General features: G+C 60.6%; 47 protein-coding genes, 1 other RNA gene and 1 riboswitch (1 of these 49 only partly in view). Of the genes, 32 read left to right on the forward strand and 16 right to left on the reverse strand.

The genetic code is table 11. The annotated features are described in order from the left end of the window. Positions 1-17: 17 nt before the first annotated feature. A complete protein-coding gene (locus AB5Z02_RS06520) occupies positions 18-1,214 on the reverse strand; it encodes an ROK family protein (RefSeq protein ID WP_368215619.1) in 1,197 nt (398 codons plus the stop codon). A 119-nt stretch (positions 1,215-1,333) separates the two neighbouring features. On the opposite strand from AB5Z02_RS06520, the gene AB5Z02_RS06525 reads away from it, so the two are divergent. From AB5Z02_RS06525 to AB5Z02_RS06535, 3 genes are all read left to right on the forward strand, one after another. Continuing rightward, a complete protein-coding gene (locus AB5Z02_RS06525; protein WP_368215621.1) occupies positions 1,334-4,612 on the forward strand; it encodes a DUF5107 domain-containing protein in 3,279 nt (1,092 codons plus the stop codon). A 91-nt stretch (positions 4,613-4,703) separates the two neighbouring features. Continuing rightward, the gene (locus tag AB5Z02_RS06530) at positions 4,704-6,155 is read left to right on the forward strand and encodes a sugar porter family MFS transporter (RefSeq protein ID WP_120415720.1); all 1,452 of its coding nucleotides are present in this window, start codon (positions 4,704-4,706) and stop codon (positions 6,153-6,155) included. Then, positions 6,152-7,024, forward strand: a complete 873-nt coding sequence (locus AB5Z02_RS06535) for an aldose 1-epimerase (RefSeq protein ID WP_368215623.1) — start codon at positions 6,152-6,154, stop codon at positions 7,022-7,024. Before AB5Z02_RS06530 ends, AB5Z02_RS06535 begins: the two co-directional genes overlap by 4 nt. 134 nt (positions 7,025-7,158) lie before the next feature. Here AB5Z02_RS06535 and fdhF read toward each other — a convergent pair whose 3' ends face one another. The 5 genes from fdhF to smpB all read right to left on the reverse strand — a co-directional run bounded on the left by fdhF (position 7,159) and on the right by smpB (position 18,575). After that, a complete protein-coding gene (gene fdhF / locus AB5Z02_RS06540) occupies positions 7,159-11,286 on the reverse strand; it encodes a formate dehydrogenase subunit alpha (RefSeq protein WP_368215625.1) in 4,128 nt (1,375 codons plus the stop codon). Positions 11,287-11,815: 529 nt separating this feature from the next. Continuing rightward, the gene (locus AB5Z02_RS06545; RefSeq protein ID WP_005353540.1) at positions 11,816-13,027 is read right to left on the reverse strand and encodes an EAL domain-containing protein; all 1,212 of its coding nucleotides are present in this window, start codon (positions 13,025-13,027) and stop codon (positions 11,816-11,818) included. After that, positions 13,020-17,264 carry a transporter substrate-binding domain-containing protein gene (locus AB5Z02_RS06550; RefSeq protein WP_368215627.1) on the reverse strand — a complete coding sequence of 1,415 codons (4,245 nt, stop codon included), beginning with the start codon at positions 17,262-17,264 and terminating at the stop codon, positions 13,020-13,022. Before AB5Z02_RS06550 ends, AB5Z02_RS06545 begins: the two co-directional genes overlap by 8 nt. A gap of 296 nt (positions 17,265-17,560) precedes the next feature. Then, positions 17,561-17,920, reverse strand: a transfer-messenger RNA (tmRNA) gene (gene ssrA / locus AB5Z02_RS06555). A gap of 166 nt (positions 17,921-18,086) precedes the next feature. After that, positions 18,087-18,575, reverse strand: coding sequence for an SsrA-binding protein SmpB (gene smpB, locus AB5Z02_RS06560; RefSeq protein WP_005334498.1), 489 nt, complete (start codon positions 18,573-18,575; stop codon positions 18,087-18,089). Between the two features lie 169 nt (positions 18,576-18,744). Between smpB and AB5Z02_RS06565 the strand changes: the two genes are divergently transcribed. Then, on the forward strand, positions 18,745-19,179 hold the full coding sequence (locus tag AB5Z02_RS06565) for an SRPBCC family protein (protein WP_005334496.1): 435 nt from the start codon (positions 18,745-18,747) through the stop codon (positions 19,177-19,179). Then, positions 19,172-19,519 (forward strand): RnfH family protein, encoded by a 348-nt coding sequence (locus AB5Z02_RS06570; RefSeq protein WP_149152494.1) that lies wholly within the window; start codon positions 19,172-19,174, stop codon positions 19,517-19,519. Before AB5Z02_RS06565 ends, AB5Z02_RS06570 begins: the two co-directional genes overlap by 8 nt. An 80-nt stretch (positions 19,520-19,599) precedes the next feature. On the opposite strand, the gene AB5Z02_RS06575 is transcribed toward AB5Z02_RS06570, so the two are convergent. Both AB5Z02_RS06575 and fadE read right to left on the reverse strand, forming a co-directional pair. Next, entirely contained in the window at positions 19,600-20,874 is a 1,275-nt protein-coding gene (locus AB5Z02_RS06575; RefSeq protein ID WP_043821112.1) for an amidohydrolase, read from the reverse strand. Positions 20,875-21,053: 179 nt separating this feature from the next. Beyond that, positions 21,054-23,510 carry an acyl-CoA dehydrogenase FadE gene (fadE, locus tag AB5Z02_RS06580; RefSeq protein WP_368215629.1) on the reverse strand — a complete coding sequence of 819 codons (2,457 nt, stop codon included), beginning with the start codon at positions 23,508-23,510 and terminating at the stop codon, positions 21,054-21,056. Between the two features lie 255 nt (positions 23,511-23,765). On the opposite strand from fadE, the gene lpcA reads away from it, so the two are divergent. The 3 genes from lpcA to AB5Z02_RS06595 all read left to right on the forward strand — a co-directional run bounded on the left by lpcA (position 23,766) and on the right by AB5Z02_RS06595 (position 25,945). Next, positions 23,766-24,344, forward strand: coding sequence for a D-sedoheptulose 7-phosphate isomerase (gene lpcA, locus AB5Z02_RS06585; protein WP_005334485.1), 579 nt, complete (start codon positions 23,766-23,768; stop codon positions 24,342-24,344). Positions 24,345-24,508: 164 nt separating this feature from the next. Beyond that, positions 24,509-25,318, forward strand: coding sequence for a class II glutamine amidotransferase (locus AB5Z02_RS06590; RefSeq protein WP_194495833.1), 810 nt, complete (start codon positions 24,509-24,511; stop codon positions 25,316-25,318). Positions 25,319-25,609: 291 nt separating this feature from the next. Beyond that, positions 25,610-25,945: an Hpt domain-containing protein gene (locus AB5Z02_RS06595; protein ID WP_194495832.1), complete on the forward strand. Its 336-nt coding sequence runs from the start codon at positions 25,610-25,612 to the stop codon at positions 25,943-25,945. A 42-nt stretch (positions 25,946-25,987) separates the two neighbouring features. Here the strand turns inward: AB5Z02_RS06595 and yvcK are convergent, their stop codons facing one another. Further along, positions 25,988-26,902, reverse strand: coding sequence for a uridine diphosphate-N-acetylglucosamine-binding protein YvcK (yvcK, locus tag AB5Z02_RS06600; protein ID WP_159163975.1), 915 nt, complete (start codon positions 26,900-26,902; stop codon positions 25,988-25,990). A gap of 113 nt (positions 26,903-27,015) precedes the next feature. Between yvcK and AB5Z02_RS06605 the strand changes: the two genes are divergently transcribed. Then, positions 27,016-28,200 (forward strand): FIST N-terminal domain-containing protein, encoded by a 1,185-nt coding sequence (locus AB5Z02_RS06605; RefSeq protein WP_330124769.1) that lies wholly within the window; start codon positions 27,016-27,018, stop codon positions 28,198-28,200. Positions 28,201-28,231: 31 nt separating this feature from the next. Beyond that, positions 28,232-30,328, forward strand: a complete 2,097-nt coding sequence (locus AB5Z02_RS06610; protein WP_368215632.1) for an ATP-binding protein — start codon at positions 28,232-28,234, stop codon at positions 30,326-30,328. 249 nt (positions 30,329-30,577) lie between these two features. On the opposite strand, the gene AB5Z02_RS06615 is transcribed toward AB5Z02_RS06610, so the two are convergent. The 3 genes from AB5Z02_RS06615 to narQ form a co-directional block, all read right to left on the reverse strand. Further along, positions 30,578-31,153 (reverse strand): LON peptidase substrate-binding domain-containing protein, encoded by a 576-nt coding sequence (locus tag AB5Z02_RS06615; RefSeq protein WP_005334473.1) that lies wholly within the window; start codon positions 31,151-31,153, stop codon positions 30,578-30,580. A gap of 103 nt (positions 31,154-31,256) precedes the next feature. Continuing rightward, a complete protein-coding gene (gene narL / locus AB5Z02_RS06620) occupies positions 31,257-31,895 on the reverse strand; it encodes a two-component system response regulator NarL (protein WP_005334471.1) in 639 nt (212 codons plus the stop codon). Then, a complete protein-coding gene (narQ, locus tag AB5Z02_RS06625) occupies positions 31,895-33,607 on the reverse strand; it encodes a nitrate/nitrite two-component system sensor histidine kinase NarQ (protein WP_005334468.1) in 1,713 nt (570 codons plus the stop codon). Before narQ ends, narL begins: the two co-directional genes overlap by 1 nt. 78 nt (positions 33,608-33,685) lie before the next feature. Continuing rightward, positions 33,686-33,826: riboswitch (molybdenum cofactor riboswitch) on the forward strand. Between narQ and moaA the strand changes: the two genes are divergently transcribed. The 16 genes from moaA (at position 33,814) to AB5Z02_RS06705 (ending at position 46,803) form a co-directional block, all read left to right on the forward strand. After that, the gene (gene moaA, locus AB5Z02_RS06630; protein WP_043821348.1) at positions 33,814-34,809 is read left to right on the forward strand and encodes a GTP 3',8-cyclase MoaA; all 996 of its coding nucleotides are present in this window, start codon (positions 33,814-33,816) and stop codon (positions 34,807-34,809) included. It overlaps the preceding riboswitch by 13 nt. A gap of 239 nt (positions 34,810-35,048) precedes the next feature. Continuing rightward, positions 35,049-35,591: a ferredoxin-type protein NapF gene (gene napF, locus AB5Z02_RS06635; protein ID WP_106842667.1), complete on the forward strand. Its 543-nt coding sequence runs from the start codon at positions 35,049-35,051 to the stop codon at positions 35,589-35,591. Positions 35,592-35,620: 29 nt separating this feature from the next. After that, positions 35,621-35,875 carry a chaperone NapD gene (locus AB5Z02_RS06640; RefSeq protein ID WP_031227438.1) on the forward strand — a complete coding sequence of 85 codons (255 nt, stop codon included), beginning with the start codon at positions 35,621-35,623 and terminating at the stop codon, positions 35,873-35,875. A 101-nt stretch (positions 35,876-35,976) separates the two neighbouring features. Beyond that, on the forward strand, positions 35,977-38,466 hold the full coding sequence (napA, locus tag AB5Z02_RS06645; RefSeq protein WP_213386470.1) for a nitrate reductase catalytic subunit NapA: 2,490 nt from the start codon (positions 35,977-35,979) through the stop codon (positions 38,464-38,466). Positions 38,467-38,482: 16 nt separating this feature from the next. After that, positions 38,483-39,220, forward strand: a complete 738-nt coding sequence (gene napG, locus AB5Z02_RS06650) for a ferredoxin-type protein NapG (protein ID WP_064336552.1) — start codon at positions 38,483-38,485, stop codon at positions 39,218-39,220. Then, positions 39,217-40,092, forward strand: coding sequence for a quinol dehydrogenase ferredoxin subunit NapH (gene napH / locus AB5Z02_RS06655; RefSeq protein WP_307896428.1), 876 nt, complete (start codon positions 39,217-39,219; stop codon positions 40,090-40,092). Before napG ends, napH begins: the two co-directional genes overlap by 4 nt. Next, positions 40,092-40,547, forward strand: a complete 456-nt coding sequence (locus AB5Z02_RS06660) for a nitrate reductase cytochrome c-type subunit (RefSeq protein WP_005334452.1) — start codon at positions 40,092-40,094, stop codon at positions 40,545-40,547. The genes napH and AB5Z02_RS06660 overlap by 1 nt, the downstream gene beginning before the upstream one ends. Before the next feature lie 11 nt (positions 40,548-40,558). Beyond that, on the forward strand, positions 40,559-41,149 hold the full coding sequence (locus tag AB5Z02_RS06665) for a cytochrome c3 family protein (protein ID WP_005353459.1): 591 nt from the start codon (positions 40,559-40,561) through the stop codon (positions 41,147-41,149). Between the two features lie 242 nt (positions 41,150-41,391). Then, complete coding sequence (moaB, locus tag AB5Z02_RS06670) at positions 41,392-41,898, forward strand: molybdenum cofactor biosynthesis protein B (RefSeq protein ID WP_005344126.1); 507 nt, start codon at positions 41,392-41,394, stop codon at positions 41,896-41,898. Positions 41,899-41,907: 9 nt separating this feature from the next. After that, the gene (moaC, locus tag AB5Z02_RS06675) at positions 41,908-42,432 is read left to right on the forward strand and encodes a cyclic pyranopterin monophosphate synthase MoaC (RefSeq protein WP_110302479.1); all 525 of its coding nucleotides are present in this window, start codon (positions 41,908-41,910) and stop codon (positions 42,430-42,432) included. Beyond that, a complete protein-coding gene (moaD, locus tag AB5Z02_RS06680; RefSeq protein WP_120415736.1) occupies positions 42,429-42,674 on the forward strand; it encodes a molybdopterin synthase sulfur carrier subunit in 246 nt (81 codons plus the stop codon). The genes moaC and moaD overlap by 4 nt, the downstream gene beginning before the upstream one ends. A gap of 100 nt (positions 42,675-42,774) precedes the next feature. After that, the gene (gene moaE / locus AB5Z02_RS06685; protein WP_368215821.1) at positions 42,775-43,248 is read left to right on the forward strand and encodes a molybdopterin synthase catalytic subunit MoaE; all 474 of its coding nucleotides are present in this window, start codon (positions 42,775-42,777) and stop codon (positions 43,246-43,248) included. An 87-nt stretch (positions 43,249-43,335) separates the two neighbouring features. Continuing rightward, positions 43,336-44,064 carry a molybdate ABC transporter substrate-binding protein gene (gene modA / locus AB5Z02_RS06690; protein ID WP_368215636.1) on the forward strand — a complete coding sequence of 243 codons (729 nt, stop codon included), beginning with the start codon at positions 43,336-43,338 and terminating at the stop codon, positions 44,062-44,064. A gap of 99 nt (positions 44,065-44,163) precedes the next feature. Next, positions 44,164-44,844 (forward strand): molybdate ABC transporter permease subunit, encoded by a 681-nt coding sequence (gene modB / locus AB5Z02_RS06695; protein ID WP_150998034.1) that lies wholly within the window; start codon positions 44,164-44,166, stop codon positions 44,842-44,844. Further along, a complete protein-coding gene (gene modC / locus AB5Z02_RS06700; protein WP_368215638.1) occupies positions 44,841-45,941 on the forward strand; it encodes a molybdenum ABC transporter ATP-binding protein in 1,101 nt (366 codons plus the stop codon). The genes modB and modC overlap by 4 nt, the downstream gene beginning before the upstream one ends. 85 nt (positions 45,942-46,026) lie before the next feature. After that, positions 46,027-46,803 (forward strand): alpha/beta fold hydrolase, encoded by a 777-nt coding sequence (locus AB5Z02_RS06705; RefSeq protein WP_005344135.1) that lies wholly within the window; start codon positions 46,027-46,029, stop codon positions 46,801-46,803. A gap of 70 nt (positions 46,804-46,873) precedes the next feature. Here the strand turns inward: AB5Z02_RS06705 and moeB are convergent, their stop codons facing one another. Both moeB and moeA read right to left on the reverse strand, forming a co-directional pair. After that, a complete protein-coding gene (moeB, locus tag AB5Z02_RS06710; RefSeq protein ID WP_201957813.1) occupies positions 46,874-47,629 on the reverse strand; it encodes a molybdopterin-synthase adenylyltransferase MoeB in 756 nt (251 codons plus the stop codon). Continuing rightward, the gene (moeA, locus tag AB5Z02_RS06715) at positions 47,626-48,852 is read right to left on the reverse strand and encodes a molybdopterin molybdotransferase MoeA (RefSeq protein WP_368215640.1); all 1,227 of its coding nucleotides are present in this window, start codon (positions 48,850-48,852) and stop codon (positions 47,626-47,628) included. The genes moeB and moeA overlap by 4 nt, the downstream gene beginning before the upstream one ends. A gap of 309 nt (positions 48,853-49,161) precedes the next feature. Between moeA and folE the strand changes: the two genes are divergently transcribed. Further along, positions 49,162-49,818: a GTP cyclohydrolase I FolE gene (gene folE, locus AB5Z02_RS06720; protein WP_021229341.1), complete on the forward strand. Its 657-nt coding sequence runs from the start codon at positions 49,162-49,164 to the stop codon at positions 49,816-49,818. Positions 49,819-50,229: 411 nt separating this feature from the next. Continuing rightward, on the forward strand, positions 50,230-51,885 hold the full coding sequence (locus tag AB5Z02_RS06725) for a methyl-accepting chemotaxis protein (protein ID WP_368215642.1): 1,656 nt from the start codon (positions 50,230-50,232) through the stop codon (positions 51,883-51,885). A gap of 71 nt (positions 51,886-51,956) precedes the next feature. On the opposite strand, the gene AB5Z02_RS06730 is transcribed toward AB5Z02_RS06725, so the two are convergent. After that, positions 51,957-53,687 (reverse strand): formate--tetrahydrofolate ligase, encoded by a 1,731-nt coding sequence (locus tag AB5Z02_RS06730; protein WP_368215644.1) that lies wholly within the window; start codon positions 53,685-53,687, stop codon positions 51,957-51,959. Positions 53,688-53,754: 67 nt separating this feature from the next. Here AB5Z02_RS06730 and AB5Z02_RS06735 point away from each other — a divergent pair, with 67 nt between their 5' ends. After that, positions 53,755-54,183: a hypothetical protein gene (locus AB5Z02_RS06735; protein ID WP_042054625.1), complete on the forward strand. Its 429-nt coding sequence runs from the start codon at positions 53,755-53,757 to the stop codon at positions 54,181-54,183. A gap of 58 nt (positions 54,184-54,241) precedes the next feature. Here AB5Z02_RS06735 and AB5Z02_RS06740 read toward each other — a convergent pair whose 3' ends face one another. Beyond that, positions 54,242-55,141: a LysR family transcriptional regulator gene (locus AB5Z02_RS06740; protein ID WP_270659766.1), complete on the reverse strand. Its 900-nt coding sequence runs from the start codon at positions 55,139-55,141 to the stop codon at positions 54,242-54,244. Between the two features lie 109 nt (positions 55,142-55,250). On the opposite strand from AB5Z02_RS06740, the gene AB5Z02_RS06745 reads away from it, so the two are divergent. The 3 genes from AB5Z02_RS06745 to AB5Z02_RS06755 form a co-directional block, all read left to right on the forward strand. Then, a complete protein-coding gene (locus AB5Z02_RS06745; protein WP_368195783.1) occupies positions 55,251-55,811 on the forward strand; it encodes a YceI family protein in 561 nt (186 codons plus the stop codon). Then, positions 55,811-56,548: a hypothetical protein gene (locus tag AB5Z02_RS06750; protein WP_368195784.1), complete on the forward strand. Its 738-nt coding sequence runs from the start codon at positions 55,811-55,813 to the stop codon at positions 56,546-56,548. Before AB5Z02_RS06745 ends, AB5Z02_RS06750 begins: the two co-directional genes overlap by 1 nt. A gap of 182 nt (positions 56,549-56,730) precedes the next feature. Further along, positions 56,731-56,961 carry the start of an adenosylhomocysteinase gene (locus AB5Z02_RS06755; RefSeq protein WP_139731131.1) on the forward strand. The gene runs 894 nt beyond the window's last position, so only the first 231 of its 1,125 coding nucleotides appear in the window; it begins with the start codon at positions 56,731-56,733; its stop codon lies beyond the right edge, outside the window.

Here is a 56,961-nt window from a genome sequence, read left to right on the forward strand (position 1 = left end):
TGTGAAACCTGCCCTTTTTACATGGCCTTTGCCAAGGCTCGCTCTACATAGAGATAGCCAATCCCCATCACCTGCTGGGCGCGGCTGAGCTGGCCGAAACGGATATGGGTGGCGTTGACCGCATCGCTGCAGTCGAACGGGTTGGCGCCGGTCTGACTGACGATGGTTTGCAGCCAGGTTTCACCAAAGTGGCAGCTGCGGCCATAGAGCCAGATGCGGTTGATGTTGAGGATATTGAGGAAGTTGTAGAGGCTCAGGCCAATGGCGCGGGCCCCTTCGTCCACCAGGGCGCGGATCATGGCATCCCCCTGATGGTAGAGCGTGAGCAGTTGGGCGGTATCCAGCTCTACACCAGTCTGCACCGGGTTGTCGGCACTGGCTTGTTGCTTGAGAAAGACCCGGGCCCGTTTCTTGATGGCAAACAGCGAGGCGACTGTCTCCAGGCAGCCATAGCGGCCGCATGCACAGGCGCTGCCGTCCGGATTGATGATGGTGTGGCCTATCTGGCCGCTGCCAAACAGGGCGCCCCGGTAGATCTGGTCGTTGATGATAAAGGCCGAGCCGATACCGTAATCGACGTTGATGACGCAAAAATCCCCGTTCCCTTCCCGGTCCTGCCACTTCTGGGCCAGCGCCAGCATGATGCAGTCGTTATCCACCATCACCTCGCAACCCAGCCGCTCCTCCAGCAGGTACTTTAGCTCGACCGGTGCGTGCCAGGGTGCTTGCGGCATGGTTTGTGATACCCCGGTCGCCGGGTTGACCTGACCGTGTACCGCCAAGGCCAGCCGGATCGCCAGTCCCTTGTGGCGGCGCTTGTGCTGGTAGTAGTGCGCTTCAATCAGGTGCAGCAGCTCATCAGGGGTTTGTGGGGCAATCTTCTGGTCGCTGAACTCATCCAGCGGGGTGATCAGGTTATCCACCAGGATGCTCTCCAGATGGGTGGGGCTGATATTGAGGCAAAGAATGGCCCCCTGGCCGCTGGCAATGCGGTAGCTGCCGCCATTGATGCCGCGCAGGGAGAGGTTCTGATCGCTGTGGCTGATGGCGCCATCGGCCACCAACTCGTCAAGGATCTTGCTGACCGCCGGAATGGAGAGCTCGCAGTGGCGCGCCAGGGTGGACTTGCTCGCCTCTTTTAACTGATAGAGCAGGGCAAGCAGCACCTGTTTGTTGTGGTGGCGGACCTTCTGGTTGTTCAACCCTATGCTCATCGCTTCACTAAACTCCGCTTACTGTATTGCGTGATCTTTCAGCAATTAATGCAGGTTTAACCATTCTAATCTGGTCTCACTGAAAACTTTACTAACAAATGTTGAGTGAGGCGAGATTAATGAGAGCTGATGTCAAGGTCTGGGTAGAGACCATCTCACTGCCGACCTACGAGGTAGGCGCCGAAGATCCCAACCCCATGTTTCTCGAGAAGCGGGTCTATCAGGGCTCCTCGGGGGCTGTCTATCCCTATGGGGTGATCGACACCCTCACCGGCCAGAAGCAGATGAAGTCCTATCGGGCAGTCTGGCTGGAAAACGACTTCATCAAGGTGATGCTGCTGCCGGAGTTGGGTGGCCGTATCCATCGAGCTTACGACAAGGTGATGAATCGCGACTTCGTCTATTACAACGAGGTGATCAAACCGGCGCTGGTGGGGCTGGTGGGGCCCTGGATTTCCGGCGGCATCGAGTTCAACTGGCCCCAGCACCACAGGCCCACCACCTTCATGCCGGTGGACTTCACCATTACGGAGCGGGAGGGCGGCGCCAAGACCGTCTGGCTCGGCGAGGTGGAGCCGATGCGTGGTCTGCAGGTGATGGCGGGCTTTACCCTCTATCCCGACAAGGCGCTCATCGAGATCACTGGCAAGGTGTTCAACGGGAACGACACGCCGCGCCACTTCCTCTGGTGGTCCAACCCGGCAGTGAAAGGGGGCGATGCCCACCAGAGCGTCTTCCCGCCCGATGTGACCGCCGTCTATGACCACGGCAAGCGCGACGTCAGTGCCTTCCCCATCGCCCGCGGTACCTACTACAAGGTGGACTACTCCGCCGGGGTCGATATCTCCCGTTACCGCAATATCCCGGTGCCCACCTCCTATATGGCGGACAAGTCCGACTACGACTTCGTCGGTGCCTACTGCCATGACGAGCAGGGCGGTCTGTTGCACGTGGCGGATCACCACGTCTCGCCGGGCAAGAAGCAGTGGAGCTGGGGCAACTGTGACTTCGGTCTGGCCTGGGATCGCAACCTGACCGATGACAATGGCCCCTATATCGAGCTGATGACCGGGGTCTACACCGACAATCAGCCCGACTTCACCTGGCTGGATGCGGGGGAAGAGAAGGTGTTCGTGCAGAACTTCCTGCCCTACAACACCCTCGGCACCCTGCAAAATGCCAACACCCGCGCCGCCATCAAGCTGGAGCGCAGCGATGATGGCCTGCTGTGCGGTGCCTACGCCATCGCGCCGCTGTGCCACGCCCGTTTCGAAGTGAGTGACGAGAGTGGTGTGCTGTTCACCCAGACACTGGATCTGCAACCGGGTCAGGCCTGGCTTGAGCCGCAGGCCATCACCAGCGAGGGACGCTTGCAGGTACGCCTACTGGATGAGCAGGGCCAGTCGATCCTGAGCTATCTCGAGCATCAGCCCGCAGGCGAGGCCTTGCCGGATCCGGCTACGGCGCCGGAGCCCGCCGTCAATCTCGACTCGGTCGACGAGCTCTACTTCATCGGCCAGCATCTTGAGCAGTATCTGCATGCCAGCCGTTCGCCCTTTGATTACTACCTGCGGGCACTGGAGCTAGACCGTGGCGACTATCGCTGCAATCTGGCGCTGGCAACTCTGGAGTACAACCGCGCCAACTATGAGCAGGCGCTGGCCTACGTCAATCAGGCGCTGGTCCGTGCCCATCGCCTCAACAAGAACCCCCAGTGTGGCAAGGCGAGCTTGCTGCGTGGCCACATCGAGGAGCGTTTGGGGCAATTCGATGCCGCCTTCGATGACTTCTACAAGGCGACCTGGAGCGGTAACTGCCGCGACAGTGGCTTCTTCGGGCTGGCCCGCATCGCCATGGTGCGCCGGGATCCCGCGCAGGCACTGCAATTTGTCGAGAAGAGTCTTGCCGTCAACGGCACCCACTACGGCGCTATCGCCCTCAAAGGGTTGGCGCTGCTGGAGTCTGGTGAGCAGGAGGCGGCCATCGCCTATATCGACGAGCAGCGCGTCCGTTATCCACTTCACTATCAACTGGCCTTCCTGTGCTGGCTGGCAAGCGAGCAGCCGACCGATCTCGAGGCGCTGCGCACCCTGTGCAACGGGCGCGGAGTGAATCTCTGCTTCCTGGCAAGCGATCTGCTGGCATTGGGACGTCCCGAGCTGGCGCAGCAACTGCTCTCAACACTGCAGGTGGAGGAGACCCTGCCGCTGCTGTTCCAGGCTGCATTGTTGTCGGAAGGTGAGGCGCAGGATGCCCTGCTGGCGCGAGCCGAGCAGGCCTTTAGCCGCAAGGTGCGCTTCCCCAATACCCTTGGCGAGGTGGCCATGCTGGCGCAACTGCCACACAGCTGGTTTGCCAGCTACCTGCTGGGCTGCTTCCACTACAGCAAGCGCAGCTACCCGCAAGCCATTGCCCTGTGGCAGCAGGTGTGCGAGCAGGCGCCTGGGTTTGCCCCGGCATGGCGCAACCTTGGCATCTATCACTTCAACAAGAGCGGCGATCCGGTGGCGGCCGAGCAGTGTCTGAGCCGGGCCTTTGCCCTCAAGCCGGATGATGCCCGTTTGCTGTTTGAACTGGATCAACTGCACAAGCGCTGCGCCATGGCACCCGCCGAGCGGTTGGCGCTGCTGGAGGCGCATCGTGAGGTGGTCCTCAAGCGCGATGATCTGACCGCCGAATTGCTCGGCCTCTATCACATCACCGGCCAGCTGGATGCGGCGGCCGAGATCTTGCGGCTGCGCGAATTCCACCCCTGGGAGGGGGGCGAGGGCAAGGTGACCGGCCAGTACCTCATCAATCAGCAACGCCGGGCATTGGCGTTGATGATTCAGGGACGCCACGAGCAGGCCATTCCGTTGCTGCAACAGGCGTTGCACTACCCCCTCAATCTGGGAGAGGGACGTCTGGTAGGACAGACCGACAACGATATCCATTACCTGTTGGCGCTCTGCCATCTGGCCTGTGACAACCAGAGTCTGGCGGCCCAGTGCCTGCAACTGGCCTGCCTCGGCCAAGGATCGCTCGGGGCCAGCCGCTACTACAACGATCAGCCGGTGGATTATCTCTTCTATCAGGGTATGGCGCTGGCACGTCTTGGTCGGGTTGCGGAGGCGCAGCGTCTCTTTGAAGGGATGGTCGGCTGGGCCGAGCAGGCGATGGGCGAGTCGATCGAGGCGGACTTCTTTGCCGTCTCACTGCCGGATCTCATCGTGCTGGATGACGACCCGCAGCATAAACATCGCCAGCACTGTCTGCTGGTCAGGGCGCTCGGCCTGTTGGGGCTGGGTCAGCGGGATGGTTGTGAACAGACCTTGCGAGAGCTGCTCACCCTTAACCCGGCTCACGACAAGGGACACCTCTTTGCCCTGATCTGCCTCGAGCTGTCACTCCACTCATAACTCTCATAACTCTCATAACAAAAACCGGCGCCCCGCCACGGTGAGGGGGTGCCACTGCACCCTACAATCGACAAGATGATAAGGATGAGTCATGGAACGCACGAAAAATCAATTGGATACGAATGGGCTCAATATGAGCTACATCTGGATGATCTGTTTGGTGGCCGCCTGCGGTGGCCTGCTGTTTGGTTATGACTGGGTCGTGATTGGCGGGGCCAAGCCCTTCTATGAGGCCTATTTCGCCATCACGGATCCGGCCCAGTCCGGCTGGGCCATGAGCTCGGCGCTGGTGGGCTGCGTGCTGGGGGCCGCCATCTCCGGCTGGTCAGCCGATCGCTTCGGTCGCAAGAAGCCGCTGATCCTGGCTGCCATCCTCTTCACCATCTCGGCGTGGGGCACGGCTGCGGCCAGCAACTTCGATCTGTTTGTGGTTTATCGCATCATCGGCGGGATCGGCATCGGTCTGGCTTCTGCGCTCTCGCCCATGTACATCGCCGAGATCAGCCCGGCCAACAAGCGCGGCAAGTTCGTGGCCATCAATCAGCTCACCATCGTCATCGGTGTGCTGGCGGCTCAGCTGGTGAATCTGATGATCGCCGATCCGGTGGCAAGCAATGCGACTCAGGCCGATATTCTGGCGACCTGGAATGGACAGTCCGGCTGGCGCTGGATGTTCGGTGCCGAACTGGTACCTGCGTTGGCGTTTCTGGTGTTGATGTTCTTCGTGCCGGAGTCGCCGCGCTGGTTGGCCAAAGATGGTCAGTATGAGAAAGCCTCCCGCATGCTCGGCAAGATTGGCGGGGATGCTTATGCCAAGCAGACCCTGGCCGATATCCGCCAGACTCTGGTGGGCGAGACCCACAAGGTCTCGCTGGCGGAGCTGGGTAAACCCTCGGTGCGGCCGATCCTCATCATCGGGATTGTACTGGCAGTGTTCCAGCAGTGGTGCGGCATCAACGTGATCTTCAACTATGCGCAGGAGATCTTTGCCTCCGCCGGGTTTGACATCAACAGCACCCTCAAGTCCATCGTCGCCACCGGTCTTATCAACTTGCTGTTTACCCTGATCGCGCTGCCCATGGTGGACAAGATTGGCCGCCGCAAGCTGATGCTGATTGGCTCGGCGGGACTGACCATTATCTACGGCATGATGGCGGCGGCCTATGCCACAGGCGTACTGGGGATGCCGGTGCTGCTGCTGGTATTGGCGGCCATCGCCATCTATGCCTTGACGCTGGCGCCGGTCACCTGGGTGTTGCTCTCGGAGATCTTCCCGAACCGGGTGCGCGGATTGGCGATGTCGGCTGGAACCCTGGCGCTCTGGATCGCCTGTTTCGTGCTGACCTACACCTTCCCGCTGCTCAATGCCGGGTTGGGGGCTGCAGGCAGCTTCCTGCTCTATGGCCTTATCTGTTTCGCCGGTCTCATCTTTATCTATCGCAAGGTGCCCGAGACCAAGGGCGTCACGCTGGAGGCGCTGGAAGCCCAGCTGGCCCAAGGCAAGGTCGAACTGACGCCGACCAAGGCGAGCGCCTCGGCATGACGGTTTACACATTGGGCAACCCGCATCTTCGGATGCGGGTTTCAACCCAAGGAGCCTGTGTGCTGGGGCTGGAGGATGAGCAGGGGCGCCCGCTGCTGCGCAATACCGACTCCGATGCTCCTTACGATCCCGGGCAATGGCATCCCGGCGAAAGCGCGCTGTTTCCCATGTTGCCGCTGGCCAACCGGGTCGCAGGCAACCGTTTTGAGTTGTGGGGAGAGGCGTGTGCATTGCCCGCGAGCGAGCTCGATCCCGATTTCTTTTTGCATGGGGATGGCTGGCTACAGCGATGGCAACCGGTGGCGTTGACCGACAGCTCGGTGACTTTGCAGCTCAACAGCCAGAATGGTCCCTTTCACTATCTGGCGGAGATCGACTATCGGCTGCAGGGGGCGAGCCTGGTGGCGCGGATCAGCCTGACCCATCTTGGGGAGAGCCCCTGTCTCTACGGCGCGGGTTTTCACCCCTTCTTCTGGCGCGACGAGCAGACCCGCATCCGTTTTCTGGCGAGCGGCGTCTGGCAAGAGGGAGCAGATCATCTGCCGATCGACTGGTCGAGCAGGCTGGCACCCCACCTCGATTTTCGCCAGTGGCAGCGCCCGCAAGGGTGGCTCAACCACTGTTATGGCGGCTGGCGCGGTCAGGCCGAGCTTGACCATCCTGCCCGCCAGCAGCGGCTGCTGGTTTCAAGCGAGTGTGCCTTCCTGATGCTCTATCAGCCCGATGAGGGGAGTGGCTTCGTCTGTCTGGAGCCCCAGAGTCACGCCGCCAATGCCCACCACCTGGCCGGTCACCCCGGTTTGCGGCTACTCGCCAGAGGTGACCGCATGAGTATCGGTATGACCCTGACAGTGGCGTCCGGGGGCTGATCATGATCTGGCTTGTGGTATTGGTGAACACAATGAGCCACCCGTCGGGTGGCTCTTTTTATTGCGGATTATCCTGCGTGTTACCTGATCTCCGGTCAGGCTATCTCCATCTCTGGCTGTGGTGTCGAGGTGTGTTAGCTGGTCAGCTTGTCGATGCGCACCGCTGCCACCTTGAACTCGGGGATCTTGGCGTAGGGGTCGGTGGCATTGATGGTGAGCCGGTTGGCCGGGGCTTCGGCGAAGTGGAACGGGATAAAGACTACACCCGGTTGCATCCGTTTGGTCACGAAGGCGGGCAGTTCGATATGGCCGCGGCGGCTGGTGACCTTCACCCGCTCACTGTTGCTGATCCCCATCCGCTGCGCATCCACCACGCTCATCATCACCCGCGGCCCGGCCAGCTTGTCGAGCCCCTTGGTCTTGCGGGTCATGGTGCCGGTGTGGAACTGCTCCAGCAGGCGGCCGGTGGTGAGCACGATGGGATAGGTCTCATCGGGCAGTTCGGCGGCATAGCGGAACGGGGTCGCGACCATCTCCCCCTTGCCACGGGTGAACTGCTTGCAGTGGAGCAGGCGAGTGCCTTCGGGCGCTGCGTCGTTGCAGGGCCACTGCAGCCCTTGCGCTCCCACCTTGTCCCACTGGATGCCGGCGTATTGCGGGGTGACTTGGCAGATCTCGGCGGTGATCTCCTGCGGGTTTTGATAGTGCCAGTCGCCGCCCATGGCGTTGGCGATCTGCTGGATGATCCACCAATCCTCCCGCGCTTCACCCGGCGCCTTGAGGGCGGGGGAGATGCGTTGCACCCGCCGCTCGGTGTTGGTGAAGTGGCCGCTCTTCTCGGCAAATGAGCAGGAGGGGAGCACCACATCGGCGAGCTGGGCAGTTTCCGAGAGGAAGATATCCTGCACCACCAGAAACTCCAGCTGCTTGAGCCCCTCGATGACGTGATGCTGATCCGGATCGCTCAGCACCGGGTTTTCACCCATCACATAGAGCCCCTTGATGCTGCCCGCACAGGCGGCATCGATGGTCTCGGTAAGAGTGAGACCGGGCGTGCGCGGCAAGTCTGGATGCTGCCAGGCGGTGGCGAAGCGGGCATGCACCTCGGGGTTGGCCACTTTCTGATAGCCGGGCAGGCAGTTGGGCAGCGCCCCCATGTCACAGGCACCCTGCACGTTGGACTGGCCCCGCAGCGGGTTGATGCCGCCCCCTTCGATGCCGATGTTGCCGCACAGCAGTTGCAGGTTGGCGATGGCCCGCACGTTGTCGTGGCCGGTAGTGTGCTGGGTGATCCCCATCGAGTAGTAGATGGCGGTGCGTTCGGCGGTGCCGATGAGGCGGGCGAGCTCGATCACCTGCTCGGCCGGCACGCCGGTGACGAGGGCTACCTTGTCCGGGGCATAGGCCGGGGAGAGCACCTCCGCTTGCAGCGCTTCGAACCCTTCTACTCGTGCGGCGATATAGGCCTTGTCGTGCCAGTTGTTCTGGATGATCTGCTGCATCAGGCCGTTGAGCAGCATCACGTCGGTGCCGGGTCGGTGAGCCAGATAGAGGCTGGCATGGTCCGCCATCTCGATCCGCTTCGGATCGGCCACTACCAGCCGCGCCTTGCCCGTGGTGACTGCCCGCTTGATATGGGAGCCGATGATGGGGTGAGCCGCCGAGGTGTCGGAGCCGATGATGAAGATGAGATCCGAGTGATCAATGCTCGGGATGTCGTTGGTCATAGCGCCGCTGCCGAGTGACGCCTCCAGCCCGGTGACGGTGGAGGCGTGGCAGAGCCGCGCGCAGTGATCCACGTTGTTGGTACCAAGCTCCCGGCGCATGAACTTCTGGAACAGGTAGTTCTCTTCGTTGGTGGTTTTGGCCGACGAAAAACCCGCCAGCGCATCGCTGCCATAGTGCTGGCGCAGGGTGGTAAAGCGCTCGGCCACCAGAGCGATGGCCTCCTGCCAGCTGGCGGGCACCAGCTCGCCATTTTTACGGACAAGCGGGGTAGTGAGGCGCTCCTCGCTCTGAATAAAGTCAAAGCCGAAGCGCCCCTTGACGCAGAGCAGTCCCTGATTTACCGGCGAGTTGCGATTTCCCTCCACATAGCGGATGCGGTTGCGCGCCTTATCGACATAGAGGGTGACGCCACAGCCCACTCCGCAGTAGGTGCAGATGGTATTGACCGGTGTGAGCAGTTCGGTGCGCCCCTGCGACTTGTCGCGGGCATCCACCAGGGCCCCGGTGGGGCAGACCTGTACACAGGCGCCGCACTGCACGCAGTGGGAGTCACCCATCGAGAGTCCCGTGTCGAACTGCGGCCGGTTCGAGAGGGTGCCATCGCTGTTCTTGGCAAAGCGCAGCACACCCTGTACCGCCTGCTCACCACAGGTCTGCACGCACTGGCCGCAGCCGATGCAGCGGTTGGCATCGAACACGATAAATTCGCTGCTGTTATCCACTGCAAACTTCTGGCACTGGCTGGTATCGAGAGCGCTCTGCTCGACCTCGTATTCGGTGGCATAGTCGCGCAGCGCGCAATCGGTGTTGGCCTGACAGCCACACTCGAGGCAGCGGCTGGCTTCGCTGCGGGCATCGGCATCACTCAAACCACGCTCCACCTCGGCAAAGCTGCCCTCGCGATCCTGCTCTGCCAGATGGGGCATGATGGTGCGGGCGACTTTTTTCAGGTGAGCAAACTGGGCGGGATCGACCTGCTTGAGTGTGGGGGCCTTGCAGGCGTTGAAAGGACGAACCGGGTCGATCATGTCACCGTGGAGGAACTGATCGATGGCCAGCGCGGCCTTGCGGCCATCGGCAACCGCTTCGATGGCGGTGGCGGGCCCGCGGCGCAGATCGCCGATGGCGAACAGGTTGCCGTGGCCGCTGTGCATGGTCTCGGGGTGGGATTCCAGCGTCTGCCAGCGGGTGAAGGGGAGGGTGAGGGGCTCCCCCTCCATAAAGCTGAGATCCGGCTGCTGCGACACCGCCGCAATCACGGTATCGAACTCTTCAATGAGGTACTCGCCGGTGGGCTCCGGGCGGCGGCGACCGGAGGCGTCCGGCTCGCCGAGGGCCATCTTCTCGAGGCGCACCTGACAGACGCGACCACGACTGTCCGGCAGATTCTCTACCGGATTGGTCAGCATCATGAAGCGCACCCCTTCATGCTCCGCCTCGTCGATCTCGTAGGCTTCGGCGGGCATCTCGGCGCGGGTGCGGCGATAGATGAGGGTGGTGTCAGCCCCCAGCCTGACCGCTGTGCGGGCGCAGTCGATAGCGGTATTACCACCCCCGATCACCGCCACCCTCTTACCGGTGGTGAGCCGCTTGGCCAGCATCCGATCCTTGAGGTAATCGACCCCGAGATAACAACCGGTCAGGGTGCTGCCCGGGTAATCCATCGGCACTGCCTTGGAAGCACCAACCGCCAGACAGACCGCATCATAGTCGCGGCACAGCGCCGAGAGGGTGATCTGGTGGCCCAGTCGCTGCCTGGTGTGGATCCGCATGCCGCTTTGGCACATCAGGTCGATCTCCTGATCGAGGATCGCCTTGGGCAGCCGGTATTCAGGGATGCCGTAGCGCAGCCAGCCACCCGCTTCGGGCATCGCCTCGAACAGGTCGACCTCGAACCCCTCGTAACCCAGATAGTAACCGCAGGTGAGGCCGCCCGGGCCGCTGCCGATAATGGCAATCCGCTTGCCCTTGGCGGGCTTCTTTGCCGGTTGATAGGGGGTAATCTCGGCCAGATCGAGATCGGCGGCGTGACGCTTGAGGTGGCGAATGGCCAGCGGCTCATCCACCAGCGCGCGGCGGCACTGTGCCTCACAGAAAGCAGGGCAGACCCGGCCGATGGAGAGGGGCATTGGCAGGGTCTGCTTGATGACGGCCATTGCCGCCTCGTGCTCCCCCATGGCGATGTGATGCAGATAGGATTGAATGTCCACCCCGGCCGGACAGGCGCGCTGGCAGGGGGCTTCGCAATCGGCGTAGTGATCCGAAAGGATGCGGCCGAGCGCCTGCTGGCGGTGTGCGCGCAGGGCATAGCTTTGGCTGGTGATCACCATCCCTGCCTCGGGGCGCGTCTCGCAGGCGCGGCGGATGCCGAGACCGGCAATCTCGACCACGCAGAGATCGCACGGCGTCTTGGGGGCGCTGGTGTTGTCACCGCACAGGGAGGGGATATCAGTCTGGTGCTGTTTGGCTATCTGGAGCAGGGTTCTGGTCGGGTCAACCGTCAACTGAGCCCCATCGAGGTTGATGGTGATCATGGCGTCATAAACTCGCTTTCAAGGCGCAGAAAATGCTGCATCTGGCGGAGCCAGCAGGGGAAGCGACAGGGAGGCCGCTTGCTATACGCTCACCATAGCAAAGATTATTTACAACTTTATTTGATTTTAGACAGCTTATTGTTCAAAAGGGAAAACGATTTCAGGTTGTCTTGTCTACCTCATCGGCTCGGCGCATCGTTGAGAGCCATTCCTGTTAAAGCAAGAGATTCATTGTCTTATTGTCAGTTTATGCGTCAGGTAGAAGAGAGGCCGCTCTCGCTCGCGGGAGGTGTTATCCGCCAGTAGCACCATTTGTGATGCAACTTATTTTGCATAAATGGTGACTCAAGGCATGCGGCGCATACAGAGCAAAGGGGGGGGGCACTCGACTGGATAGACGTTTGCTGGAGAGGGGGAGGGCATGCAGTGAGTGGCGAGCCCTAGACAAAGAAAATGGCCACCTTTTGTAAGGCGGCCATGCACGTTGCCGGTCGGTGCCCTGTGGGCCCAAAGGGTTGGTCGCAGGAGATCAGCCGGATATCAGGGTCGGCAGTCGGGCTTGCCAGATCTGGTGCCAGTGCTGCAGTTCGCTGCGCGGCATCGGGCGGGCGGTGAAGAAGCCCTGACAGATATCGCACCCCAGCTTGGCCAGCAGTTGCCAGGTCTGCACATCTTCCACCCCTTCGGCGACTGATTTCAGCCCCAGCTTGCGTGCCAGCTCGATGCTCGACTCAATGATGGCCAGACGGGAGGGGTCGGCATAGCAGCGATCGACAAACGAGCGATCAAGTTTGAGCTCGGTAAACGGCAGCAGCGCCAGCTGCTGCATCGAGGAGTAGCCGGTACCGAAGTCATCGATGGAGAGGCCAAAGCCGTGCATCCGCAGCCGGGTCAGCACCTCCAGTGCCTTGCCGATATCCTCGACAAACGAGCTTTCGGTCACCTCCAGGGTGATCAGCTCGGGATTGACGCCCCAGCGCTGGCACTGGTTGATCAGGAAGTGGCAGAGATCTCCCTCAATCAGCGAGGTGGTTGAGAGATTCATCGACAGATTGAGGGAGAGACCGGTCTGGCCCCACAGATGGCAATCCTGCAGCGACTTGTTGATGATGACATCGGTCAGCTGGTCGATAAGGCCGTTGTTTTCCGCCAGCGGGATAAACATGCCGGGGGAGATCAGCCCGTATTCCGGATGCTGCCAGCGGGCCAGCGCCTCCATCCCCACCCACTGGCCGGACGCAAAGCCGACCTTGGGTTGATACCATGGCAACAGCTGGTCGTTGTCGAGGGCGCGTTTGAGCTCGTCCACCGACAGGACGAGGCCATCGTCCTTGCCCGAGGGGGCCGACTTGGGTGCCCAGGAGTCGATCAACTGGCGCAGCCGCTGCGGGCTGGAGGGTTTCTCGATGCGACCCAGCACATGGAGACCATAGGCCGCGCTCATGCGCAGCACGGCCTCCACCACGTCATCTTCCAGCGCGCTGGAGAGGATGATGCCGCCCCGAAAGCCACCCAGCGAGAGGCGGCGCAGCAGCGCCATGCCATCCATGCCGGGCATCCGCAGATCGCAGAACAGGATGTCGACAGTGTGGCTCTGGCACAGCGCCAGGGCTTCGATGCCGTCTGCGGCCTCCAGCAGTTGCTGATAACCGAGCGCCCGGATCTGGTGCATCAGGGTCTTGCGTTGAAAACCGTGATCCTCGACCACCATGATGACCAACTCGTCTGCCGTTCTACTCATCGAGCCACAATCCCATTTCACGTTCAATAATGTTCATCTGTTCTTCCACTCTCTGTGTCAGCAGCGCGAGCTCGCTCAACTGTTTGAGGCGGGCCGCCGATTCCAGTTGCGCCGCCTGCTCGGCCAGGGAGAGCTCCCCGACCATTCTGGCTGCCCCTTTGATGCTGTGGGCGATCTCCACCAGCTCCTGGCTATCATCGGAGGAGAGCGCGCTCATCATAGCGTGGCAATCTTTCCGGTTGGAGGCCAGATACTCCCTTGCCATGCTTTTGGCTATCCCTTCATCGCCAAACAGATCTTGCCAGCGACCGATCATGTCGAGATTGATGGCCTGTCGTGCGGGCACTCTCTCTGTGATCGTAGTCGCGGGCAACCACCGCAGCAGCATCTGGCGCAGTGACTCCAGCGAATAGGGTTTGCACAGCATGCCGTTCATGCCGGCTGCCGTCATATTGGCTGCCGCCTCCTCCGAGGTATCGGCGGTGACGCCGATGATGGGGGCTTGCTCCCCTTGTTCCCGCAGGCGGCGGGTCAGGGTGTAGCCATCCATGTGCGGCATGTGGCAGTCGGTGATCAGCAGGGCGAAATTCCGGGTTTGCCAGGCGCGAAGCGCCTTCTCGCCATCTTTCACTACCTCGCACTCCACTCCCAGAATCGCCAGCTGACGGGTCAGCAGGGCGCGATTGACCAGATGGTCATCGGCGACCAGCACCCGCCCGCCCAGTTTTTCGATGCTGGCGGCATGGGTGGTCACGGCTCGCCCGGTGATCAGTTCGCGGCAGCTTTCGACCAACAGATCCGGATAGAGGGGGGATTGGCCGAGGCGCCACCAGTTCTCCGAGCCCATGCGCCCCCGCAACGCTTCGCGGGGGGAGAGGATGACCCCCTTGAGGGTGCCGGACTGCAGCAAGGTGTGCCAATCGCTCCCCATGCTGGACTCCAGCGCGGCCTCTTCCGCCAACAGCAGTCCGTCGAGATTGGCGGTGAGCTGGTGGATATCGAGGGGGATCAACCGGGCGCCGAGCCGTGCCATGGTGGCCTGTAAGGCGGCATCGCTACCCAGCCACCACCATTCGCTGCCCGCCAGTGCGGGTGGTTCCCACAGGCCATTGAACAGCGGGATGCTGAAGCGGAAACAGGCTCCTTCACCGAGCTGGCTCTTGACCGTCAGGGTGCCGCCCATCTTCTTCACCAGCTGATCACAGATGGCCAGGCCCAGACCTGTGCCGCCAAAGCGGCGATTGATATCGGATTCCACCTGCTCGAACGGGGTAAAGAGCAGCGCTTGCTTCTCTTCGGCGATGCCGATGCCGGTATCTGTCACCGCGATAACCAGCTGCTGGTCGTGACAGCTGACCTGGATCGAAATGGCGCCCTGCTCGGTGAACTTCACCGCATTGTTGAGCAGATTGGAGACCACCTGGCCCACTCTGACCGGATCGATATCGGCCAGGTCGGGGAGTTGATCCTCCCACTGGAGCGTGACCTTCAGCCCCTTGCTGTAGGCCAGTGCGGCATGGCCGCGGATCACATCGCACACCACAGGTTGCAGACGGCAGGATTGGCGATTGAGGTGCAGCTGACCCGCCTCGATTTTGGAAAAGTCGAGGATATCGTTGACCAGATAGAGCAGGTGGTTGGCCGAGCTCTCCACATTGCGCAGCAGATAGCGCTGGTCATCATTGAGCTCGCTCATGCGCAGCAGCTCCAGCATGCCGTGCATGCCCGAGATGGGGGTTCTCAGCTCATGGCTCATGGTGGCCAGAAAAAGGCTGCGAGCCTGTATCGCCTGCTCGGCCGCGGCGCGCGCCTCGCGCAGCTCATGCTCCTGTTGCTTGATGGCGGTGATGTCCTGCACCACGCCGTTGAGCAGGCGATCATTGCCCTGTTGCGCCACAAAGTTGCCGCGGATCTGGATATAGCGCTCCCCTTGAACAGAGGGCACCAGCACCTCCATATCGAGCGGCTCAAGGGTTTGCGCATGTTTGGCCACCTTATCGATAAAGGTTGCCAGAGCCTCATCGTTCAAGCCGAGGATCACGCCGCCAGACTCGGCTGCCATCAACTCTTGGTGGGTCATCCCGAGAATGTCGCTGGCCCCCTGGGACAGATAGAGGAATTTCCCCTTGCCGGCCCCTTGCCAGAGATATTGATAGACCAGACCCGGCATGCTGTCAGTGATGTCCCGCAGCCTGCCCTCCACTTCCCGCACCTTGTTTTCGGCGGCCTTGAGGGCACTGACATCGGTCAATACCGTCAGCACCCCCTGAATCGCGCCGTCTGCTGCGCGATAGGGCAACTTGACGTAGACCACGTGAAGGGGAACATCCCCCTCGCGCTGGGTATAACCCGATCCTTGGAAGATCTCGCCGGTTTCCCAGACCGCACGCTCCTCGCGCAGCATCTGTTGCCGCTCGTCCTCGGTCATATAGCCCCAGCGATCACCTTCTTCCCCATCACCGACAAACAGCTCGCGGTATGCCCGGTTGCTGAGGGTCAGGCGATGATCGCGATCCCGCAGCGCCACCATATTGGGCAGGGAATCGAGCAGGGTCTGGATAAACACCAACTGCTCATTGAGCGTCTTCTCGGCCCGTTGACGCTGCACGATCTCCCGTTTCAGAGTGCGGTTCCAGGCCCAGAACAGGGCAAACAGCAGAGTGGCAGCCGTGCCACCTATTACGAACCAGAGCAGCACTGTTTCGCTGTTGATGCCGGTCTGCACGCTCATGGAGAGCCAGCGTTTCTCCACTTTATTGAGCTCCTCCGGCGGTATCGAATAGAGCACCTTGGTGAGGATCCGCTGCAGCATGGGATCTTTGCGCGTAGCCATGGCGACCGGCAGGCGCAAGTCTTTGCCGGCATAGACCACCTGATAGCGTTCGCTCACCCGCTTGTTGATGGATGGCAGGGTGACCATCACGTAGTCGGCATCGCCCGTGTCCAGCAGCTCCAGCAAGCGGTTGTCATTGTTGACCTCTACCAGATGGGCGCCGATGTGGGTCAGTAGATCTTTATCCAGCGAGCCATGCACCATGCCGACCCGTTTCCCTCGCAGCAGTGAGAGATCGGTGATATCGGTACTGCCTTTGGGGGCAATAACGACCCGATCGACAAACAGATAGCCGGGGGTGAACAGCGCAAACTGGCCGCGGTCGTGGTTGGGGGAGATGGCCGGAATAAAATCGATCTGCCGCAGCTTCAGCATATTCTGGGTTTCACCCCAGCTATTGGTGCGAACCAGAGAGAACTTCAGCCCGGAGACTTGCTGCATCAGCGCCATCAGGTCCGCCACATAACCGACCAGCCTGCCCCGGTAATTGAATTCGCTCATGGAGGTCCAGTCCGGAGAGACGCCGTAAGTCAGCTCAGGATGCTGGTTGAGCCACTCCTGCTCCTCAGGGGTAAACTGCACAGACTTCACCGCTCCTGAGTCCGCATGTTGGCTAGTCGTAGTGGCGGCCAGCATGTGACGACGATCTTCAACCGGTATCTCGTTGAATGCCTTGCTCACCAGGCTGACTAGTGCCGGGTCGCTCTTGTGCATATTGATGGAGAGAGACGTGCCGCTTACCCATTCCGGAGTGGCAATGGTGAAGCTAGCCTTGGGATGCTGATCTCTCACCATCACCAGTGACGGCATGTCGGCAAGATAGGCGTCAGCCATGCGCTTTTTGAGCATAAAGGCTGCTTCACTGCGACTCTCTGCCTCGGTCACACGGAGAAATCCCAGTTTTTTCAATTCACTGCAAGCATTGACTCCTGTGACACAGACCCAGTGCAAACCATGGGCATCCTGTCGTGACAACTTCGTTTTGCCATTGTTGAGCAGCACGCCGCGTGGCATGGAGAGCAAAAACGGGAGGGAGACAATATTGGATCGCCATTGTTCGCTTGGCTGGTCGTTCACCAGTATGTCGATTGCTCCGTGGTCAAGTCCGGAGAGCGCATCCACGTAGGAGGGGTAAACCTTGTAGCGCAGGGTCAAACCGAGCGTTCTGGCAATCTGCTGCGCAATGTCGGGGACTGGGCCGGTAAAACGTTGATCTGCATCCTTATAGCTGTATGGAGGGTCACCCATCATCGGCATGCCGATGACCAGCTCCTGGTGTGATGACAGCCAGGCGCGCTCAGACAGATCAAACTCGTTTTCATTCAGACTGGTAATGGCGTGCGCCGCCACGCCCCAGAGCAGTAGCAGGAGAAACAGGAATAGACGATCACATTGGCGGAGCATCAGAAGGAATCCAACAGAATTGGGCGCATATTGTAAGTGCATTAAAATGCAGCGGCCAACATCAATTTACTCAATATTGGGCCACGACATGCCGATGTGCGGCTGTGAGTCCGGCTAGTATCGGGATGGCAACCTGATGATAAAGCCTGCGCGGTGATGCGCCTGATTTTTTTTTGCCAAAGGCCAGTTCAAGGGGGATATTGGAAAAAAATCCAACCAGTTTGATATCGGTAAACAACATGGACATGGACAAATAAAAAGGGCCACCTCTTGCGAGATGGCCCTTTCCAAACGTTTGGTGGAGCTGGGGGGATTTGAACCCCCGTCCAAAATTACTACATCCTTGGCACTACATGCTTAGTCACTCTTTACATTCGCCAACCCGCTGCGGAGAGACACGCCACGAATTGACTAGCTCGATTGGTTTTAATGCTTCCGCCCCGAGCAGGACTTCCACACGATCCTGTGAAGGATGACCTTCCGATTCCCTAGGACACAGGCAAGCTAGGGTAGAAGGGCTCTATGCAGGTTATTAAGCTGCTAGTGCGTAGTTTTCGTCGTTTGCGACTATTTTTTTGCGGTTTATTAACGAGGCCTACCGCACCTCGGCATGCACCTTGGGTTTCGTGAATCTTGTCGAATCCAGAATCAGCCCCAAGTTGTTAATTGCGATTGTACGCAAAAATGCTGTCATAGCAAGGCGTTGATACCCATTCCCTCTGGCAGCCAGTCTGTTTGCCGATTTATTGTACGCAGCTGAGCTTGAAGAGCCAGCTGCGCCGGGGGAAGGTGAACTGGCGTCCAGATCCTGCCAGTAGCGGGTTAGCCGCGATGCTTGTTCTTCATGATGCGGGCTTTCTCCCGATCCCACTCGCGGGCCTTGGTATCTTCGCGCTTGTCGTGCTCTTTCTTGCCCTTCACCAGGCCGATCTCGACTTTGACCCAGCACTGTTTCCAGTAGAGGGCGAGGGGAACTATGGTGTAGCCCTGACGGGCAATCAGGCTTTCGAGCTTGTCGAGTTCACGACGGCTCAGCAGCAGTTTGCGGGTGCGGGTCGGGTCACATACCACATGGCTGGAGGCCGCTTGCAGTGGCAGGAAGCTGGAGCCGAACAGATAGGCCTCGCCATCGCGGAAGATGACATAGGCTTCGCTGATGTTGGCCTTGCCCGCCCGCAGGGATTTGACTTCCCACCCTTGCAGGGACAGACCCGCTTCGATCTTCTCTTCGATGAAGTATTCGTGGCGCGCGGTTCTGTTGAGTGCAATGGTGCTGGACCCGGCTTTGTTTTTACTGTTTTTTTTGCTCATGACGGGCGATTTCCGGCAATGACTAGGAGGCTCGTATTATACGTAGGCAGGGACGGCTGTAAAACGCGCAGCAGGTCAAGTGGTGGCTTTCTGAGCGGTTTGGCTGAGGTTTTACCTCCACAACCCCAAACATGGTGATAAAATCGCGCCGATTGGATGAGGAAAAGCCATGCCCCGAATTACGCGCAGTGCCCTGGTGATGTTCAGTGCAGAACAGATGTTCAAGTTGGTTAACGATGTGGATGCCTATCCGCAGTTTTTGCCCGGCTGTGTCGGCAGCCGTGTCCACGAGGCTGGCGATGACTACATGATGGCGTCGGTCGATGTGGCCAAGGCGGGGATTGCCAAGACCTTTACTACCCGCAATCAGCTGGATGTGAACCGCCAGATCAGGATGGAGCTGGTGGATGGCCCTTTCCGCAAGCTTGCGGGCTGGTGGACCTTTACCCCGCTCGATGTCGACGCCTGCAAGGTGGAGTTTGATCTCGATTTCGAGTTTACCTCCAAGCTTATCGAGGTGGCCTTTGGTCAGGTATTCCGTGATCTGGTGAGCTCCATGGTCTCCGCCTTCTCCAACCGGGCGAAGGAGGTATACGGTGTCTGACCCGCTCAATATCGAGGTTGTCTATGCCTTGCCGCAGCAGCAGACGGTGATTGCCCTGCGGGTGGCGCCCGAGACCTGCGTGCAGGCGGCCATCGAGCAGTCCGGCATCGTACAAAAACACCCCGAGATCGATCTGACGGTCAACAAGTTCGGTATCTACAGCCGCCCGGTGAAAGGGAGCGAGCCGCTGCACGACGGGGATCGTATCGAGATCTACCGCCCGCTCATCGCCGATCCCCGCGAGATGCGCAAAAAGCGGGCCGAGAAGGCCAAAGAGGAGGGGCGAGCCGATAGCGTGACCGGGGGCCGCCCCGATGTGCATCGCAAGCTCCGCGAGTAGCGCTCAGGTTTTTCTTGCAGAAAAAAGGCGCCGAGGCGCCTTTTTTGATCCCGTTAGCCGGTGAGCTGGCCGAGGCGATATCAAGAGAGGGCTGCTTCTGCCACACCCAGCCGTGCGCGTGCCCAGGCGGCCAGCAGCTCGACCCCGCTTTGCATCACCCGCTCATCGAAATCGAATTCGTTGTGATGGTGTGGTGCCGCCAGATCGGCCCCCAGAATGAGGTAAGCCGCTTCGCCCCCCTGCTTTTGCACCCGCTCCATCAGAAAACCGGCATCTTCGCTGGCGCCAAAGCGGCGAGTCTGGATGGTGGCAAGCCCTTGCTTGCGGGCCAGCGCCGCCAGCTCGGCCTGCAGCGCCGGGCTGTTGTCGAGGGCAATGGCCTCGCCCTGTTTGATGATGCGGTAGGTGACGCCGTGGGCGAGGGCGGTACCTTCGACGATGCGCTGTACCTGACTGAACATGTAGTCGTTGAGCGTGCTATCGGCGCCGCGGGTTTCACCGCGTAGCTCTGCATGATCGGGGATGACGTTGCGGCCGCTGCCAGCGTGAAGCTGGCCGACGTTGATGCGGGTCATGCCGTCGCGGTGGCGGGGAATGCCGAGCATGGCGGTGGTGGCCATGCAGGCGGCTGCCAGCGCATTGCTGCCGGCATTGGGTTCGAGCCCCGCGTGAGCGGCGGTGCCCATAAAGTGGACGTCGAACTTGGTGGAGCAGAGAAATTCGGTGGGATTGATCACCAGCTCGCCGCTGCCAGCGTGAATACCGATATGTAGCGAGAGCAGGGCATCCACGTCATCGAGTGCGCCACCGGCAGCCAGCGCCTTGCCACCGCGGCACCCCTCTTCGGCGGGCTGGAAGAAGAGCTTGATGCGGCCGCACAGCTGCTCCTTCATCGCCATCAGCTGGCTGGCCAGCCCCATGCCGATGGCGGTGTGGCCATCGTGGGCGCAGGCGTGCATCCACCCCTTGTTGTGGGAGGCAAAACCCTCCTGCTGTGGCTGGTGCTGTTCGGCGTCGGACTCTTCCACCTCCACCGCATCGATGTCGAAGCGAAAGGCCAGGGTCGGGCCGGGGCGGCCGGTATCCAGCTCTCCCATCAGTCCAGTGACATCGCCAATCCGCTCCAGCCAGTCGGGATGGGCTCCCTGACGGCGGGCGCGAGCCTTCTCGACCGCCACATCCACATCACGGCCCATCATCAGATTGCTGGCCAGCAGCTTGTCGCCGAGCACGATGCGATAACCTAGCTCGCTCAGATGGTGGGCAATCAGGCTGGTGGTGCGAAACTCTTTCCAGGCGGCTTCTGGCAGGCGGTGCAGGTCGCGGCGCCACAGGATCAGGTGCTCAAGGGTCATCTTGGCTTCCTTGGTGATTCGATTTGTCGGCTATTGTGCCTTTTTTCCCGGCTGACCACACGGGGCCAGCAGCTGGTCGGGGGAGCTGTGCGTGCGAGTGGTGGCTGTGAGGGCCGTGAATAGTGGCGAGCGCCCATAAAAAACGCCTCCACAAGGGAGGCGTTGTCGATAGCAGGTTATCAGGCCGCGTGATGGTAAGCGGAGGCTTCAAACAGCTTCTTGTTGGCCACCAGATCGATGGGGTCAAAATCATCGACGTTGATGGTGCGCAGGCGACTTACTTCGGCGCGGCGCAGCAGCTCGGCTTCGCTCTGGGTCAGTACGCCAGCGGCCAGGCCAATGTCGGCCACCTTGTCCAGTGCCATGAAGGGGCGCTTGATGCCATCGCTCTTGCAGACTTTCTCGAACAGCGGCTCTGCGGCCAGCACGTCATCGAGCGCCTGCTCCAGCAGACCGAAGGGGTTACCCTCTTCGCGGGTCAGATACTGCCCCTTGGCCAGGCGACTGCGAGTTTCGCTCGGGGTTTGCAGCAGACGGGCAACCTGTTGATCCAGCGTGTCGCACGGACGGTTCAGGTCACGACCCAGCGGCAGCACCACGGCGCGTAGGGCAAGCCCAATCCAGCGGTTCGGGAAGTTGCGCAGCAGCTCGTCGATTGCCTCTTGTGCCTTGAACATGGCATCTTGCAGTGCCCAGTGCAGCAGCGGCAGGTCGGCCTGCTGGCGTCCCTCGTCCTGATAGCGCTTGAGGGCGCTGGAGGCCAGATAAAGCTGGCTCAATACGTCGCCAAGGCGGGCGGAGACCCGCTCCTTGCGCTTGAGCTCGCCACCCAGTGTGCCCATCGCCATGTCTGACAGGAACGCCAGGTTGGCCGAGAGGCGGGAGAGCTGCTGGTAGTAGCCCTTGGTCTGATCCTTGTAAGGGGCCGCGGCAAAGCGGGCGCCGGTGATACCGAGCCAGAAGCTGCGCACCAGGTTGCTGATGGCAAAGCCGACGTGGCTGAATACCGCCTTGTCGAAATCTTTCAGCGCCTGCTCTTTATCCGGGTGGCTGGCGGCCAGCATCTCCGGCAATACATACGGGTGGCAGCGGATAGCGCCCTGACCATAGATGATCATGCTGCGGGTCAGGATGTTGGCCCCTTCTACCGTAACGGCGATGGGGGCACCCTGATAGCCACGGGCCAGATAGTTGTTGGGGCCCATGCAGATGGCCTTGCCGCCGTGGATGTCCATGGCATCGATGATGCACTTCTGGGCACGGTCGGTGAGGTGGTATTTGACGATGGCGGAGATGACCGAGGGCTTCTCGCCAAGGTCGATACCGGTCACGGTCAGGTTGGCTGCGGCGCCCATGATGTAGGCGTTGCCGCCGATGCGGGCCAGCGGCTCTTCAATCCCTTCCATCTTGCCGATGGGCAGCTTGAACTGGCGACGGATGCGGCTGTAGGCGCCGCTCGCCAGGGCCAGCATCTTGACGCCGCCAGTGCTGTTGGAGGGCAAGGTGATGCCGCGACCGACCGACAGACACTCGACCAGCATGCGCCAGCCCTGACCGGCCATAGCCGGGCCACCGATGATGAAATCGAGCGGGACGAACACATCCTTGCCCTGGGTCGGGCCGTTCTGGAACGGCACGTTGAGCGGGAAGTGGCGACGGCCAATGCCGACCCCCTTGATGTGGGTGGGGATCAGGGCGCAGGTGATGCCGAGCTCTTCCTCTTCACCCAGCAGGTGCTCGGGGTCACGCAGTTTGAAGGCGAGACCCAAGACGGTAGCAATGGGGGCGAGCGTGATGTAGCGCTTGTTCCAGGTGAGGCGCATACCGAGCACCTCTTTGCCTTCCCACTCGCCCTTGCAGACGATACCGAAGTCGGGGATGGAGCCGGCGTCAGAACCCGCTTCCGGGCTGGTCAGGGCGAAGCAGGGGATCTCTTTGCCTACCGCCAGGCGGGGCAGGTAGTAATCCTTCTGCTCGTCAGTGCCATAGTGTTGCAGCAGTTCGCCCGGGCCCAGCGAGTTGGGTACGCCAACGGTGGAGGCGAGCACGGCGCTGGCACCGCACAGCTTTTGCAGGACACAGGACTGGGCGTAGGCCGAGAACTCCAGACCGCCATATTTCTTCTTGATGATCATGGCGAAGAACTTGTTGTCCTTCAGGTATTGCCACACCTCGGGGGAGAGATCCGCGCGCTCGTGGGTCACTTCCCAGTCGCTCACCATGCGGCACACTTCCTCGACCGGACCATCCATAAAGGCCTGCTCTTCGGCAGAGAGGGTGCTGACCGGGATGGCGTGCAGCTTCTTCCAGTCCGGGTTGCCCGCGAACAGGTCGGCTTCCCACCAGGTGGTGCCCGCTTCAATCGCCTCTTTCTCGGTGCGGGACATCTCCGGCATGATCGATTTGTAGATCTTGAACAGCGGCTTGGTTATTTGATTGCGGCGAAATTCCACCAGATTGAGCGGGATGGCGATCACCGCGAACAGCGCCCATACCAGCAAGGGCACATGACCATAGAGGGCGCCAAGCACCAGGGCGGCGCCGGTGACCAGGGTGGAGATGAACAGGGATGCCCGGCGATAGGCCAGGGCTCCGATAACCAGGATCACCCCGAGCAGAGTGAGGGTCGTCGTCATTGCTTGCTCCTTGCGTGGTTAGGTTGCCAACGTGGCGTAACTGATCCAGAGGTCTGACCTGTTGGATATGGCCCCTGTTGTAATTCATACGCACAAAGTTATCAAGCTGTTTACATCTTCATTACCTTCTCTCTGTGATCCCCATAACGCTCACGCGCCGCCAGCGCTGTGGCTCGCAGGGGGGCGACTGTGCGATTCGCTTGTGCGAGAATAGCCGCGATCTACACGCACACTAAAAACAGTGGAAGAGACATCATGTACCAAGAATTGATCCGCAATGAACTGACCGAAGCTGCCAGCGTGCTGCAGGCCTTCCTGGCTGATGAGCAGAACCTGAAAAACATCGAAGCGGCCGCCAAACTGCTGGCTGACTCTTTCAAAGAAGAGGGCAAGGTGCTCTCTTGTGGCAACGGTGGCTCCCACTGTGACGCCATGCACTTCGCCGAAGAGCTGACCGGTCGTTACCGCGAGAACCGCCCGGGTTATGCCGGTATCGCCATCTCCGATCCGAGCCACCTCTCCTGCGTCTCCAACGACTTTGGCTATGACTATGTCTTCTCCCGCTACGTAGAAGCGGTCGGCCGCCGTGGCGATGTGCTGCTTGGTATCTCCACCAGCGGTAACTCCGGTAATATCCTGAAAGCCATCGAGGCTGCCCGCGCCAAAGGCATGAAAGTGATCGCCCTGACCGGCAAGGATGGCGGCAAGATGGCAGGTCTGGCGGATGTCGAGATCCGCGTGCCGCACTTTGGCTATGCCGACCGTATTCAGGAAGTGCACATCAAGGTGATCCACATCCTGATCCAGCTGGTCGAAAAAGAGATGGCCAAGTAATCAGGCCATCGTCACCAGACTAGGGCTGCGCCGGTAGCATGGTTCGCCATCGATCGGTTGTTGCCAGTCACAGGGGAAGGGATTGCGCCTTCCCCTGCTGTCTGTCGAACCAGCGTGCTGGTCGAACATGACACAAGCCAAATCATGAAAGGAGTCTGCCGGATATGTGCGAACTGCTCGGCATGAGTGCCAATGTGCCGACCGATATCTGCTTCAGCTTTACCGGGTTGATGCTGCGCGGCGGCAAGACCGGGCCCCACAAGGATGGCTGGGGGATCACCTTCTACGAGGGGAAGGGCTTTCGCACCTTCAAGGATCCCGAGCCCAGCGCCCAATCTCCCATCGCCAGACTGGTACAGGCGCTGCCCATCAAGAGCTGCGCCGTGGTCAGCCACATTCGGCAGGCCAACCGTGGCTGCGTGTCACTGGAAAATACCCACCCCTTTACCCGTGAGCTGTGGGGTCGTTACTGGACCTTCGCCCACAACGGTCAGCTGACCGGCTACAAGAAGCTGCCAACCGGCCGCCACCGGCCGGTGGGGGATACCGACAGCGAGCACGCCTTCTGCTGGCTGCTCGATCGGCTGGAGCAAAAATATCCCAAGCGTCCAGCCAACTTTCCCGCCATGTTTCGCTATCTCGCTACCCTGTGTGACGAGCTCAGAGCGTTCGGGGTGTTCAACATGCTGCTCTCTGACGGGGAGTATGTGATGAGCTACTGCAGCAACAACCTGCACTGGCTGACTCGCTGTGCGCCGTTTGGCGAGGCGAGCCTGCTGGATGAGGAGGTGGTGATCGACTTTCAAAGGGAGACCACCCCCAACGATGTGGTGACCCTGATCACCACCCGTCCGCTGACCGGCAACGAGAATTGGGTCAAAATGGCGCCCGGCGAATTCAATCTGTTTCGCATGGGGGAGCGGGTGGCGACCAACCAGGTCGTGCTTGAGCAAGATAAAAAAATACCAGGGTAGATACCTACCCTGGTTCTTCGCAGCAGCCATAAAAGGCAAAAGGGATGAGAGGTGTTGCTGAGCATCATCACTCTGACGGCATTGAGTGTTGATCAATTGTTAATTTGTGGCAATCAAGTTGTTGTCTTGACGTGCATTTCAGCATCGCTATTTCGATACTGATCACATTTTTTGCCACTTTATTCCCTGAGCCATCCAATCGGGTGCTTCATCACTGCCTGGCCGTGAGCCACGACATCGAAAACTATCTATAGTATGGTCTGTTTGAATACCGTTCAGGAGGAGCCTCGCATGGAGTGGGTGGATCGCAAGGTGTTGCAGCAGCTGGCAGAGGATATCGGTCCGGATATGCTGCCCGTGGTCATCGCAGTCTTTATTGAAGAGGTGGGCGAGCAGCTGAGTCAGCTCAGACCCCTCTATGAGCAGGGGGAGTGGGAGGCGTTGGCTCGGGTAGCGCACAGCATGAAATCATCCTGTGGCAGCTATGGCGCCATGCCGAGTTATCAGCAGGTGATGGCGCTGGAGATGGCCAGCAAGCAGGCGGATGTGGCCGAGGCAGAGCGCCAGTTGCAACTGCTGGAGGCCTCCTTGCCCCGGGTGCTGGCGTTTCTTGCCGATTATCAGTAACGGCGGCGCTATGCAGGGATGCCGGGGCGCCGTGACCGTTGCCTAACGCTGGTTGAGCAGTTGCTGGATGATCCGGTCCAGCGCCAGTTTCAGCTTCAACCGATCGTGCCGATGGGGCAGCTCAAGCTCGCCCAGCTCGGCTTCGATCACTCGCCCTTGCCAGTCCCCCGCATCACCCGCGCCTTGTGGGGCCAGGATGGCATCCAGCCGACCCTGACCGACCCGGGATTCCAGCCAGCGACACTGACTCATCAGATCCAGCTGACTGGCAGGGCCGTTTTCCGCCACCAGATTGCAGACGAAAACCAGCATGGCGCTGCTCTCGTTGATGGCCTGGGCGATCTCGGCCAGCAGCAGTGGTGGCATGATGGAGGTGAGAAAACTGCCCGGCCCAAGAATGATCATGTCCGCCTGCTGCAGTGCCAGCACCGCTTCCCGAGTCGCTTGCACCTCCGGCATCAGGCCGAGGGAGAGGGGCGGTGTTGTCAGTTGATCGATGGATACCTCTCCCAGGATCTGGGTGCCACACTCCATATGTGCGCAGAGATCGGTGGGAAATTCAGACATGGGTAGCAATTGTGACTCGATTTTGAGCATGTCACTAATCAGCTTGATAGCATCAAGAGGACGGACACAGAGATTATCGAGCGCCAGCAGCATCAGGTTGCCAAGGTTGTGGCCCGCCAGCTCGCCTTTGCCGGCGAAGCGGTACTCGAACAACAGGCTGCCGATACTGGGATCGGTCACCAGCTGGTTCAGGCAGTTGCGCAGATCGCCCCAGGCGATGCACTCCTGACTCTTGCGCAGGCGTCCGGTCGAGCCGCCATCATCTGTGGTGGTGACGATGCCGGTGAGCCGTTGACCGAGAAACGAGAGGGACGAAAGCACTCGTCCCATGCCATGGCCACCACCGATGGCAACGACCCGATCGAAGTCATTGATGTTTTTTTGCCACATATGGGCGTCCTGTCATTGGTCTCAGTTGACCGCTATGTTAGCAAGTGAAGCTAGATAATTGTTTGATAAAGGTATGATTTTTGCTTGAGGCTGCCATTCGATAAAACAAGGAGATGGTGTTGAAATTTCTGACCGTTCACTCCCTCGCCCAGAATTCATCGCTGGCGGCCCAAGATATCTGCGCGCAGCTGCGCCACCATGCCGATCAGGCCCCCTCCCTGCTGTTACTCTATTTTACCCAAGCCCATGAGGGGGCGATACTGCGCGACGCGCTCAAAGGCCAGTTCCCGACGACCCGTCTGTTGGGTTGCAGCTCTTGCGGTGGCGTCATGACCGAGATGGGACACCACGCCCGAGATGGATATGGGCTGGCGGTTGCTGCCCTGTACGACGAGAAAGGAGCATTCGGGGTGGCCGGAGCCAGCGGTGACGGGGTGGATGTGCGACAGTTGCTGCGCCGAGCCATGAGCGACTGTGGTCGGCCGGGCGAGCTGCCCCAGCTGATCCTGTTTCATGCCAGTCCCGGCAAGGAAGAGGGGCTGCTGGCCGGTATCGAGGCAGAACTCGGTGCCTCGGTGCCGGTGGTCGGTGGATCCGCGGCTGATAGCAGCGTCAGCGGTGACTGGCAACTCTGCTGGGATGAGGCGGTGAGTCAGGATGGCATCGGTCTGGCGGTGCTCTATCCCGATTGCCAGCTGGCTTTTCAGTTTCACTCCGGTTATGTGCCTGCCGAATTCAGCGGTGAGATCACAGCCTGCAACGGGCGGGAGGTACTCACCATCGATCACCAGCCTGCCGCCGAGGTCTATGCCCGCTGGTGCGGGCGCGTGCAGCCCTGGCCGGTGGGGGCGATTTTGCGCGAGACCACGCTCACCCCGCTGGCCCGTCAGGTGGGAGCGCTGGATGGTATTCCTTACTACAAACTTTCCCATCCTGAAGCTGTGACCGAACAGGGCGGGCTGCGGCTCTTTACCGATGTGGTGCAAGGGGAGCGTCTGCTGTTGATGTACAGCAGTCAGGAAGGGTTGTTGCAGCGCAGCCTCAATGCCATGCGCGTTGAGCCAGGGTATGGGGTCGATGTGGAATTGCAGCCTATCGGCGCTCTCATCATCTTTTGTGCTGGTTGCCGTTTGGCGCTAGGTGATATGTTGTGCCAATTTGTCGAGCAGAGCCAGGCTCGCCTCGGCAAGATCCCTTTTATCACCCCCTTTACCTTCGGCGAGCAGGGGCGGTTGCCCAATGGCGAGCTGGCTCACGGCAACCTGATGGTATCGAGCGTGATTTTCCTGACCCGTTGAGTCGGCAGAACATAACAGAGCAGGCAACAAGATGATTGGCAACAGTGAACTGGAAGCCCTCGGCGACAAATTGCAGACCACGCTGGTCGACCTTATGCGTTGCCGTGAGCGCGAGGCCAAGTATCGTCACGAGTCCCAGACTCTGCTGGGGGGGGTTGCCACCCTCGCCGATGCCAAGACGCTGGAGCAGGTGCTGGAGAGCCTTATCCAGGTGCTCAAACCCTTTATCGGCTTTGAGCATGCGGATGTGGTGGCCTGGGAAGGGGAGCAGGGAAGTACCCACCTCAGCACCGAGCCTATGCTATCTGCCCGCAACTGGCGTATGACCCCGGCATTTGCCCGCGCCATCTCGGGTGAAACCCTGGTGATTTACGATCCCGTCCAGCTGCCTGAGCTGGCGCCGCTGGCAAGCGAGCCGGGCTGGGCGAGCGTGATGCTGACCGGGCTGCAGGCCCCCGGTTTTACCGCTACCCTCATCTGCCGCCACGCCCGGGCGGGCACGTTCGATCTCACCAGCAAGGCCGCCATGGAGCGTTGCCGTCCGCTCATCGCCCAGGCGCTGGTCAACATCACCTATCGGGCCCGCTTGCAGGAGCAGGTCGCGGTAAAAACCGAGGCGTTACAGGCCAGCGAACGCCGTTTTCGCAGCTTCGCCGCCATGGCTTCAGACTGGTTCTGGGAGACAGATGCCGAGCATCGCCTCAGTTATGCCTCAGAGCCGGGTTATCTGGATGAGATGACCCCGCAGGCGACCCGGCCGACCCTCTATGACTACGTCTGCAACAAGCAGAGCTGCGATGCCCAGAAATATCTGCAGCTTTTGGAGCTGCGCCAGCCGGTGCGAGGGGTGCGGATGCAGGTTGCGCTGCAACACGGCCCCTGCTGGATGGAGGTGAGCGCCGAGCCCTGTTTTGACCATGATGGCCTGTTTATCGGTTATCGCGGCACTGCCCGGGATATCAGCAACCAGATCCGTAGGGAAGAGGAGCTGGCGCGGGCACGGGATGAGGCCGAAGCGGCCAACCGTGCCAAGTCCCAGTTTCTGGCCATGATGACCCACGAGATCCGCTCGCCCATGAATGCGGTGTTGGGGATGCTCGATCTGGTGCAGCATGCCGAGCTGGCGCCGGAGCAACAGAGCCTGCTGCGCCATGCCACCCACTCGGCCAGATTGCTGCAAACCATCATCGACGACGTGCTCGATTTTTCGAAAATTGAGTCGCAAACCCTGGTGTTTCACTGCGAGACCCTGCAACCCGTCCAGCTTTGCCAATCTCTGGTCGAGCCGCTGCAAGCTCGCGCGACCGCCAAGGGGATTGCGCTGGTTTATCGGGTCGATGAGTCGGTACCCCGGGAGTTGCAGGGGGATCCGATGCGTTTGTCACAGGTGATGGGCAATCTGCTGGACAACGCCCTCAAGTTTACCGAGCAGGGGCAGGTGACACTGCACCTGGGTTGGCAGGATGAGAAGCTGCTGATCTCGGTCTCCGACACCGGGATCGGGATCGCAGATGCGGATCAGGCGCAGCTGTTTGAACCCTTCTCCCAGGTCGACAACTCGGCCACCCGGCGTTTTTCCGGTACCGGCCTGGGCCTTGCCATCAGCAAGCGTCTGGTTACCCTGATGGGAGGTGAGATCCACCTGAAGAGCGAGCCGGGTAAGGGAAGCTGTTTCTGGTTCGAACTGCCCGGCATGGCGCTACCCTGCCATAGTCAGCCGCAGCGGGAGGAGGGGGCTTCGGCACTGCTGCCACTGGATGTGCTGGTGGTGGAGGACAGCCCGGTGAACCAGTTGGTGGTGTCGCTGATGCTGCAAAAACTGGTGGGCAAGGTACGGCTGGCAGCCAATGGTCTGGAGGCGCTGGCGCAGGTGGATGAGCGGCTCCCGGATCTGATCCTGATGGATATGCGGATGCCCCTGATGGACGGATTGGAAGCGACCCGACGCTTGCGTGAGTTGGGATGCACCATGCCTATCGTCGCCCTGACGGCCAATGCGATGGCGGAGGACAAGGCGTGCTGTCTGGCGCAGGGGATGGATGACTTTCTCGCCAAGCCTATCACCTTGTCACGGCTGAGAGAGTGTTTGCAGCGTCACTTTGGTCAGCGGTTGCCGACGCGCGGATAAAAAAAATGGTCAACTTTGTGGGTTGACCAGTTCTTCAGCAAATACTGAAGAGAGCACGGGATAAATCGGGTTGTATCAATCTATATGAAAAATCTGTGCCAACTTTTTTGGGACTCTTTTGTGTTCATTTTTGGCCGTTTAGCGCAGCCGCTCTCTCTTGTTATGGCGTTTTGCGTTCCTACTTACTCGCAAAATGCGAATTTCACATTTTCATTGTTGGAATAATTGCATTTTGCAACGCTGTTTTTGTCATTGTGAAATCAGGCGATGCAGAAATTTACGGGCCGCTTCGCTGTTTTGTTTGGCAATCAGCATCTGCTTTTCATAAATCGGCATCGGCAATATCTCGAGCCAGCGTTGGCAGAGCCAGGCGGCATCTTCAAAGCGCTTGTCCGGATAGAGCTCATCAAGCTCCGGATACTGCTCGAACACTTCCCGCAGGCGATTGACCAGCAGCTTGTCGTTGAAATCTGAGTGGGTGCTCGGCCAGTTGGGCAGCATCTCCACCTTGGCCCGGCGTAGGCCCATCTCGTCTGTTTCCATCTCGTGGATGCAGAAGCGCTCCAGTCCCAGCACCGTCACCCCCAGCAGGCCATCATTAAGGGTGTAGAAGTCAGTCACCTTGACCCGGGTGCCCACCGGCAGAATGCGGCCGGATTGTCCCGAGGTGGTCGACTCTTCCATCACGATGCCAAAGCCCTGATCGTTGATGAATGACTCCTTGAGCATCTGCAGGTGGCGTGGCTCGAACAGACGCAGAGGAAGCTTGCCGCCCGGCAGTATGTGGGAAGGCAAGGGGAACAGTGCCAAAGGTTGTAGTTTCATGTTCCATCCTCCGTTGAGTAGTTGCTGAATATGACAATGCAGCGACTGTGCCAGAGAATGAAAAAAGCCACCGGAGGGTGGCTTTTCGGGCGGTTGAGGGCGCTTAGTTGCGCTGCTCCAGATACATGACAGCCGCTTCCACGCGGCTTTGCGCCTCGAGTTTCTTCAGCAGGCTCTTCACGTGAACCTTGACCGTTCCCTCGGAGATATGGAGTACCGAGGCGACCTGTTTGTTGGAGAGGCCTTTTGCAATTTCGCGCAGGATTTGCATTTCGCGACGCGTTAAGCTTTCCAGCTTCTGCTGCAGGTGATCCAGCTCGTAGATGTTTTCGAGATAGGGGCGCAGCGGTTCGCTCAGGATCTGCTTGCCTGTCATCACGTCGGCCAGCTGGGCCAGCAGCAGATCAGGCTCGGTATCCTTGAGCAGGTAGCCGTCAGCACCGGCCTTAAGCAAAGCAACCACATCCTGACGGGCATCGGAGACGGTGAGGATCACCACCCGGGAGGTGATCTCTTCGGCCCGCAGCGCCTTGAGGGTATCGAGGCCGGAGAGCCCCTTCATATTGAGGTCGAGTAGGATCAGGTCCGGCTCGGACTCTTTGGCCAGCGCCACGGCATCTGTGCCGTTGGAGGCTTCACCGGTCACCTCCATGTTCTCTTCCAGAGCCAGCAACTGCACAATCCCTTTGCGCATGAGGGGATGGTCATCTACGACCAGAACTGTGTATTTCATCTCGTCCATCAGGCGTCTCTCGCTAGACTGGTGGGAAAGGTCAGATGCACGCAGGTGCCTTGTGGTTGCTGCTCGTTGATGGTCAGCAGACCGTGCAGTTTGCTGGCGCGCTCGTTCATGATGCTCAAACCGTAATGGTTGATCGCCGAGCTGGCGAGTCCGATCCCGACACCGTCATCTGAAATCTGAACCTCAATGTTACCACTGGCGAGGGTCTCACAGCTAACATCAATCACTTGCGCGTTGGCATGTTTGATGGCATTGAGCACTGCCTCACGGATCAGCTGCAAAATGTGGATATGCTGGCCCGCCTCCAGGTCGTTGTCGGCCAGTCCGTAATGGAACCGGATTTCGGCCTGGGTCTGAGGCTGCAGTTGATCAAGCATGACGCGGATCGCTTCCCCCAGATTGGCATCGCCAATGGTGAGACGGAAGGTACCGAGCAGTTCGCGCAACTGGGTATAGGCATTGCTAAGTCCCTCGTCGATCTGCTGCATCGCCTCCTGTGCCTTGTCATGCTGCCCCTTGGCGTAAGAGCGTTTGAGCAGGGTTGACTGGATCTTGAGGTAGGAGAGGGCCTGCGCCAGCGAGTCGTGCAGCTCCCGGGCGATCACCGCCCGCTCCTCCATCAGCAGCAGTCGCTGCTGTTGCAGCAGGGTCTGGTCTTTGTGCAGCACCTGAGCCAGCAGCATGGTGAAGTTCTTGATCAACCGCTCATCGATGGGGTGCTGGCTGATGATGTCGAGGCGGCCGAACTCCTGTTCATCCATCTGCAGATAGAAGCTGGCGACCGCATCGAGATCGCCGGGCCAGCCGGTGCGCCCCGAGATGTAGACCGGCATGGCGTTGTGCTCGAAGCGGGTCAGCCGGATATGGTCGATATGCTGGTGGGCGGCAGCGCGGTCCAGCAGTTTGATGAGGGTACGGGTACTGAGCGGGGCGGCGTGCAGCTTCTGGGCGGTCGAGTAGAGAAACGAGAGGGTGTCGTTGGCCTGTTGCAGCTTGGCGGTTTTCTCTTCCACCTTGTTTTCCAGCTCCCGATAGAGCTTGCCCAGCTCGTCGGCCATGGTGACGAAGGCGCGCGACAGTTCCCCCAGCTCGTTTTCGCCGTGGGCGGGCAGCTTAAGATCGAAATCCTGCCGCTGGATCTGGCGAGCGCAGTAGACCAGCTGGTTGAGGGGGGCGACCACCTGCTGGCGGGTGAAGCGCACCGTGAACCAGGCGATAGTGATGATGGCCAGCAGGCCGAGCCCCTCTGCCAGTGCCAGCATCCTCACCTTAAATTCCACGTGGTACTGCATCTGATTGACGAAATTGTCGATGGCCGCCACAAACTGCTCGGTGTTATCGGTGTACCGTCTGGGGGTGCGATCCTCGATGTGCTGGCGCATCACCTGCCACTGGCCGAGCACCTCGCCATAGGTGCGACGCAGGGAGGCAGGAGTGATCCAGCGCTGGGTCTCCTGCAACTCTTCGGCGTGCAGGGTCTCTTCAAACTGGGAGAGGCGCCCCAGCACGCTGTCGCCCCGCTCGATTTCGTAGGCCATCCGGTAGGCCTGCATCCGCAGCGAACCGGAGAGGTTGATCGCCTTGGCATCGGGTACCGAGTAGAAGAGGGTGACCATGGCGACCAGCGCGATCAGGCTGGCCATGAAGAGGATCAACACCATGGCGCGGCCAATGGCACTGCTGACCGAATGGACCCTGAACCGTTTTCCCATACTGATGCGCACCTCTGAATAGTGATAAGGACCCCGCAAGATGCGTGGGAGTGTACTCCAACTTGTGTTAGCATCGAAAAACTAGATGAACTCCGAGCGGTTTTGCCTAAGTCCTAGCGATAGGGGAAAACCAGCCGTCAGCCGACGTTCGAGCTGTAAGGGTCAGGAAAGAAATGCCCTGGCCTCCCGTATTTGGAAAGGTGTTTATGTTGCCACTTGAAGATGGTTTTTCCCGTCGTTTTTACTATTTGCGTCTGTCAGTGACCGATGTGTGCAATTTCCGTTGCACCTATTGCCTGCCTGACGGCTATCGCCCCCCGGAAGGTCACAAAGCGGGGCGTCAACCCTTTCTCTCGATTGACGAGATCCGCCGCGTGGTCAGCGGTTTTGCCGCCATGGGCACCCGCAAGGTGCGCATCACGGGGGGCGAGCCCTCCCTGCGCCGCGATTTCACCGAGATCGTCAAGGTGATTGCCACCACCCCGGGTATCGAGAAGGTCGCCATGACCACCAACGGCTATCGCCTCAAGGAGCGGGCTCAGGAGTGGTTTGATGCCGGACTCAACGCGCTGAATGTCAGTGTCGACAGTCTCGACCCGCGCCAGTTTCACCAGATCACCGGTGAGAACAAGCTGGCCGAGGTGATGGAGGGGATCGAAGCAGCACTGGCCGCCGGTTTCAAATCGGTGAAGATCAATGCGGTGCTGCTCAAGGGGCTCAACGACTACCAGCTCGATGCCTTTCTGGGCTGGATCAGGCACAAGCCTATCGAGCTGCGCTTTATCGAGCTGATGCAGACCGGCGAGATGGATACCCTGTTTCGTGACCACCATGTCAGCGGCGAGCAGATCAAACAGCGCTTGCTGGAGAGCGGCTGGGTGCAGCAGTTGCGGGGATCGGATGACGGTCCGGCGCAGGTCTTTATGCACCCCGATTCGCAAGGTGGGGTGGGGCTTATCATGCCCTACAGCAAGGATTTCTGTGCCGGTTGCAACCGGCTGCGGGTCTCATCGCTGGGGAAGCTGCATCTGTGCCTGTTTGGTGACAACGGCATCGACTTGCGGGATCTGCTCGGCGCAGATGCACAATCCGATGAGCTGCAACAGCGCATTCGCGCGGCACTGGCGGGCAAGAGTGCCACCCATCGTCTCCATGAGGGCAATGCCGGCATCACCCCTCATCTCGCCTCGATCGGCGGATAACCGCAAAAAATCGCCAACGATTAAATAGCAATCCTCACATGGAGGTATTTTAACCGATACCTCCTTTTTTATTGCGCTGCAAGGCTTTGATCTGGCGCAAGAATCCCCCCTGTTTATCTCCCTGGTGGTATATCCCTTACCTTGTCAGGGCCGCAATATACACCCACTCTTATAATTGGTATCAAGAATGCCAATCATGGACTCGCACTGTCCCCTTTTTCACCAGAACAGGAGTCAACATGCCGGATGAGATCGATCTTGCCCGCCGCGGCCTGTTCCGGGGGCGGCTGAGAACTGCCGAACCGCCGGTGCAGTTGCCCTGGTCAGTCAATTGGTCGACATTTGTCGCCGACTGCACCCGCTGCGGGGACTGTCTGGCTGCCTGTCCGGAGCAGATCCTGGTGAATGGCGAGGGTGGTTTTCCGGTGGTCGATTTCCAGCGTGGCGAATGCACCTTCTGCACCGAGTGCGCCACGGTCTGCAAGGCGCCTGTGTTTCGCCCGACCAGCGAGTCCCCCTGGCACTATAAGGCCCATATCGAGGCCAACTGTCTGGCCAATGGTCAGGTGTTCTGCCAGCGCTGTCAGGACAGCTGCGAGCCCAATGCCATTCGTTTTATTCCGGTGCTGGGGCGTGTGCCCACCCCGACGGTCGAGCCGGATCGCTGTAATGGCTGCGGCGCCTGTGTGCAGGATTGTCCGGTTGGCAGCATCAAGGTCGACGGGCGAGCCGCCCCATCCGGTGGTGCGAGCCAGCCCACCCTCAAGCAGGAGTCAGAATGAGTCAGAAGCCGTGTGACACAGAAGCCACAATGGATCAGGAGTTCCATGTATCGAGTCTGGTGGTGCTGACCCAACCCCCCTTGCGCCATCAGCTCGCCGAGCAGATTGGCGCCCTTGAAGGGGCCGAGATCCACGCCGTCAGTGACGAGGGCAAGCTGGTCGTGACCCTGGAAGGTCCGAGCCAGCGGCCGATCATGGCGGCCATTGATGCGATACAGGCGATGCCGGGTGTGCTCTCAGCCGCCCTGATTTACCACCAGTTCGATGAACTGGGCGGTCACTGAAAAGAGTGATGGGATGCCGGGCGTGCCCTCTGCCGCTGATGGCTGGCTCCCGTTCGACAGATTCGACAACTATTACGCGATAAGCAATGTGAGGATATGCCATGAAGCTGAGTCGACGCGACTTTATGAAGGCCAACGCGGTGGCAGCTGCCGCTGCCGTGGCCGGTGTCAGTGCCCCCACGCTGGCAGCCAATCTCATCACCAGTACCGACAAGACTGCCATCCATTGGGATAAGGCTCCCTGCCGCTTCTGCGGTACCGGCTGCTCCGTGCTGGTGGGCTCTCAGGATGGTCGGGTCGTGGCGACTCAGGGCGACCCCGATGCACCGGTCAACCGTGGCCTCAACTGCATCAAGGGTTACTTCCTCTCCAAGATCATGTACGGCCAGGATCGCCTGACCCAGCCGATGCTGCGGATGAAGAACGGCCAGTTCGACAAGGATGGCGACTTCGCCCCCATCAGCTGGGATCAGGCGTTCGACATCATGGCCGAGAAGTTCAAGGCGACCCTGAAAGAGAAGGGGCCGACCGCCGTCGGCATGTTCGGCTCCGGCCAGTGGACCGTCTGGGAAGGTTACGCCGCCGCCAAGCTGATGAAGGCCGGTTTCCGATCCAACAACATCGATCCCAATGCCCGTCACTGCATGGCCTCTGCGGTCGTTGGCTTCATGCGTACCTTCGGTATGGACGAGCCGATGGGTTGCTACGACGATATCGAGCAGGCCGATGCGTTCGTGCTGTGGGGCTCCAACATGGCCGAGATGCACCCCATCCTCTGGTCGCGGATGTCCGATCGCCGTCTCTCCAACCCGGATGTGCAGGTGCATGTGCTCTCGACCTTCGAGCACCGCAGCTTCGAGCTGGCGGACAACGGCATGGTGTTTACCCCGCAGACCGACCTGGCGATCCTCAACTATGTCGCCAACTACATCATCCAGAACGACAAGGTGAACTGGGACTTCGTCAACAAGCACACCGTGTTCAAGAAGGGGGTCACCGATATCGGTTACGGCCTGCGCCCGACCGATCCGCTGCAGCAGAAAGCGAAGAACCCGGACAGCGGCGATGCCACGCCGATGACCTTCGAGGAGTTTGCCAAGTTCGTGGCGGATTACGATGTGGAGTCGGTCTCCAAGCTCTCCGGCGTCTCCAAAGAGAAGCTGGAAAAGCTGGCCAAGCTCTATGCCGACCCGGGCAAGAAGGTGGTCTCCTACTGGACCATGGGTTTCAACCAGCATACCCGTGGCGTCTGGGCCAACAACCTCTGCTACAACATCCACCTGCTGACCGGCAAGATCTCCGAGCCGGGTAATGGTCCTTTCTCACTGACCGGCCAGCCCTCTGCCTGTGGCACTGCGCGTGAAGTGGGTACCTTTGCCCACCGTCTGCCTGCCGACATGGTGGTGACCGAGCCCAAGCACCGCGCCATTGCCGAGAAGATCTGGAAACTGCCGGAGGGGACCATTCCCGACAAGGTGGGTTTCCACGCCGTGCTGCAGGATCGCATGCTCAAAGATGGCAAGCTCAACGCTTACTGGGTGATGTGTAACAACAACATGCAGGCCGGCCCCAACATGAATACCGATCGCCTGCCTGGCTATCGCGACCCGCGCAACTTCATCGTGGTCTCTGACCCGTACCCGACCGTCACTGCCCAGGCTGCTGACCTCATTCTGCCGACCGCCATGTGGGTGGAGAAAGAGGGGGCTTACGGCAACGCCGAGCGCCGGACCCAGTTCTGGCACCAGCAGGTGAAAGCGCCGGAAGGGGCCAAGTCCGACTTGTGGCAGCTGATGGAGTTCTCCAAGCGCTTCAAAGTCGAGGAAGTGTGGCCGGCTGAGCTGATTGCCAAGATGCCGGAAGTGAAGGGCAAAACCCTGTTTGATGTGCTCTATGCCAACGGTCAGGTCAACCAGTTCCCGAAAGAGCAGAGCAAGGGGATGCTGAACGACGAGGCCGAGCACTTCGGTTTCTACGTCCAGAAAGGGTTGTTCGAAGAGTACGCCACCTTCGGTCGTGGCCACGGTCACGATCTGGCACCGTTCGATCAGTACCACGAAGCCCGTGGTCTGCGCTGGCCTGTGGTAGATGGCAAAGAGACCCTGTGGCGCTATCGCGAAGGGTTCGACCCCTATGTGAAAGCGGGCGAGGGAGTGCGCTTCTATGGCAAGCCCGATGGCAAGGCGGTCATCTTCGCCCTGCCGTTCGAGCCCGCCGCCGAGTCGCCGGATAAGGAGTATGATCTGTGGCTCTCCACCGGTCGCGTGCTGGAGCATTGGCACACCGGCACCATGACCCGTCGGGTGCCCGAACTCTATCGCGCCTTCCCGGATGCGGTGCTCTTCATGCACCCGGACGATGCCAAGGCTCGCGGTGTGCGTCGTGGTGAAGAGGTGATCGTCTCCTCCCGCCGTGGCGAGGTGAAGACCCGTGTCGAGACCCGTGGTCGCAACCGTCCGCCGAAAGGACTGGTCTTCATGCCCTTCTTTGATGCGAGCCAGTTGGTCAACAAGCTGACCCTGGACGCCACCGATCCGCTCTCGAAAGAGACCGATTACAAGAAGTGCGCCGTCAAGGTGATGAAGGCTTAAGGCGGGGGAGTGCGAGATGAGTCGTAGTCGTCGCCAGTTTCTGGCCGACATGGCCAAGGGGGCCTGCGGTGTGGGCCTGCTTGGCGTGGGGCTCGGTGGCGTGGCACGCCAGCAGGCACAAGCTGTGCCTGCCCAGGCGCTGCGTCCGCCCGCCGCCCTCGATGAAGCAGACTTCCTCAGCGCCTGCGTGCGTTGCGGGCTCTGCGTCGAGGCGTGCCCCTACGACACCCTCAAGCTCGCCCGGCTGTTTGACCCTGTGACCACTGGTACCCCTTATTTCAAGGCGCGTGCCGTGCCCTGCGAGATGTGTGATGACATCCCTTGTGTGGTGGCCTGTCCGAGCGGGGCGCTGGATCAGCAGATGACCGACATCGATCAAGCCCGGATGGGGGTGGCAGTGCTCATCGATCACGAGACCTGCCTCAACTATCTGGGGCTGCGCTGCGATGTCTGCTATCGGGTCTGTCCGCTGATTGACAAGGCGATCACTCTTGAGCTGCAGCATAACCAGCGTACCGGCAAGCACGCCATGTTCCTGCCCACGGTACACAGCGATGTCTGCACCGGCTGTGGCAAGTGCGAGCATGCCTGCGTGCTGGAGGAGGCCGCCATCAAGGTGGTGCCACGCCAGCTCGCTAAAGGTGAGCTGGGTCATCACTACCGGCTCGGCTGGGAAGAGAAGGCCAAGGCGGGGAACAAGTCGCTCATCGGCGACAGGCTCACCCTGCCCACCCGCAAACCGGAGGGGTTATGAGTCGTTATCCGGGGGAAGAGGCTCGAATCAAGCTGGGGTGGTGGCGTGCTCACCGCTTCCTGCTGCTGCGTCGGCTGAGTCAGTTGAGTGTGCTCGGGCTGTTTCTGCTGGGGCCGCTGGCGGGTGTCTGGATCCTCAAGGGCAACCTCTCCAGCTCGCTGTTGCTGGAGACTGTGCCGCTGACCGATCCCCTCACGCTGCTGCAGTCGCTGGCGGCGGGTCACTGGCCCATCACCACCCTCTGGCTGGGGGCTGCCATTGTGCTGGCCGGTTACTGGCTGGTCGGGGGGCGGGTGTTCTGCTCCTGGGTCTGTCCGGTCAACCTCATCACGGATGCTGCGGCCTGGCTCCGGGGGCGACTTGGCCTCAAGGGCAATGGCCAGTTCAGCCGTGCGACCCGCTACTGGCTGCTGGCCATGGTGCTGGTGGTGCCTGCGGTGGTCGGGGTGATGGCGTGGGAGCTGGTCAATCCGGTGTCGCTCGCCATGCGCGGCCTGCTGTTTGGCATGGGGGCGGGCTGGGCCCTGCTTGCGGCGCTGTTCCTGTTCGATCTTTTCGTGGTTGAGCGGGGCTGGTGTGGTCATCTCTGTCCGGTGGGGGCCTTCTATGCCCTGGTCAACCGGGTCGGGTTTATCAAGATTTCTGCCAAGGGGCGCGAGCGGTGCAACAACTGCATGGATTGTTATGCGGTCTGCCCGGAGCGTCACATCCTGCGCGGGCCTGTTCATGGTGCCAAGCGCGGTCACGGGCCCTTGATTGCGGCTCAGGAGTGTACCAACTGTGGCCGCTGCATCGATGTCTGCGCGGAACAAGTTTTTGAAATCACTGTAGGTTTTGCCGTCAAGGCAGAAAAAACGTCGGAGAACAAATAATGAAAAAGCTGATTGGAGCAATGCTGGCCTGCCTGATGGCGGGATCCTTGATGGCAGCGGCCCCCGAGATCACCAACAGTACCGGTGGCCTCAAGTCCGAGCGTGGCGCCACCGATCTGGTGACCGATGCCACCGCCGCGCCCCTGAAAAACTTCCGCAAGGATGGCGCGCCCTACGATCGCCAGTACATGCATCAGCCGCCGCTGATCCCCCACGACATTCGCAACTATGAGGTGGACACCAAGGTCAACAAGTGCCTGGCTTGCCACAGCTTCAAGAATGCCAGTGCCATGAAGGCCCCCAAGATCAGTCCGACTCACTTCGAGACCCGCGACGGCCTGACCCTGGGTGAAGTGTCGCCGCGTCGTTACTTCTGCCTGCAGTGCCATGTGCCGCAAGCGGATGCCAAGCCGCTGGTGGAAAATACCTTTAAACCGGTTGAAGCGCTGAACTGAGGAATCCATAGATGAAATTACCCGGCTTTATCCAGCGTCTGTGGACCACCTTCAAGTCACCGTCGAAGGCGGCTCTCTGGGTCATCCTGCTGATGGGCTTCTTCGGTGGCGTGATTTTCTGGGGTGGCTTCAACACCGCCATGGAAGCATCCAACACCGAGGCCTTCTGCACCAGCTGTCACGAGATGAAGGACAACGTGTTCGAGGAGTACCGCGACACCATCCACTACGCCAACCGCTCCGGTGTGCGGGCCAGCTGCCCGGATTGTCACGTACCCCATGAGTGGACCTACAAGATCATCCGCAAAGTGCAGGCTTCCAAGGAGCTGTGGGGCATGATCACCGGCAAGGTGGATACCCGCGAGAAGTTCGAGTCGCACCGACGCGAGATGGCGGAGCGGGAGTGGCAGCGGATGAAAGAGACCGATTCGCGCGAGTGCCGCAACTGCCACAACTTCGAGTACATGGACTTCTCCCTGCAGGGGCAGCGTGCCGCCAAGATGCACTCTACCAATCTGGCCAGTGGTGAAAGTACCTGTATCGACTGTCACAAGGGGATTGCTCACCAGCTGCCCGATATGACCGGGGTGAAAGGGTTCTGATCCTGCGACGACAGGCCGGGTTTGCCCGGCCTGCGTTTTGTTCATATATGGGACAAGCATCAGATTTGTGTGTCTTTTAAATCCCATATCTCGTGAAACCTTTGATAGAATCAGCCCGCCGTCACACGCTTGAGCAAGTTGGTCACCCCTGTCTGCGTCAGTTTTTGCGCCCTGACAGCTGGCCTCTCATACCCCTTCTCTTCCTGCCTCGTTGACGGCCCATAGCCACAAGGAGCTGCCCGATGGGACAGAAACACAACGCATTTATTCCCCTCAAGATCGCCGTGCTGACGGTTTCCGACAGCCGCACTGCCGCCGATGACAGCTCGGGCGACTATCTGGTCTCGGCTCTTACCGACGCGGGCCATCAGCTGGCCGATCGGGCACTCTGCCCGGACAACCTGTTTCGCATCCGCGCGCGGGTGAGCGAGTGGATCGCCGATGAGGGGGTGCAGGTGGTACTGATTAACGGCGGTACCGGCTTCAACGAACAGAACCGGGTGCCGGAAGCGGTCGGTGTGCTGTTCGAGCGCACCGTACAGGGTTTTGGCGAGATGTTCCGTCAACTCTCTTTTGCCGAGATTAAAGGCTCCGCCATGCAGAGCCGTGCGCTGGCGGGACTCGCCAATCGCACCCTGATCTGCTGCCTGCCCGGCTCCACCGGCGCCTGTCAGCTGGGTTGGGAGCAACTGATCCGCGATCAGCTCGATGCCCGCACCAAGCCGTGCAACTTTGTCTCCCACCTCTGAGAGCAAACGATGAACCAGACCGATCCCAAGCAGACCCAGCCCAACCTGACGCATCTGAACCAGAGCGGTGAAGCCCATATGGTGGATGTGACCGACAAGCAGGTGACCGAGCGCGAAGCCCGTGCCGAGGCGTTTGTTGCCATGGCCCCCGAGACGCTGGCGCTGATCCTGAGCGGCCAGCACCACAAGGGTGACGTGTTCGCCACCGCCCGCATCGCCGGTATCATGGCCGCCAAGAAGACCTCCGATCTGATCCCACTCTGCCATCCGCTGGCCTTGACCAAAGTCGAGGTGGAGATAGTGCCGCTGGCCGAGCAGAATCGGGTGCATATCCGCACCCTCTGCAAGCTCTCCGGCAAGACCGGGGTGGAGATGGAGGCGCTGACCGCCGCGTCGGTAGCGGCGCTGACCATCTACGACATGTGCAAGGCAGTGCAAAAAGACATGGTGATCGAGCAGGTGCGGCTGGTAGAGAAAAAGGGCGGCAAGTCCGGCCATTTCCAGCTGGGGTCAAATAGCGGGGAGCAAGCATGATCAAGGTACTGTTTTTTGCGCAAGTAAGAGAGCTGGTGGCCTGCGATGAGCTGAGCCTGCCGTGCGACTACGCCACTGCCGAACAACTGCGCGCGGCGCTCTGTGAACGCGGCGACAAGTGGGCACTTGCCCTCGAGTCGGGCAAACTGCTGGTGGCGGTCAATCAGACCCTGGTGCCCCTCGATACCCCCATCAACGATGGCGATGAGGTGGCCTTCTTCCCACCGGTGACCGGAGGTTAAGGATGAGCGAGATAATGACCGTGGATCGCACCACTGAGCTGTGCGATGGCGATAAAGTGGCCTTTTTCCCTTTCCCTCCAGTAACGACCGGAGGCTGATGATGAGCGAGGCAACCATCACAGATCGCATTCTGGTGCAGCGGGAGGATTTCTCGCTGGCGGACGAATATGCCCACCTTGCCACCCGCCCAGACAGTGGCGCCATCGTCACCTTCGTTGGCAAGGTGCGCGACTTCAATCAGGGGGAGGAGGTGAAGGGGCTAGCCCTCGAGCACTACCCCGGTATGACCGAGAAGGCGCTGGCCGATATCGTGCAGGAGGCCCGTCGCCGCTGGCCGCTGCAGGAGTGTACCCTCATTCATCGTATCGGCGAGTTGTGGCTTGGCGATCAAATCGTGCTGGTGGCGGTGAGCAGTGCCCACCGCGACGCCGCCTTTGACGCCTGTCACTTCATCATGGATTTCTTGAAAACCCGGGCGCCGTTCTGGAAAAAAGAGCTGACCGCCGAGGGTGTGCAACGCTGGGTCGAGGCCAAGGAGAGCGACAACGCCGCCGCTGCCCGCTGGCAAGCCTGACCTGTTCATCACGAGGGGCGCAGGTTCAACGGGAACCACGGCCTCGCCAAGGGGCGCGGATGTGCGGGCCCCATCAGGAGAAAGGGAATGAAACCGCTGTTATCTGTTGTCATCGCCGGCATCTGCGCCGCCACCTTGCATACCGGTGTCGTGCAGGCCGATGAAGTGAAAGTGGCCGTGGCGGCCAACTTCAAGGGAACCATCGAGCGTATTGGCAAGGAGTTTACCGCCAAGACCGGCCACACCCTAGCCATCTCGTCTGCCGCCACCGGGGTGCTCTACACCCAGATCAGTCACGGCGCGCCGTTCGATCTCTTCCTCTCCGCCGATGTGGCGACCCCCGAGAAGCTGGAAAAAGAGGGCAAGGGGAGCGATCGCTTCACCTACGCCATCGGCCAGCTGGGGCTGTGGAAGAAGGGGGGGCCGGCCCCTGACGAGGCGACCCTGCGCAGCTGGAAAGGCAACCTCGCCATCGCCAATGCCCGTACCGCCCCCTATGGTGCTGCCGCCATGGCGACCCTCACCCATCTCAAGATCGATCCCAAGCAGTACCGGTTGCTGACCGGCGCCAACATCGGCCAGACCTGGCAATTTGTCGACACCGGCAATGCCGAGCTGGGCTTTGTCGCCTGGGCCAATCTGGTTGAGGCGGGCAAGACTGGTGAAGCCTGGGCAGTGCCTGCGAGCTTCTATCCCCCCATCGAGCAGCAGGGGCTGGTATTGAAGAAAGGCGCCGCGGTCGAGGCGCTGGTGGCCTGGCTCAAGGGGCCGGGTCAGGCGCAGATCAAGGCTGCGGGTTATGCCTTGCCCCAATAAGGGGATGGGCCTGATGCTATACCCTGAGTGGTCGGCCACTCTTTGCAATAAGGATGGATACCATGCCGTTGGGGGCATTTATCAACCGGGAGGTCGGCAATGAGTGAAGGGGATCTGCTGGCGGTCTGGCTCACCCTGAAGCTTGCCGCCTGCACCACAGCGATTTTGCTGTTGCTGGCACCGCCGCTGGCCTGGTGGCTGTCGCGCAGTCAGAACCGGCTGCGGCCGCTGGTGGAGGCGCTGGTAGCGCTGCCGCTTGTGCTGCCCCCCACTGTGCTGGGTTTTTATCTGCTGCTCGCCTTCTCCCCTGAATATGGCTTCGGCGCCTGGTGGCGCGACACCTTTGGTGCCCCGCTTGCCTTCAGTTTTCTCGGCCTGCTGTTTGCCTCCATCCTCTATTCGCTGCCGTTCGTGGTGCAGCCGCTCACCTCCGCCTTCGTCAACATGGGCAACAAGGAGCTGGAAGCTGCTGCGACCCTGGGGCTTGGCCCGCTGCAGCGCTTCTTCCACATCATCTTGCCGATGACCCTGCCCAGCTTCGTGATGGCGGCGGCCCTTGGCTTTGCCCATACATTGGGGGAGTTTGGCGTAGTGCTGATGATTGGCGGCAATATTCCGGGGGAGACCCAGGTGCTTTCGATTGCCCTGTTTGATCATGTGGAGGCGATGGATTACCAGAACGCCCATATTTTGGCGGGCGGCCTGATGGCCTTCTCGCTGGTGATGCTGGTGCTGGTCTACGGGGTGTTGCAGCGTAGGCAGCGGAGAGTGTTTGGATGAACCAGCCCGCCACTATGCCGCCTGTGAACGTGCCGCACCGCCATGCCCTGAACCTCAATGCCCGGCGCGAGTTTGGCTCCTTTACCCTCGATTGCGCACTGACTCTCGAACTGGGGGGGATCCTCGGCCTGTTCGGCCCCTCTGGCTGCGGCAAGAGTACACTGCTGCGCATCATTGCCGGGCTCGATCGCCAAAACGGGGATCGCTTGCTGTGGTGCGGGCGGGAGTATGCTCAACTTCTGCCCGAAGCGCGCCGGATCGGACTGGTGTTTCAGGACTCGCGCCTCTTCCCCCATCTGACGGTGCTCGGCAATCTGCAACTGGCGGCCCGCAAGGGGCGAGGGCGCTGGCAGCCCGAGGCGCTGGCGGCGCGACTCGGTTTTGCCGATCTGCTGGGGCAGCCTGCCCATGCCCTCTCTGGCGGTCAACGCCAGCGGGTAGCGCTGGGGCGGGCGCTGCTGGCCGAGCCTGATCTGCTGCTGCTCGATGAGCCTTTTTCGGCACTTGATCGGCGCAGCCGCATCCATCAGGCCCATGTGCTCAAGGGGTTGCAGCAGGAGAGCTGTATCCCGATGATCTTCGTCAGCCACGCCATGGAGGAGGTGAGCCTGCTCTGCGATCAACTGGTGTTGCTGGAAAGTGGCAGGGTCGAGGCGCAAGGTCGGCCGAGCGAGATCTTCGCCCGAACCGATCTCTCGCTCGCCAGCCGTGACGATGCCGGGGTGATGCTGGCGGCGACCCTCTCTCACTACGATGAAGAGGAGCAGATGGCGACCCTGCAGCTCGGTGAGCAGCAACTGCGGGTCACCATGACCCAGGTGCCGGATGAGAGCGGCCCTTTGCAGATCAAGGTGGCCGGGCGGGATGTGGTGATTGCCACGGCACCCATCGAGCACTCCAGTCTCTCCAACTGTCTCGTCACCCGTCTGCTGGCGGTGCGCGAGGTGCGCCCCGGACAGACCCTGTTGCAGTTGGCGCTGGGTGAGCAGATACTGCTGGCCCGGATCACCAGCCGCTCCGCCAGGCGGCTGGCGCTGGCGCCTAAGCAGCAGATCTACGCTTATATCAAGGCGGTGAGTCTGGTCAGCGAAGGCTGATTGGGCGCCGTGCCGTGGCAGGATAACCACGGGTGGCATAACAACAGGAGATGGTTCAGGTGATGAATCGAGAGGCAATACACTGATGCGCCGCAATCAGGTGATGAAATTCAATGGTCTTGCCCTGCGCAGTGCGGGAGAGGGGCCCTTGCTGTTGCTGCTGCATGGGCTGGGCTCCTCGAGCCTCGACTGGCAGGCGCAGATCGAACGGTTTTCCGAGCACTACCGGGTGGTGGCGCTGGACTTGCGCGGCCACGGCCAGAGCATGCAGGAGGGGCCGTTCGATGTGGCGACCCTGGCAGCCGATGTGGTGAACTGGCTCGATGCACAGCCAGAACCCGCCTGGGTGGTGGGATTGTCGCTGGGGGCCATGGTAGCGCTGGAGCTGGCGCTGCAACTGCCCCACAAGGTGCAGGGACTGGTGCTGGTCAACGGTTTTAGCGAGTTTCTGCTGGAGACCCCCAAAGAGCAGGAGCGTTACGCCCAGCGCCTCAAATGGCTGCGCTGGTTTGGCATGCGCCCGCTCGCCTGGTGGCTGGGACGCGAGCTCTTCCCGGGCCCGGATCTGGCGCAGGTGCGCCATACCTTCCGGCTGCGTTTCGTGCGCAATAAAAAGAAAACCTACAAGGCGCTGCTGGAGGCGCTACCGGGCTGGTCGGTACGTGCCCGGCTCGGCGCCATCTGGCAGCCGGTGGCCATCATCTCCACCAGTCACGACTACCTGCCGCTGGCCAAACGGGTAGAGCAGTTTGCCGCCCTGCCCAACGCCACCATCCACACCCCCAACGGCCACCACGCCTGGCCCGCGGAAGATCCCTCGGGCTTTAATCACCTGTTGCAACGGATCCTCACGACCCATTGAGGAAGGGGTTGTTAGGTGCAGGTACCAAAAAGCCGAACCACAGGGTTCGGCTTTTTTGATCCCGTTTGCGTCAAGGATGGGAGCAGACGGGGCAGTCGGGGCGCTTGGGCAGCTTCATCTCGCGGAAAGTGCCGCTCAGGCCGTCGATCATCAGCAGGCGGCCGCTGTAGATTTTGCCCATGCCTGCCAAGAGTTTGATGGCTTCAAGCGCTTGCAGGCTGCCCACCAATCCCACCACGGGGGCGAGCACTCCTGCCTCGACACAGGTGAGGGCCTGCTCGCCAAACAGGGCGCTGAGGCAGGCGTAGCAGGGCTCATCTTCCTGCCAGGTGAAGCTGCAGAGCTGACCTTCGAGCCGGATGGCGGCGCCGCTGACCAGTGGCACGCCATGCTGGCGTGCCTTTTGGTTGAGCAGGTTGCGAATGGCCAGATTGTCGGTGCAATCGAGCACCAGCAGATGCCGTGGCAGCAGGCTATCGAGCAGCGCCTCGTCGGCAACGGCAGCGTGGGTCTCCACGTTGAGCCAGGGGTTGAGGGCGCGCAGCGATTGCGCTGCTGAGTCCACCTTGTAGTGACCGATGCGCTCATCGTTGTGCAGCACCTGACGCTGCAGGTTAGAGAGCTCCACCTTGTCGAAATCGACCAGGGTGAGCTGGCCAACCCCGGCCACTGCCAGATACTGGCCGGCAGCACAGCCAAGGCCACCGGCGCCGATCACCAGCACACGGGCCTGTTTGAGCGCCTCCTGCCCCTCGAAGTCGAAGGATTTGAGGATGATCTGGCGGTTGTAGCGCAGTAGTTCGGCGTCGCTTAGGATCTCGCTCACAGCAGCAATCCCCCGAATGGCTCCACGGTCACCGTCTCGCCCGCGGCGACGCGGCCCCGTTCCCGTTCAAGAACGATGTAGCAGTTGGCTCGCGACAGGGAGCTGAACACGGCAGAGTCCTGCGAGCCGGTGCTGCGCACCTCGAGGCCGTTCGGTCCCTGACTCATGATGCCGCGCTGGAAGTCGAGTCGGCCCGGGCTCTTTTTGAGTGGCTCGGCCGCAATGGCTTGCAGCTGGAGCGGGCGCTCGAAGTGCTGACCTGCCAGCTTGGCCAGCGCCGGTTGCACCAGCTGATCGAAGGTGACCATGGCGGAGACGGGGTTGCCCGGCAGGCCGAAGAACCAGGCGCGGGGCAGACGGCCAAAGGCAAACGGCTTGCCCGGCTTGATGGCCAGCTTCCAGAAGCCAATCTCGCCGAGCTCGTCCAGCAGTTGTTTGGTGAAGTCCGCTTCCCCCACCGAGACGCCGCCGGTAGTGATGAGCACATCGGCCTCTTCATCGGCGCGGATAAAGGCGGCGCGCAGTTGGGCGGGCTCATCCGGGATGATGCCAAGGTCGAGGCAGTCGCAGCCCATGCGCGCCAGCATGGCCCGTACGCCATAGCGGTTGGAGTCATAGATATCGCCGTGGGCGAGCGGGGTACCAACCGGTTTGAGCTCATCGCCGGTGCTGAAGATGGCCACTTTCAGCGGTCGGCGTACCGGCACGGTCGCGATGCCAAGGGAGGCCAGCAGTGGCATTTCGCGCGGGGTGAGGCGAGTACCGGCTGGCAGCACGCAGGCGTCCTTGCCGATATCGCTGCCGGCGCGGCGGATATTCTGGCCCGGTTCGGGTTGTGCCAGAAAAGTGATCCGATCGCCGTCGGCCTGCGTTTCTTCCTGCATCACCACCGCATCGGTGCCTGCGGGAACCGGGGCGCCGGTCATGATCCGCACGCAGTGGCCGGCGGGCCACTCGCCCTGATAGGGCTGACCGGCAAACGCTTTGCCCGCCATGATGAGCGGGGTGCCGCTGGCGAGATCCTCAAGGCGCACGGCGTAACCGTCCATGGCGGAGTTGTCGAAGGGGGGCACGGCGAGGGGAGAGGCGATGTCGCTGGCAAGAACCCGGCCAAGGGCCTCTGGCAGGGGCAGCTGCTCGCTATCGCAGCAGCAGGCGAGTTGTTCCAGCATCCCTTGCAGGGCATCGCTTAAGGGGAGTAGTCCGCTGGTATCAAATCCCATCGTCATGACCTCTTTCTATGATTGAAGACGGGATTATCACAAAATTCCCCGAGTATGGGCAGGTTATCTCAAGGGAATCTCGGGGTAATCGGCGCTGAAACGGGGGGAGATGGCCATAAAGTATGAGGTGACGCACAAGTTGACTTGAATCTTGGCGGCAATGGCCGTTTACTATGCCGCCATAACAGATGGCCGTCACATCCCGTGTGGCGACCATTACAGTGATACCGTCGGCCCTGTACGCCGCCATAACATAAGGGGTTGCTCCTTGAGCTGCCCTCACAGTCCCTGAGCGTGGGAGAGAAGATAATGCCAACCTTAAGTCCGGAAGCCTTGCTGGTCAGGGCTGCCCTCGAAGCCCAGGGACTGGAAACTCCCCTGGTCACCAACGAGCTGAACAGTCAGCAGAAGCGGGAGAAGATCGAAGGCCATATGCGCTCCATCATGGAGACGCTGGGGCTGGATCTGACCGATGACAGTCTGGCCGAAACGCCGCATCGCATCGCCAAGATGTACGTCAACGAGATCTTCTCAGGCCTCGACTATTCCACCTTCCCCAAGGTGACGGTGATCGAGAACAAGATGCAGGTGGACGAGATGATCATGGTGCGGGATATCAGCCTCACCAGCACCTGCGAACACCACTTCGTCACCATCGACGGGCTGGCCCATGTGGCCTATATCCCTCGTGGCAAGGTAATTGGCCTGTCGAAGATCAACCGCATCGTGCAATTCTTCGCCCGCCGTCCCCAGGTGCAGGAGCGGCTCACCCAGCAGATCCTGCTGGCGCTGCAGACCCTGCTCGGTACCAAGGATGTGGCCATCAGCATCAAGGCGACCCACTACTGCGTCAAGGCGCGCGGAGTGATGGACTCCACCTCCTATACCACCACCACCTCCCTCGGCGGGGTGTTCAAGACCCAGCCCGATACCCGGGCCGAATTTCTGGGCGGCCTGCGCGGATAAGATGGCGGTTGTTTTGTAACCGCCACGCTGAATAAACGAGACGCCAGCAGCTATTGCTGGCGTTTTTCATTGGTCCCGGATGAGAGTGCCGGCCTGCAACGGCTTGACCCGCGCGGCTTGCCTTATGCAAACGTTATGCATTTTTTCGATTTATTCATCTGAGCGGTATATTTAATCGAACACGAAAAACCCCTCGTTTTCACCTTACAAAAAGTAACCGGGCAGACTCTTTCCGAACCGTCACAATCCGGTTACTCTAGCGCCCCCTCACGGCTCTCGCTGCCGCTCATGGAATTCAGAGATATTCATCAAGGTTGGATGGTGCGCCACTGAACAGGTGGCCAGATAGTTCATGCCAGGAGGGCGTGAACCGGACGAGTGCTACGAATTTAACGACCACCAGGATATCCCATGAATACCAGTTCCATGACCATAGGCAAAAAACTCACCGCCGGCTTTGCCGTGCTCGGTTTGATGGTCGCCTTTATCGGCGGTTTTTCCCTTGTCCAGTTTGGCAACATGAATGATGTTGCCATCCGGTTTACCGACAGCATCTTGCCAGCGGTCAATCGCACCAGCGCGATCGGGGATTCTCTCGGTGAGTTGCGTCGTTATGAGCTGGGTTATTTCGTGGTGGCTGCCGAGCCGCTGAAAAGGGCTGAATATCGGAATATTGCCAGTCAACAGCTTAACTCGATCGCGCAGCAGCTGATTGCCCATGACAAGACGATCTGGCCTGAGGATGTGGCGGAGCGCCGTACCTTCGAAACGGTGAAATCTGACTGGGATCGTTACGTCGCCCTGCACCAGCGAGTCAAACAGCTGCAAGACAGCGATCAGCTTGCCGAAGCCCAACGCATCTTCCTTGAGGAGGGAGTTCCCCTTTACACCGCGCTGAGCAAGTCAGTGGCCTCCCTTATCCAGATTAACCATGGTTATGCGTCTGAATCCCGCAGCGACATTGTCGACTCTTATCAATCCGCCAACCTGAGCGTCACCATCGCACTGGTGCTCGGTCTGCTTCTTGTGGTGGTGCTCTCCGTGGTACTGACCCGCCAGATCCGCGACCCGCTGATCATGCTGGCCCGTCAGGCCCAGCGTATTGCCAATGGCGATCTGGGTCAGGGCGAACTGCAGCAGTGGATCCGTGACAGCCGCTTCAACCGTGATGAACTGGGTCAGCTGGGCTCCGCCATCAACCGGATGCAGGGCTCCCTCTCCGATCTGGTGAGCGAGATCGCCGGCTCCGTGAGCCAACTCAGCAGCGCAGTGGAGGAGGTGAGCGCCATCTCCAGCCAGTCTGCCAGCGGCATGGCCATCCAGCAGAACGAAGTCTCCCAGGTGGCGACAGCCATGAACGAGATGCAGTCCACCGTCAACGAAGTGGCCCGCAACACCACGGATGCCATGAGCGCCGCCAAGGATGCCTCCCGCACCTCCGCTGCCGGCAGCGAAGTGGTACGCAGCTCCATTGCCAGCATCGAAGAGGTGTCGGTCAAGATTGAACAGGCAGGCACAGTGGTGCAGCAGCTGGAGGCCGACAGCGCCAACATCAGCGTGGTGCTGGATGTGATCCGCGATATCGCCGGTCAGACCAACCTGCTGGCCCTTAACGCCGCCATCGAAGCGGCCCGTGCCGGTGAGCAGGGTCGTGGTTTTGCGGTCGTTGCGGATGAAGTGCGTTCATTGGCCCAGCGTACCCAGGACTCCACCGCCGAGATCAGCAAGATGATCGAGCTCTTGCAGAGCCGCGCCGCCGAGGCGGGCAACGCCATGCAGCTGAGTCGTCACCAGATGCAGGAGAGCGTCGGTCTGGCGCGGGATGCCGGTACCAGTATCGAGACCATCAACGGTGCCGTGGTGCGCATCACCGACATGAATACCCTGATCGCCACAGCTACCGAAGAGCAGAACGCGGTGACCGAAGAGCTCAACCGCAGCATCGTCAACATTCACAATGCCGCTGACGAGAATGCCCAGGGCGCTCATCAGATCGCCCAGGCTTGCGTCGAGCTGAGCAAGCTGGCCAATACCCTGCACCATATGACCCAGCGCTTCACCCTCTAAGGGTTGATGCATGGATAACAGAAGGCCCCGCAATTGGCGGGGCCTTGTTGTTTCTGGCGTTGTGGAAGGGCTCAGCTCAGGCCGACTATCTCGCCGTTCTCATCGATATCGATATGGCGATAGGCAGGCAAACTGCCCAGCCCCGGCATGGTCATGATGGGGCCCGCCAGCGCATAGACGAAGCCTGCACCGGCGCAGAGCTTCACCTCGTCGATGGGCACCTCGAAATCGGTCGGCACTCCCTTGAGAGCGGGGTCATGGCTGATGGAGAGCGGCGTCTTGGCCACGCAGATGGGCAAGTGATCCCACCCTTCGGCGGAGAGCTGGGCCAGCTGCTGGCGCGCTCTGTCGGAGAGCTGCACTCCGCGGCCGCCGTAGCCGCACTCCACCAGGGTCGCCAGTTTGGCGTCGAGGCTCGCCTCGTCGGGGTAGAGCAGTTTCACCTTACCGGGTTGCTCGCAGGCGGCGACCACGGTGCGGGCAAGCTCGCTGGCACCGGCACCACCCTGAGTGAAGGCGTTGGAGATGGCCACGCCACAGGCACCGGCTTGCTGCGCTTCATGGGCCAGCAGCGCCAGTTCGGCCTCGCTGTCGGTGGGGAAGCGGTTGATGGCGACCACCACCGGCACCCCGTAGCGGCGGGCGTTCCGGATATGCCAGGCGAGGTTGGCGCAGCCCTGCTTGAGGGTCGGCAGATCTTCCCCCAGCAGGCTGGCTGGCAGCGGCTGGCCCGGGCGGATATCGAGCAGGCCGCTGTTGGCCTTGAGACCGCGTACCGTGGCCACCAGCACCACGCAGGCGGGGGTAATACCGGATTGGCGGCTCTTGATGTTGAAGAATTTCTCCAGCCCCATGTCGGAGCCAAAACCTGCCTCGGTCACCACATAGTCGGTCAGGCCAAGGGCGATGCGATCGGCGATCACCGAGGAGTTGCCGTGGGCGATGTTGGCAAAGGGGCCGGCGTGTACCAGCACCGGCGTCTGCTCGGTGGTCTGCATCAGGGTTGGTTGCATCGCATCTTTGAGCAGTACCGTCATGGCGCCCGCTACTTCCAACTGTTCGGCGGTAATGGGCTCGCCGTGAATGTCGCGGGCCAGCTGGATGCGGCCGATGCGATCGCGCAGATCCTTGAGATCGCTTGCCAGCGCCAGAATGGCCATCAGTTCGGAGGCGGCGGTGATGACGAAGCGATCGCTGCGCTCCACACCATCGGCAGCGCCCCCCTGTCCAATCGTGAGGTGGCGCAGGGCGCGGTCATTCATGTCGAGGGTGCGCGGCCAGAGGATGTTATCGGCATCGATATTGAGCCGCGGCAGGCCGGTTTTGGCGCTGAACTGGTCGCCGAGTTTGCGCTCATGGAACAGGCGGGCATCGAGGGCTGCAGCCGCCAGATTGTGGGCTGCCGTTAGGGCGTGAAAATCGCCGGTGAGGTGGAGGTTCATCTCCTCCATCGGCACCACCTGAGCGTGGCCGCCACCGGCAGCGCCCCCCTTGACCCCGAATACCGGGCCGAGGCTCGGCTGGCGGATAGTGGCGATGCTGGGCTGGCCGATATGGTTGAGCCCCATGGAGAGGCCAAGGGTAGTCACCGTCTTCCCTTCACCGAGCGGGGTCGGGGTGATGGCGCTCACCAGTACCAGCTTGCCGCTCTGCTTGGGCTGAGACGTGAGCAGGTCGAGGCTGAGTTTGCCTTTGTAGTGGCCATGAGGGCTGAGCAGGTGCTGGGGGATGGCGAGGCGTTCTGCCAGCGCGTGGATTGAGAGACGGGGGGACTGGCGGGAGATCTCGATATCGCTTAGCATCAGCACCTCGTTGGCATATCGGGGGAAAATATGCGGCGCAGTCTAGTGGAATATAACGGGTAATCCAATGACGAAAACGATTTTATTTGGTGAGGGTGAGGTTCGTCAGAATCCTGTTCGGCTGGATCTCAATGCACTCTATCATCCTCCCAAGCAGCCGATGACGGCGCTGGGGATTGTCAGCGCGCTGGTGCCGTTATTCGGTTTCGGCTGGCAGGCGATGACCCAGGACCCCGAAACCCAGCTGCGCCACGAGATCCGCAAACGGGTCAACAAGCACAAGACCGACGAGGCAAACCTCATTCTGATCCTGCAGCTGGCCGCCATGTTTGACTGCCCCGAGATTGAAGTGGCGCTCCCCTATGCCCTCAGTGAGCAGCAGTTGTCGGTTGTCCGCACCCGACTGCCACGCTGGCAGTTGCACCCCGAGCAGGAGCGTCTGCTAGCCAAGCTCACCCCTGTTGCTGCATCCACCACCGCACCCGACCAGCGTTAGGCTTCAAGCCAGACCAGCAGGCCGGACAGTCAGGCCGTATCCTCTGCTCTGGCAATCATCACGGCTTATCCCACTGTTGCGGGGCGAGATAGCGCTCCTGCACGAACTCGATAAAGCAGCGCACCTTGGCCGAGACGAAGCGGCGGTGCGGATAGACCGCATAAAGTCCCACATCTCCCTTGTCCCACTCCGGCAGCAGGCTGACCAGCTGTCCTGACCGCAGCGCCTCCCCCACGATAAAGGTGGGCTGCAATATGATGCCCTGATCATCACAAGCGGCGCGGGTCAGCGCCACCCCGTTGTTGGCCCGCAGTGGCCCCTGTGGCCGGATGCTCTGCTGCTCGTTTCCCCGTTTGAAGTGCCACTCCGGCTGGGTCAGGGTGTAGATCAGACAGTCGTGCTGTTTGAGATCCTCGGGGTTTTCCGGTCTGCCCTTGCGTGCCAGATAGGCGGGGCTGGCGCAAAGCTCGACCCGAATGGTGGCAAGCTGGCGCGCCACCAGCGAGGAGTCGCTGAGGTGGCCGATCCGCAGCGCCAGATCGAACCCCTCTTCCACCAGCGCTACCCGCCGGTCGCTGTACTCGATATCGAGCTTGAGATCGGGAAAGCGCTGGCGAAACAGCGGCAGGGCAGGGGAGAGGTGCAGATAGCCAAAATCCATCGGCACCGAGAGCTTGAGGGTGCCGTTCGGCTGCTGGTTGTGGTGGGTCAGCTGGCTGTGGGTCTCTTCCAGCTCCGCCAGCAGGGCGAGGGAGCGCTGGTAGTAGAACTGGCCCGCTTCGGTGGGATTGACCTGACGGGTGGTGCGCGACAGCAGCCGGGTGGCGAGGGATTCCTCCAGCTGCTGCATCAGTTTGGAGGCCATGGCGACCGAGATGCCGAGCTGGTTGGCGGCCTTGGTAAAGCTCTGGCACTCCACCACCTTGATAAAGGTGCGCATGGCGGCGATCTGATCCATTTTCCATCCTCAGTAAATAATGAATTTAATAAATCACTGATTATTCATCTTCAGAACGAGGTTAGCATTTTAACCACTGATGTGAACCCCAAGATGAAGGAACGAACGGATGAAAATGACCAAGGCTCTGCTGGCCTCCTGCCTGTTTATGGCTACCCCCCTGATGGCGGCGGATTACGACGTGGATGCGGCGCACACCACAGTGCAGTTCAAGGTGGGTCACCTGGGCTTCTCCGAGCTGGTGGGTCGCTTCAACACCTTCAGCGGTACCTTCAGCATGGATGACGCCAACCCGGCGGCCGCCAAGGCGAGCTTTGAAGTGGATGCCGCCAGCGTCGACTCCAATCACGAGGCCCGCGACAAGCACCTGCGCAGTCCGGACTTCCTCGATGTGAAGCAGTATCCCAAGATGACCTTCGTCAGCTCCGCTTACGAGGGCACCAAGGATAAAGGCGTACTGAAAGGGACCCTGACCTTGCACGGTGTCTCCAAGGAAGTGGCCTTCGAGCTGGTCAAGATCGGCGAGGGCAAGGATCCCTGGGGCGGCTACCGCAGCGGCTTCAACGCCTCCACCACCATCAAACGCAGTGACTTTGGCGTGAGCTACATGCTGCCCGGCATTCCGGACGACATGAACATCAACCTGTTTGTCGAAGGCGTGCGCAAGTAATGGGCGCGGAACTTCTGCTGCAAACCCTGGCGGCTCCTCTGGGAGCCGCTTTGCTATCGTGGTGCTGGCCGCGACTGGGGTATCTGTGGGGCGCGCTGGCGCTCTGGCTGGTGGGATCCTGGCTCGGCGGCCTTTATGGCATGCCGGAAAAGGCGTGGCAGTGGCTGCCGCTAACCCTGCTGGTCCCCGCCATCGCGGCTCAGGTGAACGATCAGCGCGGCTCGCTGCTGCTCTTTGCCGTGTTCAGTGCGCTGGTGTGGTGGCAGGGATTGGCCTCGGTACTGGCGAGCGAACCCGGGATCTGGCTGGCGCTACTGCCCGCCATCCTCTGGTTTGGCTGGAGCACCTTGCGCGGTGACAGCCGCGAGGGGCTCGGGTTTGCCCTCGGCTTTATCTGGCTGGCGCTGGTGATTGGCATCGATGGCAGCCTGCTGATTGCCCAGCTGGCCGGTGCGCTGGCCGCTTTCGCCGGTTTTCGCGCCCTGCTTGCCACCTTTGTTGGCATCAAGGTAGCCCCAGCCGGTCTGGCGCTGGCCCTCGCCTTCGTCCAGATGCTGGCCTGGCAATATGTGGAGGTGCCGCTGGTGGTGTTGCTGCCGGTCTGGTTGCTGCCGCTGCTGGAGTGGGCATTGCGTGACAAACCGTTGCCAGTGCGTTGGGGTGGGCTGATATTGCTCGCCGCGGCGGGAACCGGGCTCAGCCTGTGGTGGGTGTGGCCTGCTGCTTCTTTGTACTGATTTTTGCATGAAAAACAGGCAATTACAGTCATTTTTGCATACCCGCTCATACTCTTGGCAGATAATGATTGAGCCACCTATGTGTTTCAGATAAAAAGGTTTTTCATTTTATTTGGACACACACAGAACCCGGCCGCGCCGGGTTCTGTTTGCCTGCTTTGCGGCACATAAGGAGGCCACAGTTGCGCAGTCAAGGATCTGAGCATCTGTTTTTTCGCCATTTCACCGGACAGGGACGTATCGACGGTCTCTGTATTCTGCTGGTCACTCACCTGCTTCCCGATCGCCCCCGTTTTATCGAAGCGCTTTCCCGGATTGGGCGGATCGGCGCCATTTTGCCCAAACCGAAATCGGTACACGGCCCGACCCTGGAGTGGGTATCCCAACACTATCCGGTGCTGCCCCTCAACCGG

Origin of the sequence: Aeromonas sp. R2-3, assembly GCF_040908375.1 — a bacterium.
Taxonomy (GTDB): Bacteria; Pseudomonadota; Gammaproteobacteria; order Enterobacterales; family Aeromonadaceae; genus Aeromonas; species Aeromonas veronii.

What these genes read in the sequence shown, in the direction of transcription:
- moaA (WP_043821348.1), top strand. Translation starts at nt 33,814, where the DNA reads ATGTTGCCACTTGAAGATGGTTTTTCCCGTCGTTTTTACTATTTGCGT.
- narL (WP_005334471.1), bottom strand. Translation starts at nt 31,895, where the DNA reads ATGGACGAGATGAAATACACAGTTCTGGTCGTAGATGACCATCCCCTC.
- AB5Z02_RS06520 (WP_368215619.1), bottom strand. Translation starts at nt 1,214, where the DNA reads ATGAGCATAGGGTTGAACAACCAGAAGGTCCGCCACCACAACAAACAG.
- AB5Z02_RS06610 (WP_368215632.1), top strand. Translation starts at nt 28,232, where the DNA reads ATGATTGGCAACAGTGAACTGGAAGCCCTCGGCGACAAATTGCAGACC.
- AB5Z02_RS06545 (WP_005353540.1), bottom strand. Translation starts at nt 13,027, where the DNA reads ATGAGTAGAACGGCAGACGAGTTGGTCATCATGGTGGTCGAGGATCAC.
- moaE (WP_368215821.1), top strand. Translation starts at nt 42,775, where the DNA reads ATGAGCGAGGCAACCATCACAGATCGCATTCTGGTGCAGCGGGAGGAT.
- moeA (WP_368215640.1), bottom strand. Translation starts at nt 48,852, where the DNA reads ATGGGATTTGATACCAGCGGACTACTCCCCTTAAGCGATGCCCTGCAA.
- fdhF (WP_368215625.1), bottom strand. Translation starts at nt 11,286, where the DNA reads ATGATCACCATCAACCTCGATGGGGCTCAGTTGACGGTTGACCCGACC.
- AB5Z02_RS06530 (WP_120415720.1), top strand. Translation starts at nt 4,704, where the DNA reads ATGGAACGCACGAAAAATCAATTGGATACGAATGGGCTCAATATGAGC.
- AB5Z02_RS06550 (WP_368215627.1), bottom strand. Translation starts at nt 17,264, where the DNA reads ATGCTCCGCCAATGTGATCGTCTATTCCTGTTTCTCCTGCTACTGCTC.
- AB5Z02_RS06575 (WP_043821112.1), bottom strand. Translation starts at nt 20,874, where the DNA reads ATGACCCTTGAGCACCTGATCCTGTGGCGCCGCGACCTGCACCGCCTG.
- AB5Z02_RS06615 (WP_005334473.1), bottom strand. Translation starts at nt 31,153, where the DNA reads ATGAAACTACAACCTTTGGCACTGTTCCCCTTGCCTTCCCACATACTG.
- narQ (WP_005334468.1), bottom strand. Translation starts at nt 33,607, where the DNA reads ATGGGAAAACGGTTCAGGGTCCATTCGGTCAGCAGTGCCATTGGCCGC.
- modC (WP_368215638.1), top strand. Translation starts at nt 44,841, where the DNA reads ATGAACCAGCCCGCCACTATGCCGCCTGTGAACGTGCCGCACCGCCAT.
- AB5Z02_RS06750 (WP_368195784.1), top strand. Translation starts at nt 55,811, where the DNA reads ATGGGCGCGGAACTTCTGCTGCAAACCCTGGCGGCTCCTCTGGGAGCC.
- modB (WP_150998034.1), top strand. Translation starts at nt 44,164, where the DNA reads ATGAGTGAAGGGGATCTGCTGGCGGTCTGGCTCACCCTGAAGCTTGCC.
- AB5Z02_RS06735 (WP_042054625.1), top strand. Translation starts at nt 53,755, where the DNA reads ATGACGAAAACGATTTTATTTGGTGAGGGTGAGGTTCGTCAGAATCCT.
- moaC (WP_110302479.1), top strand. Translation starts at nt 41,908, where the DNA reads ATGAACCAGACCGATCCCAAGCAGACCCAGCCCAACCTGACGCATCTG.
- napA (WP_213386470.1), top strand. Translation starts at nt 35,977, where the DNA reads ATGAAGCTGAGTCGACGCGACTTTATGAAGGCCAACGCGGTGGCAGCT.
- AB5Z02_RS06595 (WP_194495832.1), top strand. Translation starts at nt 25,610, where the DNA reads ATGGAGTGGGTGGATCGCAAGGTGTTGCAGCAGCTGGCAGAGGATATC.
- AB5Z02_RS06730 (WP_368215644.1), bottom strand. Translation starts at nt 53,687, where the DNA reads ATGCTAAGCGATATCGAGATCTCCCGCCAGTCCCCCCGTCTCTCAATC.
- folE (WP_021229341.1), top strand. Translation starts at nt 49,162, where the DNA reads ATGCCAACCTTAAGTCCGGAAGCCTTGCTGGTCAGGGCTGCCCTCGAA.
- AB5Z02_RS06705 (WP_005344135.1), top strand. Translation starts at nt 46,027, where the DNA reads ATGCGCCGCAATCAGGTGATGAAATTCAATGGTCTTGCCCTGCGCAGT.
- lpcA (WP_005334485.1), top strand. Translation starts at nt 23,766, where the DNA reads ATGTACCAAGAATTGATCCGCAATGAACTGACCGAAGCTGCCAGCGTG.
- AB5Z02_RS06740 (WP_270659766.1), bottom strand. Translation starts at nt 55,141, where the DNA reads ATGGATCAGATCGCCGCCATGCGCACCTTTATCAAGGTGGTGGAGTGC.
- napF (WP_106842667.1), top strand. Translation starts at nt 35,049, where the DNA reads ATGCCGGATGAGATCGATCTTGCCCGCCGCGGCCTGTTCCGGGGGCGG.
- AB5Z02_RS06665 (WP_005353459.1), top strand. Translation starts at nt 40,559, where the DNA reads ATGAAATTACCCGGCTTTATCCAGCGTCTGTGGACCACCTTCAAGTCA.
- moaB (WP_005344126.1), top strand. Translation starts at nt 41,392, where the DNA reads ATGGGACAGAAACACAACGCATTTATTCCCCTCAAGATCGCCGTGCTG.
- AB5Z02_RS06605 (WP_330124769.1), top strand. Translation starts at nt 27,016, where the DNA reads ATGGTGTTGAAATTTCTGACCGTTCACTCCCTCGCCCAGAATTCATCG.
- AB5Z02_RS06640 (WP_031227438.1), top strand. Translation starts at nt 35,621, where the DNA reads ATGGATCAGGAGTTCCATGTATCGAGTCTGGTGGTGCTGACCCAACCC.
- fadE (WP_368215629.1), bottom strand. Translation starts at nt 23,510, where the DNA reads ATGACGACGACCCTCACTCTGCTCGGGGTGATCCTGGTTATCGGAGCC.
- modA (WP_368215636.1), top strand. Translation starts at nt 43,336, where the DNA reads ATGAAACCGCTGTTATCTGTTGTCATCGCCGGCATCTGCGCCGCCACC.
- napG (WP_064336552.1), top strand. Translation starts at nt 38,483, where the DNA reads ATGAGTCGTAGTCGTCGCCAGTTTCTGGCCGACATGGCCAAGGGGGCC.
- AB5Z02_RS06565 (WP_005334496.1), top strand. Translation starts at nt 18,745, where the DNA reads ATGCCCCGAATTACGCGCAGTGCCCTGGTGATGTTCAGTGCAGAACAG.
- AB5Z02_RS06745 (WP_368195783.1), top strand. Translation starts at nt 55,251, where the DNA reads ATGAAAATGACCAAGGCTCTGCTGGCCTCCTGCCTGTTTATGGCTACC.
- napH (WP_307896428.1), top strand. Translation starts at nt 39,217, where the DNA reads ATGAGTCGTTATCCGGGGGAAGAGGCTCGAATCAAGCTGGGGTGGTGG.
- AB5Z02_RS06525 (WP_368215621.1), top strand. Translation starts at nt 1,334, where the DNA reads ATGAGAGCTGATGTCAAGGTCTGGGTAGAGACCATCTCACTGCCGACC.
- AB5Z02_RS06660 (WP_005334452.1), top strand. Translation starts at nt 40,092, where the DNA reads ATGAAAAAGCTGATTGGAGCAATGCTGGCCTGCCTGATGGCGGGATCC.
- AB5Z02_RS06590 (WP_194495833.1), top strand. Translation starts at nt 24,509, where the DNA reads ATGTGCGAACTGCTCGGCATGAGTGCCAATGTGCCGACCGATATCTGC.
- AB5Z02_RS06535 (WP_368215623.1), top strand. Translation starts at nt 6,152, where the DNA reads ATGACGGTTTACACATTGGGCAACCCGCATCTTCGGATGCGGGTTTCA.
- smpB (WP_005334498.1), bottom strand. Translation starts at nt 18,575, where the DNA reads ATGAGCAAAAAAAACAGTAAAAACAAAGCCGGGTCCAGCACCATTGCA.
- AB5Z02_RS06725 (WP_368215642.1), top strand. Translation starts at nt 50,230, where the DNA reads ATGAATACCAGTTCCATGACCATAGGCAAAAAACTCACCGCCGGCTTT.
- yvcK (WP_159163975.1), bottom strand. Translation starts at nt 26,902, where the DNA reads ATGTGGCAAAAAAACATCAATGACTTCGATCGGGTCGTTGCCATCGGT.
- moaD (WP_120415736.1), top strand. Translation starts at nt 42,429, where the DNA reads ATGATCAAGGTACTGTTTTTTGCGCAAGTAAGAGAGCTGGTGGCCTGC.